General features: G+C 43.9%; 55 protein-coding genes (1 of these 55 running past the window's edge). 25 read left to right on the forward strand and 30 right to left on the reverse strand.

Features of this window, described 5'->3' with window-relative positions; translation table 11 throughout:
- The 4 genes from AC5WJX_RS11410 to AC5WJX_RS11425 all read right to left on the reverse strand — a co-directional run.
- Positions 1 to 601, reverse strand: a 601-nt coding sequence (locus AC5WJX_RS11410; RefSeq protein WP_494484617.1) for a transposase, incomplete at its 3' end; no start/stop codon positions are given.
- Between the two features lie 189 nt (positions 602 to 790).
- Positions 791 to 1,348: a NifU family protein gene (locus tag AC5WJX_RS11415; protein ID WP_494484618.1), complete on the reverse strand. Its 558-nt coding sequence runs from the start codon at positions 1,346 to 1,348 to the stop codon at positions 791 to 793.
- 78 nt (positions 1,349 to 1,426) lie between these two features.
- On the reverse strand, positions 1,427 to 2,773 hold the full coding sequence (gene purB / locus AC5WJX_RS11420; protein WP_494484619.1) for an adenylosuccinate lyase: 1,347 nt from the start codon (positions 2,771 to 2,773) through the stop codon (positions 1,427 to 1,429).
- A gap of 104 nt (positions 2,774 to 2,877) precedes the next feature.
- Positions 2,878 to 3,096, reverse strand: a complete 219-nt coding sequence (locus AC5WJX_RS11425) for a hypothetical protein (RefSeq protein ID WP_440429754.1) — start codon at positions 3,094 to 3,096, stop codon at positions 2,878 to 2,880.
- A gap of 138 nt (positions 3,097 to 3,234) precedes the next feature.
- On the opposite strand from AC5WJX_RS11425, the gene AC5WJX_RS11430 reads away from it, so the two are divergent.
- The 3 genes from AC5WJX_RS11430 (at position 3,235) to AC5WJX_RS11440 (ending at position 5,810) form a co-directional block, all read left to right on the forward strand.
- Positions 3,235 to 3,801, forward strand: a complete 567-nt coding sequence (locus AC5WJX_RS11430; protein WP_440429752.1) for an RNA polymerase sigma factor — start codon at positions 3,235 to 3,237, stop codon at positions 3,799 to 3,801.
- A 3-nt stretch (positions 3,802 to 3,804) separates the two neighbouring features.
- The gene (locus AC5WJX_RS11435; protein WP_494484620.1) at positions 3,805 to 4,899 is read left to right on the forward strand and encodes a S1C family serine protease; all 1,095 of its coding nucleotides are present in this window, start codon (positions 3,805 to 3,807) and stop codon (positions 4,897 to 4,899) included.
- Positions 4,900 to 5,174: 275 nt separating this feature from the next.
- Entirely contained in the window at positions 5,175 to 5,810 is a 636-nt protein-coding gene (locus tag AC5WJX_RS11440; protein WP_440429749.1) for a peroxiredoxin, read from the forward strand.
- 12 nt (positions 5,811 to 5,822) lie between these two features.
- On the opposite strand, the gene AC5WJX_RS11445 is transcribed toward AC5WJX_RS11440, so the two are convergent.
- From AC5WJX_RS11445 to AC5WJX_RS11465, 5 genes are all read right to left on the reverse strand, one after another.
- Positions 5,823 to 7,127: a THUMP-like domain-containing protein gene (locus AC5WJX_RS11445; RefSeq protein WP_494484621.1), complete on the reverse strand. Its 1,305-nt coding sequence runs from the start codon at positions 7,125 to 7,127 to the stop codon at positions 5,823 to 5,825.
- Positions 7,128 to 7,219: 92 nt separating this feature from the next.
- Positions 7,220 to 8,494, reverse strand: a complete 1,275-nt coding sequence (locus AC5WJX_RS11450) for an aspartate kinase (RefSeq protein WP_494484622.1) — start codon at positions 8,492 to 8,494, stop codon at positions 7,220 to 7,222.
- Complete coding sequence (locus AC5WJX_RS11455; RefSeq protein ID WP_494484623.1) at positions 8,481 to 9,317, reverse strand: DUF3298 and DUF4163 domain-containing protein; 837 nt, start codon at positions 9,315 to 9,317, stop codon at positions 8,481 to 8,483. Before AC5WJX_RS11455 ends, AC5WJX_RS11450 begins: the two co-directional genes overlap by 14 nt.
- Positions 9,318 to 9,326: 9 nt before the next feature.
- The gene (locus AC5WJX_RS11460; RefSeq protein ID WP_440429743.1) at positions 9,327 to 9,785 is read right to left on the reverse strand and encodes a GNAT family N-acetyltransferase; all 459 of its coding nucleotides are present in this window, start codon (positions 9,783 to 9,785) and stop codon (positions 9,327 to 9,329) included.
- Positions 9,785 to 10,465, reverse strand: a complete 681-nt coding sequence (locus AC5WJX_RS11465) for a YggS family pyridoxal phosphate-dependent enzyme (RefSeq protein WP_494484624.1) — start codon at positions 10,463 to 10,465, stop codon at positions 9,785 to 9,787. The genes AC5WJX_RS11460 and AC5WJX_RS11465 overlap by 1 nt, the downstream gene beginning before the upstream one ends.
- A 70-nt stretch (positions 10,466 to 10,535) precedes the next feature.
- On the opposite strand from AC5WJX_RS11465, the gene AC5WJX_RS11470 reads away from it, so the two are divergent.
- From AC5WJX_RS11470 to AC5WJX_RS11485, 4 genes are read left to right on the forward strand one after another with little or no spacing between them, the layout of a single operon-like run.
- Positions 10,536 to 10,898 (forward strand): DUF4296 domain-containing protein, encoded by a 363-nt coding sequence (locus tag AC5WJX_RS11470; protein WP_494484625.1) that lies wholly within the window; start codon positions 10,536 to 10,538, stop codon positions 10,896 to 10,898.
- Positions 10,895 to 13,267 carry an endonuclease MutS2 gene (locus AC5WJX_RS11475; protein WP_494484626.1) on the forward strand — a complete coding sequence of 791 codons (2,373 nt, stop codon included), beginning with the start codon at positions 10,895 to 10,897 and terminating at the stop codon, positions 13,265 to 13,267. Before AC5WJX_RS11470 ends, AC5WJX_RS11475 begins: the two co-directional genes overlap by 4 nt.
- Positions 13,268 to 13,287: 20 nt before the next feature.
- The gene (locus tag AC5WJX_RS11480) at positions 13,288 to 13,992 is read left to right on the forward strand and encodes a CoA transferase subunit A (RefSeq protein ID WP_494484627.1); all 705 of its coding nucleotides are present in this window, start codon (positions 13,288 to 13,290) and stop codon (positions 13,990 to 13,992) included.
- Between the two features lie 11 nt (positions 13,993 to 14,003).
- Complete coding sequence (locus AC5WJX_RS11485) at positions 14,004 to 14,663, forward strand: CoA transferase subunit B (RefSeq protein WP_440429737.1); 660 nt, start codon at positions 14,004 to 14,006, stop codon at positions 14,661 to 14,663.
- On the opposite strand, the gene AC5WJX_RS11490 is transcribed toward AC5WJX_RS11485, so the two are convergent.
- Positions 14,660 to 15,310: a uridine kinase family protein gene (locus AC5WJX_RS11490; protein ID WP_440429736.1), complete on the reverse strand. Its 651-nt coding sequence runs from the start codon at positions 15,308 to 15,310 to the stop codon at positions 14,660 to 14,662. The genes AC5WJX_RS11485 and AC5WJX_RS11490 overlap by 4 nt on opposite strands.
- A complete protein-coding gene (locus AC5WJX_RS11495) occupies positions 15,300 to 16,481 on the reverse strand; it encodes a LysM peptidoglycan-binding domain-containing protein (protein ID WP_494484628.1) in 1,182 nt (393 codons plus the stop codon). The genes AC5WJX_RS11490 and AC5WJX_RS11495 overlap by 11 nt, the downstream gene beginning before the upstream one ends.
- Positions 16,482 to 16,655: 174 nt before the next feature.
- Here AC5WJX_RS11495 and AC5WJX_RS11500 point away from each other — a divergent pair, with 174 nt between their 5' ends.
- Together AC5WJX_RS11500 and AC5WJX_RS11505 are read left to right on the forward strand one after the other, a co-directional pair.
- A complete protein-coding gene (locus AC5WJX_RS11500; protein ID WP_440429734.1) occupies positions 16,656 to 17,135 on the forward strand; it encodes a Dps family protein in 480 nt (159 codons plus the stop codon).
- Between the two features lie 89 nt (positions 17,136 to 17,224).
- The gene (locus AC5WJX_RS11505; protein ID WP_494484629.1) at positions 17,225 to 19,051 is read left to right on the forward strand and encodes a UbiD family decarboxylase; all 1,827 of its coding nucleotides are present in this window, start codon (positions 17,225 to 17,227) and stop codon (positions 19,049 to 19,051) included.
- A 93-nt stretch (positions 19,052 to 19,144) separates the two neighbouring features.
- Here AC5WJX_RS11505 and AC5WJX_RS11510 read toward each other — a convergent pair whose 3' ends face one another.
- Positions 19,145 to 20,674 carry an OmpP1/FadL family transporter gene (locus AC5WJX_RS11510; RefSeq protein WP_494484630.1) on the reverse strand — a complete coding sequence of 510 codons (1,530 nt, stop codon included), beginning with the start codon at positions 20,672 to 20,674 and terminating at the stop codon, positions 19,145 to 19,147.
- A 17-nt stretch (positions 20,675 to 20,691) separates the two neighbouring features.
- The gene (locus AC5WJX_RS11515; RefSeq protein WP_494484631.1) at positions 20,692 to 21,642 is read right to left on the reverse strand and encodes a hypothetical protein; all 951 of its coding nucleotides are present in this window, start codon (positions 21,640 to 21,642) and stop codon (positions 20,692 to 20,694) included.
- A 109-nt stretch (positions 21,643 to 21,751) separates the two neighbouring features.
- Between AC5WJX_RS11515 and proS the strand changes: the two genes are divergently transcribed.
- The 3 genes from proS to AC5WJX_RS11530 are packed head-to-tail and all read left to right on the forward strand — an operon-like array spanning position 21,752 to position 25,194.
- Positions 21,752 to 23,224 (forward strand): proline--tRNA ligase, encoded by a 1,473-nt coding sequence (gene proS / locus AC5WJX_RS11520; RefSeq protein ID WP_494484632.1) that lies wholly within the window; start codon positions 21,752 to 21,754, stop codon positions 23,222 to 23,224.
- A gap of 45 nt (positions 23,225 to 23,269) precedes the next feature.
- The gene (locus tag AC5WJX_RS11525; protein WP_494484721.1) at positions 23,270 to 24,409 is read left to right on the forward strand and encodes a cystathionine gamma-synthase; all 1,140 of its coding nucleotides are present in this window, start codon (positions 23,270 to 23,272) and stop codon (positions 24,407 to 24,409) included.
- 5 nt (positions 24,410 to 24,414) lie between these two features.
- On the forward strand, positions 24,415 to 25,194 hold the full coding sequence (locus AC5WJX_RS11530) for a TIGR02757 family protein (RefSeq protein ID WP_494484633.1): 780 nt from the start codon (positions 24,415 to 24,417) through the stop codon (positions 25,192 to 25,194).
- Here AC5WJX_RS11530 and AC5WJX_RS11535 read toward each other — a convergent pair.
- From AC5WJX_RS11535 to AC5WJX_RS11550, 4 genes are all read right to left on the reverse strand, one after another.
- Entirely contained in the window at positions 25,191 to 25,919 is a 729-nt protein-coding gene (locus AC5WJX_RS11535) for a polyprenol monophosphomannose synthase (RefSeq protein WP_494484634.1), read from the reverse strand. The genes AC5WJX_RS11530 and AC5WJX_RS11535 overlap by 4 nt on opposite strands.
- 104 nt (positions 25,920 to 26,023) lie before the next feature.
- Positions 26,024 to 27,724, reverse strand: coding sequence for a peptide MFS transporter (locus AC5WJX_RS11540; protein WP_494484635.1), 1,701 nt, complete (start codon positions 27,722 to 27,724; stop codon positions 26,024 to 26,026).
- Positions 27,725 to 27,860: 136 nt separating this feature from the next.
- On the reverse strand, positions 27,861 to 28,766 hold the full coding sequence (locus tag AC5WJX_RS11545; protein ID WP_494484636.1) for a hypothetical protein: 906 nt from the start codon (positions 28,764 to 28,766) through the stop codon (positions 27,861 to 27,863).
- Between the two features lie 6 nt (positions 28,767 to 28,772).
- Positions 28,773 to 29,951, reverse strand: a complete 1,179-nt coding sequence (locus tag AC5WJX_RS11550; RefSeq protein ID WP_494484722.1) for an acetyl-CoA C-acyltransferase — start codon at positions 29,949 to 29,951, stop codon at positions 28,773 to 28,775.
- A 200-nt stretch (positions 29,952 to 30,151) separates the two neighbouring features.
- On the opposite strand from AC5WJX_RS11550, the gene AC5WJX_RS11555 reads away from it, so the two are divergent.
- Both AC5WJX_RS11555 and AC5WJX_RS11560 read left to right on the forward strand, forming a co-directional pair.
- The gene (locus AC5WJX_RS11555; protein WP_494484637.1) at positions 30,152 to 30,886 is read left to right on the forward strand and encodes a DUF481 domain-containing protein; all 735 of its coding nucleotides are present in this window, start codon (positions 30,152 to 30,154) and stop codon (positions 30,884 to 30,886) included.
- A 79-nt stretch (positions 30,887 to 30,965) separates the two neighbouring features.
- Positions 30,966 to 31,241, forward strand: a complete 276-nt coding sequence (locus AC5WJX_RS11560; protein WP_440429721.1) for a hypothetical protein — start codon at positions 30,966 to 30,968, stop codon at positions 31,239 to 31,241.
- Positions 31,242 to 31,487: 246 nt separating this feature from the next.
- Here AC5WJX_RS11560 and AC5WJX_RS11565 read toward each other — a convergent pair whose 3' ends face one another.
- Positions 31,488 to 32,606: a GNAT family N-acetyltransferase gene (locus tag AC5WJX_RS11565; RefSeq protein ID WP_494484638.1), complete on the reverse strand. Its 1,119-nt coding sequence runs from the start codon at positions 32,604 to 32,606 to the stop codon at positions 31,488 to 31,490.
- Between the two features lie 65 nt (positions 32,607 to 32,671).
- On the opposite strand from AC5WJX_RS11565, the gene AC5WJX_RS11570 reads away from it, so the two are divergent.
- A complete protein-coding gene (locus AC5WJX_RS11570; protein WP_494484639.1) occupies positions 32,672 to 33,451 on the forward strand; it encodes a DNA-formamidopyrimidine glycosylase family protein in 780 nt (259 codons plus the stop codon).
- Here the strand turns inward: AC5WJX_RS11570 and AC5WJX_RS11575 are convergent.
- Both AC5WJX_RS11575 and AC5WJX_RS11580 read right to left on the reverse strand, forming a co-directional pair.
- Positions 33,437 to 34,177: an endonuclease gene (locus AC5WJX_RS11575; protein ID WP_494484640.1), complete on the reverse strand. Its 741-nt coding sequence runs from the start codon at positions 34,175 to 34,177 to the stop codon at positions 33,437 to 33,439. The two genes, AC5WJX_RS11570 and AC5WJX_RS11575, sit on opposite strands and share 15 nt — an antisense overlap.
- 10 nt (positions 34,178 to 34,187) lie before the next feature.
- Positions 34,188 to 34,715 (reverse strand): sigma-70 family RNA polymerase sigma factor, encoded by a 528-nt coding sequence (locus AC5WJX_RS11580; RefSeq protein WP_440429717.1) that lies wholly within the window; start codon positions 34,713 to 34,715, stop codon positions 34,188 to 34,190.
- Between the two features lie 137 nt (positions 34,716 to 34,852).
- Here AC5WJX_RS11580 and AC5WJX_RS11585 point away from each other — a divergent pair, with 137 nt between their 5' ends.
- A complete protein-coding gene (locus AC5WJX_RS11585; RefSeq protein ID WP_494484641.1) occupies positions 34,853 to 35,131 on the forward strand; it encodes a hypothetical protein in 279 nt (92 codons plus the stop codon).
- A gap of 9 nt (positions 35,132 to 35,140) precedes the next feature.
- Positions 35,141 to 35,626 carry a CinA family protein gene (locus AC5WJX_RS11590; RefSeq protein ID WP_494484642.1) on the forward strand — a complete coding sequence of 162 codons (486 nt, stop codon included), beginning with the start codon at positions 35,141 to 35,143 and terminating at the stop codon, positions 35,624 to 35,626.
- Positions 35,627 to 35,659: 33 nt separating this feature from the next.
- Here the strand turns inward: AC5WJX_RS11590 and AC5WJX_RS11595 are convergent, their stop codons facing one another.
- Positions 35,660 to 36,289 carry a DUF4142 domain-containing protein gene (locus AC5WJX_RS11595; protein ID WP_494484643.1) on the reverse strand — a complete coding sequence of 210 codons (630 nt, stop codon included), beginning with the start codon at positions 36,287 to 36,289 and terminating at the stop codon, positions 35,660 to 35,662.
- Between the two features lie 119 nt (positions 36,290 to 36,408).
- Between AC5WJX_RS11595 and AC5WJX_RS11600 the strand changes: the two genes are divergently transcribed.
- The 3 genes from AC5WJX_RS11600 to AC5WJX_RS11610 are packed head-to-tail and all read left to right on the forward strand — an operon-like array spanning position 36,409 to position 43,588.
- Positions 36,409 to 37,626, forward strand: coding sequence for an exonuclease SbcCD subunit D C-terminal domain-containing protein (locus AC5WJX_RS11600; protein WP_494484644.1), 1,218 nt, complete (start codon positions 36,409 to 36,411; stop codon positions 37,624 to 37,626).
- Positions 37,623 to 41,297 (forward strand): SbcC/MukB-like Walker B domain-containing protein, encoded by a 3,675-nt coding sequence (locus AC5WJX_RS11605; RefSeq protein WP_494484645.1) that lies wholly within the window; start codon positions 37,623 to 37,625, stop codon positions 41,295 to 41,297. The genes AC5WJX_RS11600 and AC5WJX_RS11605 overlap by 4 nt, the downstream gene beginning before the upstream one ends.
- Before the next feature lie 32 nt (positions 41,298 to 41,329).
- The gene (locus tag AC5WJX_RS11610; RefSeq protein ID WP_494484646.1) at positions 41,330 to 43,588 is read left to right on the forward strand and encodes a cellulase family glycosylhydrolase; all 2,259 of its coding nucleotides are present in this window, start codon (positions 41,330 to 41,332) and stop codon (positions 43,586 to 43,588) included.
- On the opposite strand, the gene AC5WJX_RS11615 is transcribed toward AC5WJX_RS11610, so the two are convergent.
- The 4 genes from AC5WJX_RS11615 to AC5WJX_RS11630 all read right to left on the reverse strand — a co-directional run bounded on the left by AC5WJX_RS11615 (position 43,581) and on the right by AC5WJX_RS11630 (position 46,516).
- Positions 43,581 to 44,501: a DsbA family protein gene (locus tag AC5WJX_RS11615; RefSeq protein ID WP_440429710.1), complete on the reverse strand. Its 921-nt coding sequence runs from the start codon at positions 44,499 to 44,501 to the stop codon at positions 43,581 to 43,583. The genes AC5WJX_RS11610 and AC5WJX_RS11615 overlap by 8 nt on opposite strands.
- A gap of 126 nt (positions 44,502 to 44,627) precedes the next feature.
- Positions 44,628 to 45,281, reverse strand: coding sequence for a DsbA family oxidoreductase (locus tag AC5WJX_RS11620; protein WP_494484647.1), 654 nt, complete (start codon positions 45,279 to 45,281; stop codon positions 44,628 to 44,630).
- Positions 45,282 to 45,355: 74 nt separating this feature from the next.
- Positions 45,356 to 45,649, reverse strand: coding sequence for a GNAT family N-acetyltransferase (locus AC5WJX_RS11625; RefSeq protein WP_494484648.1), 294 nt, complete (start codon positions 45,647 to 45,649; stop codon positions 45,356 to 45,358).
- Between the two features lie 84 nt (positions 45,650 to 45,733).
- Positions 45,734 to 46,516 carry a glucose 1-dehydrogenase gene (locus tag AC5WJX_RS11630; RefSeq protein WP_440429706.1) on the reverse strand — a complete coding sequence of 261 codons (783 nt, stop codon included), beginning with the start codon at positions 46,514 to 46,516 and terminating at the stop codon, positions 45,734 to 45,736.
- A gap of 129 nt (positions 46,517 to 46,645) precedes the next feature.
- Here AC5WJX_RS11630 and AC5WJX_RS11635 point away from each other — a divergent pair, with 129 nt between their 5' ends.
- Entirely contained in the window at positions 46,646 to 47,770 is a 1,125-nt protein-coding gene (locus AC5WJX_RS11635; RefSeq protein WP_494484649.1) for a glycosyltransferase, read from the forward strand.
- A gap of 1 nt (position 47,771) precedes the next feature.
- On the opposite strand, the gene ftsA is transcribed toward AC5WJX_RS11635, so the two are convergent.
- Both ftsA and AC5WJX_RS11645 read right to left on the reverse strand, forming a co-directional pair.
- Positions 47,772 to 49,103, reverse strand: coding sequence for a cell division protein FtsA (ftsA, locus tag AC5WJX_RS11640; protein ID WP_494484650.1), 1,332 nt, complete (start codon positions 49,101 to 49,103; stop codon positions 47,772 to 47,774).
- Between the two features lie 370 nt (positions 49,104 to 49,473).
- Positions 49,474 to 51,267, reverse strand: a complete 1,794-nt coding sequence (locus AC5WJX_RS11645) for a hypothetical protein (RefSeq protein WP_494484651.1) — start codon at positions 51,265 to 51,267, stop codon at positions 49,474 to 49,476.
- Between the two features lie 128 nt (positions 51,268 to 51,395).
- Here AC5WJX_RS11645 and AC5WJX_RS11650 point away from each other — a divergent pair, with 128 nt between their 5' ends.
- The 4 genes from AC5WJX_RS11650 to hemN all read left to right on the forward strand — a co-directional run bounded on the left by AC5WJX_RS11650 (position 51,396) and on the right by hemN (position 55,540).
- Positions 51,396 to 52,586, forward strand: coding sequence for a PAS domain-containing sensor histidine kinase (locus AC5WJX_RS11650; RefSeq protein WP_494484652.1), 1,191 nt, complete (start codon positions 51,396 to 51,398; stop codon positions 52,584 to 52,586).
- Positions 52,579 to 53,637, forward strand: coding sequence for a response regulator (locus AC5WJX_RS11655; RefSeq protein WP_494484653.1), 1,059 nt, complete (start codon positions 52,579 to 52,581; stop codon positions 53,635 to 53,637). Before AC5WJX_RS11650 ends, AC5WJX_RS11655 begins: the two co-directional genes overlap by 8 nt.
- A gap of 78 nt (positions 53,638 to 53,715) precedes the next feature.
- Positions 53,716 to 54,189, forward strand: coding sequence for a lactate dehydrogenase (locus AC5WJX_RS11660; protein ID WP_494484654.1), 474 nt, complete (start codon positions 53,716 to 53,718; stop codon positions 54,187 to 54,189).
- Positions 54,179 to 55,540 (forward strand): oxygen-independent coproporphyrinogen III oxidase, encoded by a 1,362-nt coding sequence (gene hemN / locus AC5WJX_RS11665; RefSeq protein WP_494484655.1) that lies wholly within the window; start codon positions 54,179 to 54,181, stop codon positions 55,538 to 55,540. Before AC5WJX_RS11660 ends, hemN begins: the two co-directional genes overlap by 11 nt.
- A gap of 4 nt (positions 55,541 to 55,544) precedes the next feature.
- On the opposite strand, the gene AC5WJX_RS11670 is transcribed toward hemN, so the two are convergent.
- The 3 genes in view from AC5WJX_RS11670 to ccoG are tightly spaced (at most 3 nt apart) and all read right to left on the reverse strand, a layout consistent with a single transcriptional unit that may run on beyond the window.
- A complete protein-coding gene (locus tag AC5WJX_RS11670; protein WP_494484656.1) occupies positions 55,545 to 56,231 on the reverse strand; it encodes a sulfite exporter TauE/SafE family protein in 687 nt (228 codons plus the stop codon).
- On the reverse strand, positions 56,228 to 56,653 hold the full coding sequence (locus AC5WJX_RS11675; RefSeq protein ID WP_494484657.1) for a FixH family protein: 426 nt from the start codon (positions 56,651 to 56,653) through the stop codon (positions 56,228 to 56,230). Before AC5WJX_RS11675 ends, AC5WJX_RS11670 begins: the two co-directional genes overlap by 4 nt.
- Positions 56,654 to 56,656: 3 nt before the next feature.
- Positions 56,657 to 57,374, reverse strand: partial view of a cytochrome c oxidase accessory protein CcoG gene (gene ccoG, locus AC5WJX_RS11680; RefSeq protein WP_440429696.1) — the 3' portion only. 611 nt of this gene lie beyond the right edge of the window; 718 of the gene's 1,329 nt are visible here — the last part of the coding sequence; the start codon falls outside the window, past its right edge — the gene reads right to left on this strand; its stop codon occupies positions 56,657 to 56,659.

Raw genomic sequence — 57,374 nt, forward strand, 5'->3', positions numbered from 1 at the left:
TGATGGTACTAAGGTCAGGTGGTTCAGGCATCCGATCTTCATCAGCAGCGATATGCTGGGCATAATTCCAGATATCCTCCAGCTGCTTTTTCATTTTCTCTTTATTGGTTTGGATTGATTTTTTCCAAACAAAGGTGTATTTGTTTGCATTTGCCTCAATCTTGGTTCCGTCGGTATAAACCTGATCTATGCTTAACACCCCTTCGCTGGCCAGTAATTGAACAACTTCTTCAAACACAGATCGCAGTGCGTGCTTCAGGCGAACCCCACGAAAACGATTGATGGTGTTATGATCAGGCTTGCTCATGGCGCTAAGCCACATAAAAGGAACCCTTTCACGGCAGGCCTCAGCAAGCTTGCGGCTTGAATAAATGTTGGTTACATAACCATAAACCAGCACCTTCAAAAGTAATAAAGGATGATAGTTAGATCCGCCCCTAATGTGATAGGCTTTTAAAAGCGGCTCCAGATTGATCCGATTGATCACATCATTGACAACCCTAACAGAGTGATCCGCAGAAATTAAGTCGTCCAAACTCGGGGGAAGCATCACCAATTGATTTTGGTGATAGGGCCTGAAAGTAGGTCTTTTTACTGCCATTTCCTGGTATGTTTTATACTTAAAAATAAGAAAAACAGACCTCTAAAGCAAGTAAAGGGCACTTGAAATTAAAATAGAACGCTTAAATATTATTCATAAAATCTCGATATACGAAAAAGAGCCTGATCATGATTTATGATACAGGCTCTTTTTATTTATTATATATCTAGGCTAAGTACCGGTTACGCACTAAAGTGCTTCAGACACAACTTCTTTCACTTCAGGAACCATGCGTTGTAGCAGGTTTTGTATGCCTGATTTTAGGGTGATGGTAGAAGAAGGACAACCGCTGCATGAACCTCTAAGCTCTACGGTAACAACACCTTCACCTTCATCGAAAGACTTGTAGCTGATTGCGCCACCATCTTGCTCAACAGCGGGACGAACATAGTCATGAAGAATTTGCTGAATTTTCTTTTCAATATCGGAACCTTCAAAGTTCGGTGCCTCATCAGTTGTCTCTTCCTTAATCTTGTATTCAGATTCAACCGCGCCTTTTACAAACTCCTTCAAAATTGGTTCGATGTCTGCCCAGTCCGCGTCTTCTGACTTTGTAATGGTAACGAAGTTACTTGCGAAAAACACACCGGTTACAAAGTTGAACTTAAACAGTTCTTTAGCGAAAGGAGAGTGCTCTGCACTTTCTTTTGTGGCGAAATCTTCACTGCCATTGATCAATAATTTATTGACCATGAATTTCATTGTAGCAGGATTAGGCGTTTGTTCTGTATATACGTTGATCGTCATTGTCTTCTTTTTTTATTACAAAAATAATTAATAAACATTCTAATCTAAGACATCGATGTCTGTTTTAGGTCATTATGTTTAAAAGATACCGGTGTACGAAAATGGCGTGATCAGCTTGAGCTCGGCTTTAACGGAGTCGCTGACTTCCAGTCCGTTGATGAATGTTGCCATGGTATCTGCAGTGATCTTATGATTGGTCCTGGTCAGATCTTTTAAGGCTTCATATGGATTTGGGTAGGCCTCTCTTCTCAGGATGGTTTGGATTGCTTCTGCCACGACTGCCCAATTATTTTCAAGGTCCGCGTCAATCGCCTCATTGTTCAAGATGATCTTGTTCAATCCTTTTAGTGTGGAGTTGATGGTGATCATGGTGTGGGCCATTGGCACGCCTACATTACGTAGTACAGTTGAATCCGTTAAGTCGCGTTGTAATCTTGATATTGGAAGTTTGGCTGCGAAAAATTCGAATAAGGCATTGGCGATACCTGCATTGCCCTCCGCATTCTCAAAGTCAATTGGATTTACTTTGTGTGGCATTGCCGAAGAACCAATTTCGCCTTCTTTAATTTTTTGCTTGAAATAGTTTTTCGAGATATAGGTCCAGATGTCGCGGTCAAGATCAATGATGATGTTATTAATACGTTTCAAGGCATCACACTGTGCAGCAAACTGATCATAGTGCTCAATCTGAGTGGTATATTGTGAACGGCTTAAGCCTAAGGTATTGTTTACAAAATCATTTGAGAAATCAACCCAGTTGATGGCTGGATAGGCAATATGGTGTGCATTGAAATTTCCGGTAGCACCACCAAACTTCGCTGCATTGGGAATTCTTTTTAGATTCTCTAGCTGGATCTTCATCCGCTCCGCGAAAACCATGAATTCTTTACCCAGTTTGGTCGGTGATGCAGGTTGTCCGTGTGTATGTGCAAGCAGGGGTACATCTTTCCAGTTTTCAGCAAGTTCAGTAATTTTCTGGATGAGCTGTTTAATACCAGGGTAATAGACTTCTTCCAAGGCTAACTTAAAAGTGTAAGGAATTGCGGTGTTGTTGATGTCTTGAGAAGTTAGACCGAAATGGATGAATTCTTTGTATTCAGCTAAACCAAGACTATCAAATTTTTTCTTGATGAAGTACTCAACAGCTTTCACGTCATGGTTAGTCACCTTTTCGGTATCCTTCACTTCTTGTGCATCTGCCTCTGAAAATTCGAGGTAAATACTTCTGAGTCCTTCGAATCTTGTACTGTCAAATGCAGTTAATCCTGGAAGTCCGGCATTATACAAAGCGATGAAGTATTCTACTTCTACAAAAACGCGGTATTTGATAAGTGCAGACTCAGAAAAGTAATTGGCCAGATTTTGTGTAGTTAGCCTGTAACGTCCATCTACCGGTGAGATGGCTTGAAGTGCAGAGAAATTCATGAATAAGGGTCTATTGATACCCTGCAAAGGTAACATTAATTGTTAATGCATAAAAAAAGAGGCTTCCGGTTCCGAAAGCCTCTTTTTTTATGAGTAAAGTTAAATTATGGTTTAACTTCAGTAGTAGAAGTTTCAACTTTAACAGTAGTATCTTGAACAGTTGAGTCAGTGATAGTAGTGTCAGTTGCAGTAGTGTCAGTGATAACTGCTGAAGAATCAGTCATTGTAGTATCAGATCCTGAACCAGAACCTTCTGAGCTACAAGCTGCTACTGATAAAGAGATTGCTAAAGCTAAAAAGCCAAATTTAAATAAGTTTTTCATTTCAATTCTGTTTTAAATAATTAATTAATTTTACTGATTAATACTCATAAGGGTAAAAGGTAACCCAGGTTTTGGAAAAACTTTTAAAAATAATTTTGTTATGGTTGGGTTACCATTCAGGTTTAAACGTATTAATTAGTGAATAAGAAGTTAAGCAATTCAGTTCCAACAGATAGAGAGGTCGTATTAGGGATATTAAATGATTCTGAGGATGCGTTAAATAAATTGTACACTGGCTATTTTCCGATGGTACTACAATTTATTTTAAATAATAACGGGGACGAGGATGATGCTAAGGACGTTTACCAGGAGTGTATTATTATACTATATAATAAGATCAAGACTGGCGAATTTGAGTTAACGAGTAAACTAAAGACCTATATTTATTCGGTTAGCAGACGAATCTGGTTGAAGAAACTTGCACAGCATAGTAAGAAGTCGAATAACATTTCAGAGTTTGAAGATGTTATTGCTGTTGAAACTGATGTAGAGCTTCATGAGGCAAAGGACCTTCAGTTTGAGAAGATGGGAACTGCGCTGGAAAGCCTCGGAGAACCTTGCAAGACGATTATTCAGGATTTTTACATCAACAATTTATCCATGCAGGATATTTCGGAGAAGTTTGGTTATACGAATACCGATAACGCAAAAACGCAGAAATATAAGTGCCTGCAACGATTAAAGAAGTTGTTTTTTCAGATTTAATCTATGAGAAACGAGATAGAATTAGAAGTATTGATTGAGGATTACTTAAGTGGCCGGCTTAGTGAAGCGGAAGCGAATGCGTTTGAATTGAGACGTGCGCAAGATCCACAACTGGATCATAAGGTGGTTGCTCATAGAATGTTTCTCGAGTCCTTAAGTGATTTTGGGAACCAAAGTTCTTTGAAAGACAAGTTAAATAAAATACATTCAACGATTGACGTGGATACGCTGAGTGAAGAGTTAAGGCCACACCCATCTTTCATTGTAAATCTTTGGAGAAAGAATAAATCTGCTTTTGCTGTTGCCGCATCGTTCCTGGTGTTGACCTTTGTTTCTATTTATTCGATTTCACATAGCAGCAAACAAAACGGTAGTTATGAGATGATGCGCCGGGAACTGGTAAAAATCCAGAACTCACAAAACCGATTGATCCGGAATGTAAACTCTAATAATAAGGCAGCGAAGGCTCCGGTAAATCCGGCACAGTTTGGGGGGACCGGTTTTGCACTAACATCTAACGGATACTTGTGTACAAACTATCATGTAATCGATAAAGCTGACTCGATTTATGTACAGAACAGTAAAGGTGATTCTTACAAGGTGAAGGTAGTTTATCAGGATCCACAGTATGATCTTGCAATTTTGAAGATAGTAGATTCGCAATTTACCGCCCTGAATGCTTTACCATACAAATTGAAGTTGAACAATGCCGGAATGGGTGAGCATGTGTACACACTCGGATTCCCTAAAGACGATGCCGTGTTGGGTGAGGGTTACCTGAGTTCGAATACTGGTTTCGGGGGGGATACATTGTCTTACCAAGTCGACATCCGTGTAAACCCGGGTAACAGTGGTGGTCCCTTGTTAGACAATCAAGGCAACATCATTGGCGTGATCAGTGCAAAAGAAACCTCTATCGATGGGGCAGCATACGCGATCAAATCCAAGTACGTACTTGAAGCCCTTCGTGCGATCCCACAGGATTCATTGGGAAGTACAGTAAAACTAAATAAGAAAAATCCTCTACAAGGTTTACACCGCACGGAGCAGATCGAAAAAATTCAGGATCATGTTTTCATGATCAAAGTATACAACTAGGCTTTATCTAGTAAAAAATATGAAAACCCTGAAGCGAAATCTTCGGGGTTTTTTATGCCAGTTGGTCTAACGTATAATAGGGAGGTTGTGGTTTCTGAACGGCACGTCGGGTATTCCAAGTAGGGTCGCAGGTGTTCAGTGTGTTTTCTAGATGTTATTCTATACAGCAGTGATTGCTTCTGATGCTACCTGCACAGCACGAACAAATATCCCGCTTGCTTCTTGTTTTTATAATAAGATTCTTAATTTCAGATACTAAACTTAAAACCAGAATTATGAGTATCAGAATAGGAGACGTTGCACCAAATTTTCAGGCAAAAACATCCATTGGAGACATTGATTTTTATGAATTTCTAGGGGACAGCTGGGGCGTCTTGTTCTCGCATCCGGCCGACTACACGCCTGTTTGTACCACAGAGCTAGGCCGGACAGCTGCTTTGAAGGATGAGTTTGAAAAGCGAAATGTGAAGGTGCTGGCATTGAGTGTTGATTCTGCTGAATCTCACAAGGGTTGGATCAACGATATCAATGAGACCCAGAATACAAACGTTGATTTCCCGATCATCGCTGACGAAGATAAAAAGATTGCTGACTTATACGATATGATTCATCCAAATGCATCTGAGACTTTGACGGTAAGATCGTTATTCATTATATCACCCGATAAGAAGGTTAAATTGATGTTGACTTATCCGGCATCTACAGGGAGAAATTTTACTGAAGTTTTGCGTGTAATCGATTCACTTCAGCTTACGGCAAACTACAGTGTTGCTACACCTGCTGACTGGAATGATGGAGATGACGTGGTAATTATGAACAGCATCAAAAATGAAGAAATCCCTGAACGCTTTCCAAAAGGACATAAGATTATCAAACCGTATCTCAGAACAACACCACAGCCAAACAGGTAGAGCTGTTTATGTTTAGTAGTGCTGTAAAATTAAAGCTTTCAAAATCAAATAGCCTGTTTTCCGAACTTTGGTGAATATCAGGAACTCTTCTTTAGAAGATTTGATTTTAAAGGCTTTGATTAATTCTTCTGGCTTAGCTGGGAAGTTTCTTACAATGACGTTTCCGGTCAGGTCCTTCTGTTTTTTCAGCTCTTTCTTGTTAAGCACCTCCTTGATTCTAAATATTCTTCCGGGGAATGTTGGATTAAAATGATCGGCAGTATATAACTGAGATTGTACATCCAGCTTCTCAAGATCAAAGAGCTCAGCTATAGCATCGAATGCGCCACTCTTTAACAATGCGACATCAGGCTCGTACAGGTAGCTTTTTAATCCGGATGTGAGTCGACTGGAGGGAAGAACCTGAGGCCCTTCAGGCTCCGTTACACCTCTTGTCGTTGATAGTTTGGGAACCGGTGTATTCTGGAGCTCTAAGTTGTTATTTTTTGTCGTGTCAAATTCTAGGTGTGCCTGCTGAAAACCGTTTTGGCTTTTCTGAAAGCTTACCTTCTTTATTTCTTCGTTGATCGTGACGCTGGTGATCTTTAAAGGCCCGTCACTATAATCGGCATCTAGGATAAATAATAGTTCCTTACACTCGTTTTTTAGACTGATGATCTGTACTTCAGATACATTCCGGAGTTCTTTAACGCCTGCTGAAATATCAAGTAAAGGTGAAGTTTTGATAATGACCCTTGCAGCTTTCTCCAGTAACAAGTCAAGGTGTTCCACTACGTTGGGACTACAATCCTTTAGCATAAACACTTTCCCGGCTTTCCCTCGGCGAGCAGGGTCAATATAGATGGTCGTAAATTGTTCCTGGGTTTCTGAAAGGAATTGGATACCGTCGGTATTCCTGAAATCGATGTTATTGACAAGAAGAATGCTGGCATTATGCGCCGCAATTTCGGAAAGTTCAGGAAGTACTTCACAATGAGTGACTTTTGCTGCAACTTTGCTGAAAAAAAAGCTATCTACACCGAAGCCGCCGGTTACATCCAGCAGCTTAGACCCAACCGCCAATGTTGCCTTGTATGCGGCAGCAGTTTCTGACGAACATTGTTCGATCGAGAGTAGCTGTGGATAATAAATTCCTGAACTTTCAAACCAAGTCGGCAGTTTTTTCTCAGCGCGATTCTTAGCCGCTATCTGGGCTGCAAGTTCTTGAGCACTGACCGCCTCAAAGGGACTTTTAGACATGGCGATTCTATGTACATCATCTTTCAAATGCACATTTATATATTCTTGTACCGCTTTATCTAATATCGCTCTGTTCAATTGTTGATACTGGTTTTTCCGGCTTAAAGCCAGGGTTGTTTGTGGCTGCCAAGCGGTGCTGGTTTGCCTGTTTGACTTCTGTAGATCTGCTTTTATTCGGTACTGGGCTTGTTTTTCATCAATAACTGACAGGTATGCCTGCTTTTAATTTCCAGGAGAATGTCCTTATTGAGCGTGACCCTATCGATGGTACTTTGATTGTAGTATCTGATCGTTACAAGCTCCACGCCGGTATTGTACTTAATGTGATATTTATTGGAAAGTTCAGTGATGAGTTTCGTGATCTCGTTTTCTTCATAGTCGGCACTGATTGAAAAGCTCACTGCTGAATTGTGCATGGTATTCACTTTTACTTTGTAGCCGTGGAAGATTTGAAAAATGTCACTCAGGTTTTCTTCGATGATAAAAGATAAATCCTTGGGCATTATTGAAATCAGTACCTGGTTAACCTTAAAAATGAATGATGGAATATTAACCGGAGCAGCCACACTGCTGATCTTGGTTCCTGGCTCTGCAGGATCTTTGAACGATCGTACGAACAATGGAATGTTATGGTTTTGAAGTGGCTTGATCGTTTTCGGATGGATCACTGTAGCCCCATAATAGGTTAGCTCTATAGCATCATGATAAGACAATTCCGGTATTTTTTCTGTTCGCTCAAACCACTTTGGATCTGCATTTAAAACGCCAGGGACGTCTTTCCATATTGTTAAGGCAGTTGCATCTAAACATGCACTAAAGATCGCTGCAGAATAATCCGATCCCTCTCTTCCAAGGGTGGTCGTAAAGTTTTCGCTGGTCCCGCCAATAAATCCCTGAGTAATCACGTATCCCTTGTTTAATATAGCGGGTAAGGTTCTCTTCATCTCCAGCTCGGTTTTATGCCAGTCCACATTAGCTTCCCCGTAATTGTTGTCTGTCTTGATGTAATTCCTTGCATCCACCCAGGTGGATATGCAGCCGACTTCGTTTAAATAGGCTGCCATGATTTTACTGGAAACCACTTCCCCAATAGAGACGATCTGATCGTAAATGTAGTCGGGCGTGTCTGCAGGTTCCTCTTCTAAAAGCCACTCAACTTCTACAAAAGCATTGCTAACCTCATCAAATATTCGATGGTTGGCCGCGCCAAAAAGATCCTGAAGTATTGTAAAATGATCTTGTTTAATGTCTTCCAGTAAGTCATTTACATTTGCTTGTAAATTCAAGTAAGCATTTGTGAGGGCAACCAACTTATTTGTCGTCTGGCCAATGGCGGAAATGACAATCAGAAGTTGATCTTCTTCGACGCCTTTCAGAATTTCGCCAACGTTTCTTATCGCATCTGCGTTTTTGATTGAGGCACCACCAAATTTATATACCTGCATTATTATTAAGTCTGTAAATGATTGAATTCGGTTTGATTAAATCTTTGATTGCTGTGTAGGGGATCACTAGTTTTGTTGTGCCTGCTACATACGGCTTGATTTCATACGGGTTATAGAGGAACTCAATGCCGCTGTTTGTTAAGGTGAAGTTTGCGTTCAGGTGAAATACATCTTTATCAAAAAAGTATGCATCGGCAAGGCTCTGTGTTGGTGTCAATCCTTCGTTTTTTCGGAAGATCTGCTCAGCCACAGCTTCTAGTTTGGAGAAAGTATTTGGCTGTAATATAGAATCCCAGGTTAGTACCGCCTTGGCCTGTCGGTCGTAGTTCAGGTAGTTAAAGCTCGAGTTTGGATGTGCCCCGCCCATATAATCGGCCTGGGTGAATTTTAGTGCGAGTAGCGCCTGGTTTTGTAAGATCACATCCACATTAACATCCAGAAACCAGGTTTGAATATTATCTTCATTATAGCTTAGATAATCATCAAAACCCCTAACGAAATTGTTAGCAAGCTCCTGGTAAGTTTTGAAGGTTCTATCAGGCGTAGAAGCATTGCGACATACCCGGTCTTCAACAAGCTTGTTTAAGTCGGCTTCCTGAAATTTCGGAAATGTTATTACAGCTTTAGTGGTATCGGAAAATCGCTCCTCACCAGAGACTACATGTTTACTGACAACTTTAACCGAGTCATAGCTATATTTCAGCGAATCTGCAGCAGATGCACTATTGGCATTCGCAGCGGAATCTAAGTTTCTTTTATCCTTATTCTCGCTCTGGCATGCAAGCATACCCAGGCAGATAAGCCCGATTGCTAATTTCCTCATGGCATTTGTTTATAATTGTTCCTTGGCGAAAGAAGCATTCAACCAGCCTGCTTCCAGATTTGCCTGATATTTATTGTAGAAATTTATTGCTGGAGCATTCCAGTCGAGTACCTGCCAGGACATTCCATTGTAGCCCTTATCTTTTGCTTCCTGCATTACACGTTCAAATAAGATTTTTCCAATTCCTTTGCCGCGCTCGTCCTCAGTAACAATAAAATCTTCGAGATACAATCTGCAGCCCTTCCAGGTAGAGTAGCGGATATAGAATAAGGCAAAGCCGAGAATTTTGCCGTCTCGTTCGGCGACGAACGCCTTCCAGACCGGATTTGCTCCGAACCCTGCAGTCACAAACTCCTCTAAGGTTACAGTGACCTCCTGCGGTGCTTTTTCATACAAAGCGAGTTCGTGAATAAGTTCTAGTAATCGCTCGCAATCTGCTTCGACAGCATACCTGATGTTAATATCCATTAATCGTTTTTCGTTTTTCTTTTACCAAAAATACTGCTGCCAATTCTTACCATGGTGCTGCCTTCTTCGACAGCAATTTTGTAGTCGGACGACATACCCATGGAAAGTTCTTTGAACGAATCTTCTTTTCTAAAGTAAGAAAGTTTAACCCCGTCAAACAGAACTTTCAATTCTTCAAACTCATCCCGAATTTGCTTCTCTGTGTCGGTGTTACTGGCGATGCCCATTAAGCCGATGATGCGCACATTCTTCATTTCCTGGAACTCATCGGATCTAAGTAATTCAATGACTTCGTCAAAGCCAAGACCGAATTTCGTATCCTCATCAGCAATGTAAACCTGCAAAAGGCAGTCAATGATCCGCTTATTTTTTAGCGCTTGTTTGTTGATCTCCTGAAGCAACTTCAGGCTATCTACAGACTCAATAACAGAGATAAATGGGGCGATGTATTTTACTTTATTCGTTTGCAGATGTCCTATCAGGTGCCATTCAATATCTTTCGGCAGCACTGCTTGTTTTTCGACAAGTTCTTGCACGATATTTTCCCCGAAAACCCGTTGTCCGGCGTTGTAGGCTTCAAGTACCGCATCAGCATCCTGAAATTTAGATACGGCAACAAGCTGTACGGCGCTGGCATCAAGTTCTTTTTTATATTTTAATAAGTTATTCGCTATGCTCATTAATCAGTATTTTTGGTAAAATTAACAACCTTAGTCTACAATGGCTAAGAAAACGTAATGTTTTAACTAAATGAGGAAACTTCTCTCGCTAATTTTTATCAGTTTATTTTTAATCTGTTGCAAATCTAAAGAGATCCCAAAGGAGATCATTCCGCCAAAGCAGATGGAAAAAATCCTGTATGATATCCACGTGGTTGATGCCTATGTCACGACCATTGGTGATGCAGATTCCGCAAAGAAGGTCTCTTCTGCATTCTACAGAGGCATATATAAGAAGTTCAAAACAGACTCCGTTCAATATAACAAAAGCATGGATTATTATTACAACCATCCTGCGCTACTAACGGAAATGTATGAGAAGATTAAAACAGATCTTGAGAAAACAAAACAAAAGCAAGACACAGTTTCCGTTAAACCGGTAGCCGCTATATGATATACCCCGAAAGTTGTTTAGAAAGACTTGGATTTGACGAAGTCAAACAACGCATAAGCCAATACTGCCTGAGTCCAATGGGCCGGCAATTGGTCAGCAAAATGCAGGTCATGACAAAGTATGACCATATCAATAAATTTTTACGACAAACCAAAGAATTTAAAAGTATCCTCGAAAATCAGGAGCCACTTCAGATCAGCGCGTTCTATGATCTGAAATACCTTGCAGACAAGATCCGTGCGGAAGGAAGTTACCTAGTGGAAGAAGAACTCTTCCAGATGTATATCTCGCTGCAAACGGTATTCACGGTAATACGCTTTTTCGAAGACCGGCAAGAGATATATCCCAACCTGGAGGCGTTGTTTGAGCATCTTCCGATGGAAAAAAACATCCTTAAGAAGATCGAAACAGTTTTAGATCCAAAAGGTAAGATCAAACCAAATGCATCGCCTGCCTTACTGGAGATCATCGGAGATATTGCGAAAGGTGAGCAGGAGGTACGTAAACGGATGGATTCCATTTACAAGATGGCTGTAAGCCGCAACTGGGTCGCTGATGGAAGCTTAACGATACGTGACGGGCGGATGTGTATCCCTCTTCTCGCGGAGAATAAGCGTAAACTAAAAGGATTCATCCATGATGAGTCTGCCAGCGGACAGACGGTGTACATGGAGCCTGAAGAAGTCTTTACACTCAATAACAAACTTCGCGACCTTGAGTTTGATAAGCGAAGAGAGGTTATACGTATTCTCATCGCACTCACTACAGATTTAAGGCCATATACGGCATTACTCTTATCTTACCATGGCTTTCTCACCAAACTCGATTTTGTGCGTGCAAAAGCTCTATTTGCCATTGAAGTAGAAGCAGATATGCCAGTGTTGCTCAAAGAAGCCAAGACGAAGCTGATCAATGCCCGCCATCCTTTACTGCTGCTATCCTTCCGGGAAGAGCAGAGAACTGTTGTCCCTTTGAACATTCATCTGGATGAACGCCTGCGGATTTTGTTGGTCTCTGGACCAAATGCCGGAGGAAAGTCTGTTTGCATGAAAACTGTAGGTTTACTTCAGATCATGATTCAATCAGGGCTGCTTATCCCGGTAGATGAGGCTTCGGAGGTCGGAATCTTCGACCAGATCTTCGCCGATATCGGTGATGACCAGTCGATTGAGAGCGATTTGAGTACCTATAGTGCCCATCTTACCAAGATGCGTTACTTCGTGGCTCATGCCACACCCAAATCACTGATGCTTATCGATGAGTTTGGTACAGGGACCGATCCGCAGTTTGGAGGTCCAATGGCCGAAGCGGTTTTAGAGGTTTTAAATAATAAGAAAGTTCGGGGAGTGATTACGACGCACTATTCCAATCTGAAACTGTTTGCCGGCGATACTGAAGGTTTGGAAAATGCTTCCATGCTGTTCGATAACACCAAGATGCGTCCTTTGTACGTGCTAGAAATCGGAAAGCCCGGAAGTTCATATGCTTTCGAGATTGCACAAAATATAGGCCTGCAGAAGGAAGTTCTAGAGCTTGCCAGAAAGAAGACGGGAACCAATCAAAACCGGATCGACAGCCTTCTTGTAGATCTGGAGCGCGAGAAAAAGGAGATCTACGATAAAAAAGTTCAGCTTGCAAACCAGCAGAATAAAGCAAAGAACCTTGCAGCTGAGAACGAGAAGCTGAAGCAGTACCTGGAAGAGAATAAAAAGGTGCTAATTAAAGAAGCGAAGCTTGAAGCCCAACGGATAATCAAGGATGCCAATAAGCTCGTGGAGAACACCATTTCTCAAATCAAGGAGAAGCAGGCAGATAAGACCGTAACCAAGCAGTTGCGTCAAAACCTGCAGAAAGAACTGCTGAACCATCAGGTAAAAGAAGACAAAAAGCCAGAACCTGTTGTGGTGAGTAACACGCCAATAGTGGTCGGCGACTGGGTCCAGTTACGTAATACAGAAACCACCGGGCAAGTGCTTGAAATCAATCGGGGTAATCTGGTTCTTGCCATTGGTGATCTTCGCTCGGTAGTCAAAAAAGATCGCGTAGAGAAGATCAGTAACAAGCAGGCTAAGAAAGTTGTGCAAAGTAATTCCTTCTCAGGGCGGATTTCCGATGCAATCACCAACTTTAACGCTGAGCTTGATCTCAGAGGAATGCGCGGAGAAGATGCAATCTATGAGGTTGAAAGGTACCTTGACAAAGCGATCATGCTGGGCTTTCCGTACGTAAAAATCATACATGGCAAGGGTGATGGCATCTTGAGAAAGCTGATCCGTGAATATGTTAGAAAATACAGCCAGGTAAACCGGGTGGAAGATGAACATCAGGACCGTGGGGGAGATGGCATCTCTTATGTATATTTTAATTAAATTAGCCGCAAACCAAATATATGATCAACAAAGTAGTGTCGGGTGCTGATGAAGCAATCCATGATTTAAAAGACGGGCAGACCTTAATGCTTGGTGGCTTTGGTCTTTGCGGCATTCCGGAAAATTGCATAAATGCTTTAGTAAAAAAAGGAATAAGGGACCTTACCTGTATTTCAAACAATGCAGGTGTAGATGATTTCGGAATTGGGCTGCTACTCAAGCAGCGTCAGGTTAAAAAAATGATTTCTTCTTATGTAGGTGAAAATGCGGAGTTCGAGCGGCAGTTGCTTAGTGCTGAACTTGAGGTGGAATTGATTCCTCAGGGTACTTTAGCCACTCGCTGTCTTGCGGCAGGCTACGGTATGCCGGCAATATTCACCCCGGCAGGGGTTGGCACTGAGGTCGCCGAAGGAAAAGAAACAAGAACTTTTAATGGCAAGGAATATCTGATGGAATATGCTTTTGAAGCGGACTTTGCCTTGGTAAAAGCCTGGAAAGGGGATACTGCAGGTAACCTGATCTACAAGTCCACTGCCAGGAACTTTAATCCTGTTATGGCCACCGCAGGTAAGGTCACTATTGCTGAAGTGGAAATCCTCGTAGAGGCGGGTGAGCTTGATCCTGATCAAATCCATACGCCAGGAGTGTACGTACACCGGATCTTCCAAGGCGAGAACTATGAGAAACGCATTGAGCAGAGAACCGTTAGATCCAAGAACCCATAAACGCACAGAACATGTTAGATAAGAACGGTATTGCAAAAAGAATTGCAAAAGAGTTAAAAGACGGTTTTTACGTAAACCTGGGGATTGGAATTCCAACTTTGGTTGCCAATTATATCCCTGAAAATATCAACGTTGTGCTACAATCAGAGAACGGCTTACTGGGAATGGGACCTTTCCCTTTTGAAGGCGAGGAGGATCCTGACCTTATAAATGCAGGTAAACAGACCATTACAACGTTACCTGGAAGCTCGATCTTTGATTCTGCGCTAAGTTTTGGTATGATCAGGAGCCAGAAAATAGACCTGACAATTCTCGGCGCCATGGAGGTTTCCGAGCACGGCGATATCGCGAACTGGAAAATTCCCGGAAAGATGGTAAAAGGAATGGGGGGAGCGATGGATCTTGTGGCTTCTGCAAAAAACATCATTGTTGCTATGCAACATGTTAATAAAGCTGGTGAAAGTAAGCTATTGCCAAAATGTACCTTACCCTTAACAGGCGTAAACTGCATTAAGAAAGTGGTTACAGAACTTGCCGTGCTCGATATACTACCTGAAGGAGGTTTCCATTTGCTGGAAAGAGCGCCCGGTGTAAGCATAGAATATATCAAACAATCCACTGCCGGTCGTCTGATCGCGCCGGAAAACACACCTGAAATGCGCCTTGACTAAGCGTCTTCCCGGACTTCAAGAAGATGCTTTAACTCATCAGAAATCTGTTGAGAAGCGGTTATGATATCATCTGCCACATGCTTATTATTCATGATAATCTTGTGGCAGCTGTTTTTATAAGGCAGCAAAAACTGTTTATAAGCAGGTAGAACATGATTAACCCATTGGTACATCACCATATCTCGTGTGTACCCACGCTCAATTTCATCTCTCGAAATCCGCCGGTTTAATGTCACCTCTTCATCGGCATCCATAAAGATCTTCATGTCAAACAATTCTGCAATTTCCCTGAAGTGAAACACAAACAAACCTTCAACAATAATGATCGGCGCTGAGGCAATATTCAAAAGTTTGGCATTTTCCTCATTAACATTGAACGTATATTCTTTTTTCTCGATCGATTCCCCGGCAATAAGTTTTTTTAGATCATGCAGTAAACGCTGATCATCTATCCCTTCGGGTAAGTCAAAGTTTATCCAGCCATTTTCATCGATCTTCTGTTCTGCTTTAGGTCGGTAATAATCATCTTGTGATATTAAACTAACCTCCTCCGGTTTAAAATGGTGTAAAAAACATTTTAGAAAGAACGTTTTACCTGAACCACTACCACCTGCTACGCCTATAATAAAAGGCTTCTTACTGCTCATTATCTTGTCCGCTGTACGTTATGTTGCAAAAAAATCTCTTGTCAATTGCACCTATAGAATCTGCAACCGCTTTGGTCATCACGAGGATTACATCTCTTGTAGACTCATTTTCGGTATATTTTCCGACAACTTTCGCAAAAGCCGATCTGTTTGTCATCGGATTAGTAATTTTAACGATGGTGCCCACTGGAGCAGTACGATGTAGCACAAGCATTTTGACAGGATCCAGATCTTGATCCGTGATCCAGATGGCAGTACCTTTTTCATCAACTTGGTTTAGACCATACCTGCTAGCATCACCTCTCAAAGAGGGATCTTTGATTGTTGCATCATCAAGGCTATCAGCTACAGGTTGATTTTTCGGCGGATACTGTCCGCTGATTAATAGTTTCTGCCCAACACGTAAAGAGCTATTTGGTAAATTATTTTTCGCTTTCAGCTGATCAACGGTCATGTGGTAGGTCGTAGCAATGGAATACATTGTCTCATTAGACGCTACTGTATGTTCGATGAATTTTTCGTCAGCCCCAGGTTTTTGCGTTGTACTATCCACAGACCTCGGTGCAGGTTTGGCAGCGTTGTTTGATCCTGGAGGAAGAATTGGCTTCGGTTGTTCCATTGGCTTACCCGGATAGCTGCTTGTAGCTGGAGGTGTTGAAACTGCCGTGGTAGTTGAAGACTCAGGTTGTGTGTTGACGCCTGTTGATGGGACTTTAAGCACCTGACCAATTCTTAGGTTAATGGTCCTTAGCTCGTTGATTCGCTTAAGTTCATTCACCGTTGTACCATGTGTACGTGCAATGTTGTTTAGGTTGTCTTTAGGCTTAACTTCATACTCGATGAAAGCAGGTTCAGTTGTATTAGCAGCACCCGTACCCTTGTTGATTGCACTTCCTGATGTAGATTGGTTTTCGAAGGGGATTTTGGTCGGAACCTTTATTAAAACACCTACCTGAAGGTACTTGTTCTCATTAAAGGTCATGATCTCTTTTGGCGATACATTGTATCTTCTTCCAATAGAGTAGTAGGTGTCATTTTTTACGATCTGGTGGATGATCACCTTGCTGCCATTCAGATTTTCTACACCAATAGAGTCAATAATAGCATTAGCTTTTATATTGGCCAGAAACATTAAATTAGCAGCCAATAGAACAGTAATATATTTATACATTAATATTTTTATAAGTTAATCGAATGAGAAAATCTTAGTTGATCCTTATTCCGAATAGTAAACGAGGAAATTACCGCTCTATTGTATCAAATTGCCTCTGATGGAAACCATTTGAATGGAGCTTTGTTATAATTACCTGTTTCAATAATATTACAAATTAAAAAATAATAAACCATGGACGCAAAAGAAATAAGCTTAGACGAGCAAGAAGTTAAGCCAGTTGTTGATCTTTTAAATGACTATCTAGCTAACTATCACATACATTACCAGAAATTACGTGGATGTCATTGGAATATCAAAGGTCAGAACTTTTTTACTTTACATGTCAAATTTGAAGAGTTATATACCGAAGCTCAGACGACTATAGATGAAATTGCGGAACGTGTATTAACCTTGGGTAAGCCACCACACAGTCGTTTTGCTGATTACATTAATGAATCCCGCATTAAAGAAATTGACACCATCGGCATGCAGGATATGGCTATGATCGACGCAATTTTAGATGATATGGCACAGCTGATCGAGATGGAACGTGAACTTCTGGAGGAAACGGAACAAGCCGGAGATGAAGGCACAAATGATATGGTCAACCGCTTCATGCAGTTCAAAGAGAAAAACACCTGGATGCTTAGATCCTTTGCAAACAAAAAATAATAACACCTTAACAAAAAAAAGCCACGCCCCCAAGCGTGGCTTTTTTTTGTTAAGGATTTTTCTAAATATTAGTTTATACCTTTGATCTGATGGGATATTCGAGTTTAGCAGCATGCGTTGAAGATTTAGAAAAGCACGGTCATTTGATTCGTATCAAGGAACAGGTTGACCCTTACCTTGAAATGGCCTATATACATTTACGGGTATATGAGGAACAAGGCCCGGCAATCTTGTTTGAAAATATAAAGGGATCCAAGTTTCCTGCGGTTTCCAACCTTTTTGGTACCCTGGAGCGATCCAAGTTCATGTTCCGTGACAGTCTCAAGAATGTGGAGCAATTGGTAGCCTTGCGAACGGACCCAATTAAAGCTGTCAAGAACCCAATTAAAACGGCAGGGGCGGGGCTTACGGCCTTATCTGCATTGCCGATGAAACAAAGCTTGTTTAAGTCTACCTTTAAAAAAACAACCATCTCGGCCCTACCGCAGATCGTCAATTGGCCCATGGATGGCGGTCCCTTCATTACCATGCCTCAGGTCTACACTGAAGATATTGAAAGACCGGGTATCCTCAATGCTAATCTCGGTATGTATCGCATTCAACTTGCTGGTAATAAATACCTGCCGGATGAGGAAATCGGATTGCACTACCAGATCCACAGGGGTATAGGCGTGCACCAATCCAAGGCAAATGCCGCCGGAAAGCCATTGAAGGTCAGTATTTTTGTCGGAGGACCACCTTCACATCCTTTAGCCGCTGTTATGCCCCTGCCAGAAGGTCTCTCTGAGATGACATTTGCAGGTGCATTAGGAAACAGGCGTTTCCGGTATTTCTATGATGAAGAAGGTTTCTGCATCTCTGCCGATGCAGATTTTGTTATCACTGGAACAGTTTACCCCAACGATAACAAGCCGGAAGGACCCTTCGGTGACCACCTGGGATACTACAGCCTCACACATCCTTTCCCAGTAATGAAGGTACATAATGTTTACCATCGTGAAAACGCGATCTGGTCTTTCACTGTCGTTGGGCGACCACCCCAGGAAGATACCAGTTTCGGGGCGCTCATACATGAAATCACAGGATCCGCACTGCCGAAAGAGATCCATGGCCTGAAAGAGGTGAATGCCGTTGACGCAGCAGGTGTACACCCGCTACTTTTTGCCATCGGAAGTGAACGATATACACCATACTTGAAGGAGCGAAGACCACAAGAAATCCTTACGATTTCAAACCACATCCTCGGTAAAAACCAACTTAGCCTGGCTAAATACCTATTCATCGCAGCCAGGGAAGATGATGAAAAGTTGACCACACACGATCTTCAGCATTTCCTGATGCATGTACTCTCAAGAATAGATTTCACACGTGATCTGCACTTCCATACCCAGACCACAATTGATACGCTTGATTATACAGGAACCGGATTGAATTCAGGATCTAAAGTCGTGTTTGCAGCGGCTGGCGCGGTAAAAAGAACATTATCCAATCAGTTACCGTCAGGACTCAGCCTGCCAGTTACCTATAAAAACCCACGCATCGCTATGCCTGGGGTAATCACCTTAGAGATGGATGCATTCAGTACAGCTGAACAGGCGGAGCGCGATATACAGCTGCTGGACGGAGCGGTCAAAGGGCTGGATCTTAGCGGTACCGCCATGATTGTGCTTTGCGATGACAGTGCCTTCACAGCGATGAACATCAACAACCTGGTATGGGTTACCTTTACCCGGAGTAATCCGGCAGCTGATATATATGGTATCCGGAGCAGCACCAATCATAAGCATTGGGGTTGCGAGGGGCCCGTTATTATTGATGCCCGAAAAAAGCCACACCATGCACCGGAACTTATTAAAGATCCTGCAGTTGAGGAAAACACAAGCAGGATATTGCGTACACTGCAGTTTAACAAATAGAGCTCAAAAGACTTTTAAGTTCAATAAGCCATTTACAAAAAAGGTCCTGTGCATTTGCACAGGACCTTTTTTGTATAAATCACATTCGTAAGTCTAAAACCGAACTCCAAAGGTCAAAAATACATTATTCTTCGCAAGCTTTACGTCTGCGGTTGGTGCTGGACCAACTGGGTTATCATCCGCAAGTGTGTAAGGACTAAATATATTGTTGGTCTCTACACGTTGGTAAGCCACGTCGAAATAATAGTTATGATAACGGTAACCTAAACCTCCGCTATAGAATTTGGTGTCATAAAAGTTGTCGTCATCATTCTTATATGGAGATCCGTTTAAACCGAAACCAGCTCTCAAAGCAAGTTGACCTAACTTATACTCTCCACCTACACGATAGTTAATTGCATTAGTATAAGTAGATTGAACCTCAGCGTTGTTATCTGCAATCATCATATTGCTCGCATAGTTGTCTGAGTTACTAAACTTCATGCTGGCATAATCAACGTAATCGATGTCTGCCGAGATCAAAGCGTTATTGCCCAGAACTAAACTTGCACCCAATGAACCTTTGTAAGGCGTCCTCAGGTTAAATTCCGCAGGATAGTTTGTCGGATTATTGGTGTAACGAGTTGATGTTCCATTGCCAGTATAATCTGTGTTGAGCACTTCAGAGAAGTTATCCTGAATATGCAACCAGGTTGGCGTCTGGAAAGTGGCACCGATCCTCAATTGATTTGTAGGCTTGAAAATTAAGCCCAAACGGCCGTTTACCCCAGATCCATCAGTAACCTGATTTATTCTGTAAGATAAAAGATAATCTCTTCCAACTTCTTCATTTTCCGGGTCAGTCGATATGTTCTGTCCTGATTCCAGGTATTCGAAGTTCCTGTCATAACGCACATTAACCAGCCCGATCGAAGCACCTAAGTAAAGCTGATTGGAGATGTTTAAACCTGCAGCGATATTCAACTCCGAGGTAGAACCTGTTCTATTGTCATAATTCCGCTGAAAGTTCTCCTGACTGGTTGCCGGCTGATATTGTGTCGCATTACCAGCAATGGCATCGATCAGGTAGTTATCGTAAGCCATAGCTTCCAATGAACCCGATTGGAAATCTTCCTGAACAACGCCAGCACCATTCGCCAACTCTGAATAATAATCAGCGATAGAGTTGTTGTTATTCTGACCCTCATACCTATAGTTTGAACTGAAGTCATTGTTTCTGTTGTAACCAATACCCCAGACAATACTCAATGCACCTTTGTCGAGTGCCGCACCCTGACGTTTCCGGATCGGGCTAAAGAATACTGCACCAGCCTGATTAAGGTTCAGCTGACTTTTTGATTCGTTTGTAGTTTGACCAAGATAATTCGATTTAGCGCCCGTGTTATTAAATTCCGGTGTGATGCTGAATTCAGATCTGGTAAACATACCTAATCCTGCCGGGTTACCCCCAAGAGAACTCATGTCTCCTCCTAATCCAATCTGAGCACCGCCTAAACCTTTAAATCTTGATGAGCTGCCATAGTTGCCCTGAGAAAATCTCAAGGCATCCTCGGCGTATTGTGCATATAATGTTCCTGTGCCAGCTACTGTAGCTAGTATCAGCGTCGATAAAAATTTCTTCATTTATGAGTTTACGTTAATTAGCCTCGTCCTCCACCTCTTGTTGGTCTGCTGGCACCGCCGCCACCGCCGCCCATGCTACCGCTTGATCTTGAGCCGCCGCTGCTTGGTGCTGGGGTGTAGGTTGGTCTGCTGGATCTATCCGGGGTATAACTCTCTGTTCTGGTAGGTCTTTGATTACCTTCTCTGCCACTGGTTGTTCTTGCTGGTCTACCCACTGCAGCACCTGATCCGCCTGGTCTAGTGCTCAAAGTAGCGCCACGGTTCGGGTTGTAGGTTGCCGGACGGTCACTTCTTCCGCCAAGAACCACACCACCACCTGAACTTCTGGTGCCTCTGGAACCCATACCATTGTTTATCCTGGTCGAGCCGTTGTTATAGTCAATGCCGTTTTCACGACCTCTGCTTGGTCGGCCACCTCTGGTCACATTACCATTGCCAACAAGGTATCCACCGCCATAGTAACCACCGCCTAAGAATCCGCCTCCATAATAGCCGCCGCCCATGTAACCGCCATATGGCCATACACGATATCCCCAGAAAGGTGAATACAAGCCGCCATAGGAATATGGACCCCAGTAATTACCCCAGCCATAGTTTAGGCCAAGGCCGAAAGAAAACCCAGAATAAAATGGTGAATAAAGACCGGCGCCGTAAAAGCCGTCAAAATATGGATCGAAGTATGGGTCATAATACGAGCGGAAAGGACCGCCATAGTAAAACCTGTTTATACGGGAATAGTAATCCATATCATAGTTCGGGTCACTGCTGCCATATTCGTTGGTAGAAATCGAATCCTGATACCTTGCAGCTGCAGAGGGCGCAGGCCGTTCATAGGCTACCGCAGTGGTGGTCGAATTGTAAACATCATCCTGAATGTCTACGCTCTGCGCCATCTTGGGAGTCGAACAGGATGTGACAACCAAGGAAGTCCACGCGAGCAGACCGCTGAATAAATAGATTGGTTTCATATATCTGATTGTTTGTGTGTGTTGAATATTGAATCGTTAATAGCTATAAATTTATAGATTTGTAGCTATTATTACAAGTCATCAAACACAAAAAACGTTCCAAGCAGCTATGAGCAAAGGTATTACAAGCAAAAATGAAGATTATTCTCAGTGGTATAACGACATTGTTATAAAAGCTGATCTGGCTGAGCATTCATCTGTCAAAGGCTGTATGGTTATAAAACCCTATGGCTATTCCATTTGGGAGAAAATGCAGGCGGTTTTAGACCAAAAATTCAAAGATACTGGACACAGCAACGCTTATTTTCCATTATTCATTCCTAAGTCATTTTTCTCCAAAGAAGCTGCTCACGTTGAAGGCTTTGCGACCGAATGTGCTGTTGTGACACATTATCGTCTCAAGAATGACGGAAAAGGCAATATTGTCGTAGATGAAACTGCCAAACTGGAAGAAGAATTAATCGTTCGGCCGACCTCTGAAACCATTATATGGAACACCTTCAAAGGTTGGATCCAATCCTACCGCGACTTGCCACTATTGGTTAACCAGTGGGCCAACGTCGTTCGATGGGAGATGAGAACGCGCCTGTTCCTTAGAACAACCGAATTCCTGTGGCAGGAAGGCCATACGGCACATGCAACTTCTCAGGAGGCTGTAGAAGAAACCGAGCGTATGTTGGATGTCTATGCTGACTTCGCCGAAAACTGGATGGCACTTCCGGTTGTACGTGGTAAAAAGACAGCAAACGAACGTTTCGCAGGGGCATTAGACACTTATTGCATTGAAGCATTGATGCAGGATGGTAAAGCATTGCAGGCTGGAACATCACACTTCCTTGGACAGAATTTCGCTAAAGCATTCGACGTTAAATTCACCAATAAAGAAGGAAAGATCGATCATGTATGGGCTTCTTCCTGGGGGGTGTCAACGCGCTTAATTGGGGCATTGATCATGGCACACAGCGATGATGCTGGTTTGGTGCTTCCACCAAAACTTGCACCTATTCAGGTGGTTATCGTTCCTATCTACAAGAGTGATGAAGATCTTAAAAACATTTCCAACTTCGTGGATAAGCTGATGCCAAAGCTAAAAGCAATGGGTATTTCTGTTAAGTACGATGACCGCGATACGCAACGACCAGGCTTCAAGTTCGCTGAATATGAGTTAAAAGGTGTGCCAGTTCGTGTAGCTATTGGTGCTCGTGATATGGAAAACCAAACGGTAGAAATTGCGAGACGGGATACCAGAGAAAAACAAACGGTAACGCAGGAAGGGTTGGAGATCTACATCGCACAACTCCTTAACGAAATTCAAGTGAATATCTATAACAAAGCCGAAACCTTCCGTAACGAACACATCACAGAAGCAAATTCTTATGAAGAATTTAAGGAATTACTAGATGGCAAAGCAGGGTTTATTGCAGCGCACTGGGATGGAACGCCGGAGACGGAACAAAAAATAAAAGAAGAAACTAAGGCTACAATCAGATGTATCCCGTTAAATAACAAGCAGGAAGAAGGCGTTTGCATCTATTCCGGCAAAACTTCTAGCCAGCGTGTGCTGTTTGCAAGAGCATACTAGAACAATACTTGCATCTATAAATTAAATCATGTGATGAAAGAAAATATGAAATTTGCCACTAAAGCCATTCATGCTGGTCAGGAACCTGATCCAACAACCGGTGCGGTGATGACACCAATTTATCAAACATCTACCTACGCACAGCGAGCACCTGGAGACCATAAAGGGTTTGAATACTCCAGAGGGACCAATCCAACACGCCAGGCGCTAGAGGCCTGCCTTGCTGCACTTGAAAACGCCAAATACGGACTTGCTTTCTCCAGCGGCATGGGTGCCACAGACGCTGTGATGAAATTGCTCCAGCCAGGCGATGAAGTAATTACCGGTAATGACCTGTATGGTGGTTCATACCGGATTTTCACCAAGATCTATATGAAGTATGGTATTAAGTTTCATTTCCTTGATCTTTCCAAGCCTGAAAATATCCAGCCTTACATAAACGACAAGACAAAGCTGGTTTGGATTGAAACACCGACCAACCCGACGATGCAGATTGTTGACATCGAAGGTATTGCAAACATCACCAAGGCAAACAATATCCTCTTAACGGTAGACAATACATTTGCTTCGCCTTACTTGCAGAATCCAATGGATCTGGGTGCTGACATCGTTATGCACTCTGTAACGAAGTATATCGGCGGTCACTCCGATGTAGTGATGGGCGCATTGCTGGTGAATGATGATGAGCTTTACAAAAATCTCTGGTTCATTTACAATGCCTGCGGTGCTACACCAGGTCCACAGGACGCCTTTTTGGTACTTCGTGGTATTAAAACCTTACACCTTCGCATGAAGGCGCATTGCGAAAATGGCGCCCGTATAGCGGCTTACCTGAAAAACCATCCTAAGATCGACAAGATCTACTGGCCGGGTTTTGAAGATCATCCTAACCATGATGTCGCAAAGAAACAAATGCGTGATTTCGGCGGTATGGTTTCCATTACCATCAAAGATGCCGACCTCCAGGAAACGTTCCGTATCGCGTCCAGGTTTAAAGTCTTTGCATTGGCAGAATCACTCGGCGGCGTGGAGTCACTGGTGAATCACCCTACCAGCATGACCCACGGTTCTATACCAAAGGAAGAAAGGGAGAAAGTTGGTGTTACGGATAACCTTTTACGCTTAAGTGTAGGTGTAGAAGATATCGAAGATTTGCTTGCTGACCTTGATCAGGCACTTAGCTAAATACTTTGGAGTTTTTAGAATTACAATCCTTTTTGGATCTAAAGGTGCGGGAGTACAATCAGCCTGGCTTTATCGCCAATGACCCGATTTGCATCCCACATCAATACCATGTTAAGCAAGACATCGAAATTGCCGCATTTTTTGCGGCAATTTTGGCTTGGGGTCAGCGCAAAACGATCATCAATAAATGTAATGAGCTGTTTAACAGAATGGATAACGCGCCATATCAATTTATGCTTCAGCATGAAGATGCCGACCTTAAGCGTTTGCTCGGATTTAAACACCGTACCTTCAACGATACCGACCTGCTTTATTTCGTCGAATTCTTTAAGTTTCATTACCGTCAATCCGACTCCCTCGAAGATGCCTTTTTACCAGATCCAAAAGCCAGAAGCGGCTCTTTCGATGGGGAACAGGTGTTGAACCATTTCCGTTCCTATTTCTTCAGTTTGCCGGACTTCCCGCATCGTACCAGGAAACACATTTCTTCGCCAATGCAGAAATCTACCTGTAAGCGGCTGAACATGTTTCTTCGCTGGATGGTTAGGCGTGACAACTGTGGCGTAGACTTTGGCCTCTGGCGTAAAATAAAGCCCGCTGCGCTAGTATGTCCCTGTGATGTACATGTTGACCGGGTAGCCAGAATTTTGGGGCTGATATCTCGAAAACAGACGGATTGGTTAACCGCGGTAGAACTTACGGCCAAATTACGGGAGTTTGATCCTGAGGATCCGGTGAAGTATGATTTCGCTTTGTTTGGTTTGGGTGTAGAGGCTAAATTTTAACGCTTATAATTCCTGAACCAGCTGTTAACTCTCATTTGTATTACCCCTAAGAACGCCTCCCTGAAAATCCTGGTGCTCATTTTGGATACACCTTCGGTACGGTCGGTAAAAATAATAGGCACCTCAACCACTTTAAAGCCATACTGAATGGCGGTGAACTTCATTTCAATCTGAAATGCATAACCCACAAACTTGATCTTGTCCATTGGGATGGTTTCCAAAACAACTCTGCGGTAGCATTTAAATCCTGCAGTTGCATCCTGGATGTCAATCCTGGTAATCAGTCTTACATACATGGAGGCGAAATAGGACATCAGCACCCGGCTCATCGGCCAGTTCACTACATTGACACCTTTCACATAACGGGAGCCAATTGCAACATCGGCACCATTTACGCAGGCTTCTTTAAGGCGAATCAAATCAAGTGGATTGTGGGAGAAGTCTGCGTCCATTTCAAAGATGTACTCGTATTTCCGGCTCAATGCCCATTTAAATCCGTGAATATAGGCGGTACCAAGACCCAACTTACCAATTCGCTGCTCTAAGTGCAGTAAGCCGGGGAACTCCGCTTGAAGGCTTTGTACAATCGCCGCAGTGCCATCCGGTGAGCCATCATCAATAATTAGAATTTCAAATCCGGAATTCAGTTCAATTACCTTCCTTATAATTTTCTCAATATTCTCTTTTTCATTATAAGTAGGAATAATTACTAAGCTGTCTCTCACGCGGGGTATTGGTGGTTTAAATGTGTCCTGCAAAACTATTGATTAAAAATTAAAAAACCCGTAGTAAAAACTTACTACGGGTTTGTATTTAAAGGCGAGCCATATTATCTCACGCCATGCATCATTTTTTTAAGGAAACCTGAAATCAGGAACAATACCAATGCTGCAACGCCCGATAGGGTAACAAACACCATAAAGAACTCATATAGGTTGTGGATGGTAAATCCAACAAAAGTAGGATATACCAGGTCGATCTTCTCATTGGTCATGATCGCAATTTGTTCGGCGGTGGCGGTTACGTTACCATCCAGAATTCCTTTCAGGTCAATACCTTTTGAAGCGGCAAATTCGTATTTGTCACCTGTTGGTGGAATCAATGCACCCAAAGTACCTGCAAGTGCATAACCTGCTGCATTACCAATAAACCATACACCCATTAACAATGAGGAGAAACGTTTTGGTGCCAGTTTCGCCACCAGTGATAAGCCGATAGGAGAAAGGCATAATTCCCCAAGGGTATGGAAAAGGTACATGATAAATAACCAGTGTACGGCAAGTTTACCAGTGTCACCAATTTTTGCGATCTGCACCGCAATGATGTAATAACCAACGGCTAGAAGGAATAAACCGATCGCTTGTTTTACCGGGGAAATTGGCTCCAGGTTCCTGGCCTGAAGTTTAAGCCATAACCAGCTGAAAGGAAGTGCGAAAACAACGATAAAGATCGAGTTTGCGTTCTGTACAAAACTTGGAGGTAGTTGGAAGCCGAGGAAGTTTAGATCGGTCTGCTTATCCGCCACGAAGGTTAGCGAAGATCCCGCTTGCTCAAAGGCGGACCAGAAGAAGATCACAAAGAAGGCGATGATGTACATTACAATAATCCTGTCGCGTTCTACCTTCGTTATAGACTTATCAGTAAGAATCAATACGGCAAGACTGATTGCAGCAGCATAGATGAATGGGTATACCCAGCTTTTTATAGGGTTAGGGTCAATCGATAAATAGTGGAAAGAAAAATAAAGTACCACCATCAAAATGCCACAGCCCAGCATCGCTGGTTTAGTGAAATTCGCTTTTTCAACCTCTTCACCTGCAGCATTCTTGCTGAAATCTGGTTTAGCACCTACAGGCTTACCGTTAGGGTCTACGACATACTTGTTTTTAAGCATGAAGAACAACAGTGTTCCCAGGAACATGGCCAGACCTGCAGCAAGGAATCCCCACCTAAAAGCTTCTACCACACGGACCTCACCAACTTTAACGTCGCCTAAGAACGGGCAAATTGACATGCCCAGAAAGGCACCAACGTTGATACCCATATAAAAGATCGTAAAGGCGGAGTCCAACCTGTTATCGCCTTTATGGTATAATTGCCCCACCATAGAGGAGATATTCGGTTTGAAGAAACCATTACCTAGAATGATCGTACCCAGTGCGATCCACATCATGGTTTTGGCAAGTTCAAGATTGGTGTCGTAAGTCGATCCGCTCATGAAAAGCAACAACTGTCCGATACCCATTACCAGACCACCCAGCATAATACAATTCCGGTTACCGAGGAACCTGTCTGCTACAAATCCGCCCAACATTGGCGTCAGATAACAGAGGCCTAAGAAACCACCGTAAATAATTGAGGAGTCTTTATCTGAAAACGCGAGTGCGTTAACCAAGAACAGTGTAAGTAGGGCACGCATTCCATAGAAATTGAAACGCTCCCACATCTCTGTCGTAAATAGCACATACAAGCCCTTCGGGTGTCCCTTTTTGGTGCCTGTGTGGTGTTCAGGTTGTAGAATTTCTTCCATTGTGTGTTTATAAGTAAATAATATGTTAGAAGTAGAAAACTAAATTATCAAAGTTGGGCAAGTTAATCAGACATTGTCAAAGTCGCAAATATTAAATCGTTGGCCCAACGTGGCTGTATGTGCTGCAAGGGGCTATTTAGAACTTCTTTTTGGCTGGAATATCCTTGCGGGAAGGATCGATATACAAGGCATCCTGATCATCGGGATCATTGTTCAGCTCGATGTTTTCCAGCAGTTTCAGGCGGCCCTTACTGATTGCATAACCATCAAAGCTAGAGTCTGACGCGTAGTATTCAAAATTCCCTTCCATTGCCGGATCATAAGGCGCCAGATGATCAAGAACGATCATATTCACTTTCTTATCGAACCTAAGTGTCATGGAGTTCATCTTGTTGTAGGTGAAAATCAAGCGGTTCCTGGCACTAAGCTTTCCCGCCTGCTCGAACACAGTTTTGCCAAATACTGGTGTGCCATTTTTAAAAGATAAGATCTCAATCACTTTGCTGGTTGTTTTTGGGCTGTTGCCCTTCCAGCCGAGTAGGGCATAATAGGTTTCTTTTCCATTTTGCACAGGCACAATCTCATAATATCGACTGCCGAACCATGTCTTCGGCTCAGCTACAGCATTGCTATCCGGAAAATTCTCCGTTTGGTCTATTAAGGGAAATAGCTGTAGTCCATTCTTTGATGGCATCTGAATGGTACCGAAATACCTGAAGTCGCCCTCATTGGTCGGTACAAACCAGGTGTAAAGTTTAAAAGCGCCGTCCGGGGACTTCAACGCAGAAATCATGCGCAAAGAATCGAATGGGAAGTCGAACGAACCTGGCAGCCTGAGGGCTTGTACAAGTGTTTTTATGAACCTGGCATTTTGCTCAAACCGCGCAGTGTTTTCTGTCGCGTTTGTAATGTCTTCGCTGATCCTGCTTAAGCTATCCTGAAGTTGAGATAACGTATGGGGTGTATTTTGCTGCGCCCGGCTTTGAAACCCAGCGCAGCAAAGATAACCCGTTATGATAAAAGCTATTAAAGCCTTTCGCATTAGATTTTAATTTAGTTTCTCGATAACAATTGCACTTGCACCACCACCACCATTACAGATACCCGCAACGCCGATTTTACCATCATTCTGATGAAGTACATTAACCAAAGTAACCACAATACGGGCGCCGGACGCGCCAAGCGGGTGCCCTAATGCCACTGCACCGCCATTGATGTTTACCTTCCCACCATCGAGTTCCAAGGCCTGATTGTTAGCAATTGCCACAACGGAGAAAGCCTCGTTGATCTCGAAATAATCAACATCCTTGATGTCGATGTTTCCTCTTTTCAGTGCCAGCGGGATCGCTTTAGAAGGGGCAGTGGTGAACCATTCCGGAGCCTGTTGTGCATCAGCATAGCTGATGATTTTCGCCAACGGCTTAAGTCCAAGCTCCAGGGCCTTTTCCATGCTCATCAACACCAGGGCCGCGGCACCATCATTTAAGGTCGAAGCGTTCGCTGCAGTTACGGTACCTTCTTTTGCAAATACCGGCTTCAAACCTGGGATTTTATCAAACTTCACCGTTGATGGTTCTTCGTCCTGATCTATTACGCTAATGTTGCCTTTGCGATCTTTGCTTTCAAGAGCAACAATCTCGGTTTTGAACTTGCCGGATTCATTTGCTGCCTGCGCACGCTGATACGAAGCTATGGCATAGGCGTCCTGTTGTTCCCTGGTAATTTCACAAGTGCTGGCGCAAAGTTCTGCCGCCGAACCCATATGATAATCGTTATAAACATCCCAAAGTCCATCTTTTACCAACCCATCGGTTAAGGTACCATGACCCAGGCGGTACCCCGTCCGGGCTTTATCCAAATAGAACGGTACATTACTCATGCTTTCCATACCACCGGCAACAATTATGTCCTGTTCACCTAAAGCAATACTTTGTGCAGCAAGCATAATTGCCTTTGTTCCAGAAGCACAAACTTTATTGACGGTCGTGGCTGGCAGATCATGTAAACCCGCATTTTTAGCGGCTTGCGTTGCCGGAGCTTGTCCAAGATTTGCGGACAACACATTTCCCATATACACCTCCTGAACGTCTTCCGGCTTGATGCCGGCACGTTCAATGGCTCCCTTTATGGCGAAACCACCCAGCTGAGTGGCGGAGAATCCTGCTAAGCTACCACCAAAAGCGCCTATTGGTGTTCTAACTGCAGATACGATAACAACTTCTTTCATCTTGTTCATATTTCATTTTCCTGATGATACGATCATGATCTTAAACATTCATATTCTAAAATAAAAGATCACGATCGTTCCCATACTTGTTTATCTAATTTGGTTCTAACAAAGTTAGCAAAATAAGCTTAGCCAGCCAATGAGGCATTCGTTTGAAAACCTTTTGCAGGAGGACTTGTTTTTAGATTTTACGAACAACTATGACCCGAAGCCTACTAATCTTGTGTTTTTCTCTATTCCTCAGTATAAACGCCTTTGCGCAATATTCAGATAGCACACATTACTTTTTTGGCTATGCTTTTACCGGATCGATCAATAAAACGGATGATGGAACGGCACATCTGCTCAACAATGCCGTTAAACTTGGTATGAAGAAAAAGAGTGTGTCTATGAATTTTAACAATGCTTACGTGTTTGGTAAGCAGAACGGACAGCTTACCAATGATGATATATCCTCTGCATTTGACATAAACCTTTACAAGACCTTCTCGCACTTTAACTACTGGGGACTAGCGAATTTCAATAAGAGCTTTTCGCTTAAGATCAATCAACAATGGCTTTCCGGTGTGGGGATCGCCTATAGTATTATTGACAAAGAGAATGCCTACCTGAACCTGAGTGATGGTGTTCTGGTTGATCATAGCGACCTTGTTTTGGAAGATGGCACTGCAGATAAATATGAAACACTACGCAACTCATTTCGTTTCAACTACAACTTTGTGATCAAAGGAAAGATCGTTTTTAACGGCTCTAACTTTATTCAGAATTCCCTTTCCAATAAGAATGACTTTAACATCAAAACCACGAACCGCCTTGGTTTGAAATTTAACAAGTGGCTAAATTTAAATGCGCAGGTAGATTACAACCGTGTGAACCGCAACAATCGTGAAAACCTGTTGCTTAGTTATGGCTTGAGCTTCGAACGGTATTTCTAATCTCCCGACTAAGTTTCCAGACTATCCAAACAACCCTAGAACCGGGTTGTTATACAAGAGAAACTAAAATTGAAAAGCCATGGATACTCCAGAAAATAAATTACCACTAGACGACAGCATGGGACAGGACTTTGATGAACAATCAAGTCAGCAGGACGTACATTCCAATGGTTTAAGTGACGAGTTCGTCTTAAACCAGCTTAAGGAAGATGATGAAGATAACGACGGCATCCAGATGCCAGAATCTGAACTCCTGGAACAAGCTATGGATTCTGCTGAGCCTTCTTTCACACTTGATCCAGAGGCTGGAATTGCACCGAGACAATCTGACGAAGAAAGTAACGTAAAAAGTTAGGAAAGCCTGTAAGTGGATCCAATACGTACGGTGATCAGCTTCAGTTAAGATCCAGATGAAACGCAGAACGAACACACCTACCGTGTGCGGTTGATGTGCGGTTGATCTGGGTTTGATGTGTGGCTCATCTGCGTTTGATCCACCGCGGGACCTGAGACATCTGCACTGTGGTCGCAGCAGGGAACAGAAAAAAAGAGGGCCAATTGCTTAAGCAATTGGCCCTCTTCGTATTTACAGCAGTAAGCTTTACGGAATGGATTTCTCGTAGATGCGGTAACGTTTGTACGGTGTACCCTTAATTGCGATAATGGCGTTATTTACCAGATCATTGTGTTCTAGTGTCCAGCCTGCCTCTGCATATTCCAGACCTTTCTTACGGTACGATTTGATGATAGAACCATAGATACAAGCTTCGATACCCATTTTGCGGTAGCCATCAACCACGCCCAACAGCAAAATGCGGATGCCTTTAATCTTCTTTTTGCCCAATAGTAGTTTGAAGATACCGGTGGGCAGCAGGCGACCTCTCTTAATTTTTATCAAGATTTCATTTAGATCCGGGATGGCTGCGCCAAAACCGATTACCTTGCCATGTTGCTCCGCAATGAAACAGAAATCCGGGTCAAGGATCATCTTCAGATCTTTAGCCTGATAATCGTATTCCTCATCATTTAGCGGCACAAAGCCAAGGTTTTTGTCCCAGGCCTTGTTATAAACCTCACGTAGCGCTTCTGCTTCCTCTTTGAACTTCTTCATGTTGATTTTGCGGATCACAATGTCATTGCGCTGAAGCCGTTCTTCAAGTCTGTCCATCAACTTAACAGAACGGTCGTCATAGTTTTCGCCGTTCCATTTCCAGGCAAGCAGATCCACCTTTTTTGCCAACTGCCAGTTCTCCAATAAGGTGGCATAATACGGGGCATTATATGGCATCATGACCACAGGAGGAGAGTCAAAGCCTTCAATTAATAACCCGCAGGACTCATTGGTCGAGAAATTTACCGGACCCACGATTGTCGAGAGTCCTTTTTCCAGCAACCAGCTTTTCGCCTGATCTAATAGTAGATTGGCTGTCTCCTGATCATTTATACAATCGAAGAAACCAAAAAATCCGTCGTTGGTTCCGTTAAATTCATTGTGAGCAGTGTTATGGATAGCAGCGATGCGGCCGATAATCTTGTTTCCGTCGAACAGCAGGAAACATTGTAGCGAAGAATGTTTATGGAAAGGGTGGGTTGTTAGCAGATCCCGCTGTGCGATAAACAATTCAGGTACATAGTTTGGATCATGTGCATATAGATCATGAGGAAAATCTATAAAGGATGTCAAATCACTTTTAGATTTTACCGGTACTATTTTCTTCATCGGATTCTTGTAATTTGGAGCTAAGTTATTCTAATTATTCAAATTCATCATCAAAACAATATCATATGCCAGAGCTACCGGACCTGCAGGCTTTTAGCCAAAACCTTCAACGGCGCCTTGCTGGGAAAAAGGTTAGCGGCGTAATTTTAACTTCTAAGAAGTCGAATGTAACAGCTGCCGAATTGGAGCAGGTGCTGAAAGGACAGCATATCAAGGCCGTGTTCCGGGAAGGTAAGCAGTTGCGCCTTAGGTTTTCGAACGATGTACTTTTGGGTTTACACCTCATGTTGCACGGTGAATTACATGTTGTGCAAGCAGAGGAGCAGCCGAAATTTAGTGTTTTCGAACTCCTGCTGGATAGTAAGGAAAAGCTGGTATTGTCCGATTTTCAGAAACAAGCACGTCCGACCTTAAACCCTGAACCATCAAACGTGCCCGATGCGCTATCAGATAGGCTTGATGTTGCCTATTTAAAAACGCTGTTATCTGGTAAAAAGGCGATCATCAAGAATGTCCTGTTAGACCAGGATGCCATTCGGGGCATTGGAAACGCCTATGCGGATGAAATTCTCTGGCATGCCCGGATATCGCCCTTCTCCGTCAGCGCTGCATTGCCAGATAAAGCGCTCCGAAAATTGATAGCATCTATAAAGGAGGTGCTAGAACAAGCCATTCATAAAATACTTGCAGAACAGCCCGACATCATTTCTGGTGAACTGCGCGATTTTATGGTTATTCACCAGTCGAAAAACCCAGAAAGCCCAACAGGGCACAAGATTGAAATTAAGAAAAACGGCGCCAGGAAAACCTATTTTACCGATGAGCAAGTGTTATATGAGGTATAGCTTTTGACAATTCGTGCAAAAGTAGGAGCGGCGGTTTGTTTTGCCTAAATATGCTTTATGAAAGGGGATCTGGCATCGTGGACATATCTTTTTCGTATGTGCAAGCCAATGTGCTTTCAGTGTATATTCCTTTTTCCATTCCAGAAACTCGAAGCTATAAGTTTTTGCTTCCTTGATCAAGGCTTTCAGTTTTGTTTCCGGTAAAGCGCCAATCACACTTGCCGGATGGACCTTAATGCGGAACAATACCTCATTCTTGATGATGTTGCCCACACCAGCGAAAATATCCTGATCAAGCAAGGCATCGCATGCCATCAATTTAGGCTTGGCATGAAGTTTCAGCAGGGCTGCGGTAGCGTTCCAGGAGGGCGACATCACATCCGCAGACCAATCATAATGCAGGTTGACGTCGCCTTCCAGGTATTGAACAGAACAGCCATAGAGATTTATTTCATCCTGATCAAAGTTCAGGCGCAGCCTTGGTTCCCGATCTTTACGCTCGTTGATCAGATAAGTGCCAAAGAGTAGAAAGTGTACACGAAGGCTAAAACCATCAAAGCAGATCAAAAACTGTTTACCCCAGCTTTTAAAATCTAAAATCTGCTGGTTTAACATGCGTTCGCTATCAATCTTAGTATTGCCGCTTACGCCTTTTACATACTGCCCTTTAAGTTCCAGTGCGTCTACAATTTCTTTAAGAATAATGATGGAGGGACCCTCTGGCATTTACGCTGGATTAATCAACGATTTCATGCATGTTTTCGGCGTAAACTTTCAATCTGGATTTCAGGATTTGTCTAGCCAGGTGTATCCGGGTTTTTACTGTACCGATTGGAATTTCGAGCATTTCAGCGATTTCCTGGTATTTGTAGCCTTCAAAGTATTTTACGAAGGGGGTGTAGTATTCTGGTTGTAGTTTAGAGAGGATTTTGTTGATGTCGTCTGTTACAAACTTGCTGTTGCAGGTGTTTGATTCAGCATTATTGGAGAGATTCTGATTACTGATCTCCTCTGTCTGGACGATCACGTTTTCTTTTCTTTTGATCCTTCTGTATTCGTTGATGTAGGTGTTCTTTAAGATGGTAAACAACCATCCACGTAAATTAGTTCCTTGTTTAAAAAGTCCTGAATACCGGAAAGCTTTTAGCAATGTATCCTGGACCAAATCATTGGCATCATCAATATCTTGAGTGTATTTTAGGGCAAACGCCTGAAGCGCATTCTTGTGGTCACAGATCTGTAAATTGATGTCTAAATTTTTCATAGGTTTTAATTTATAGGATGTGTCAGTTTCAGAACAATCTATGTACCAAAGTATTAATACCTGCGAATATGTTTTTAAATACGGTCCCAAACTAAGTATCAGCTTTGCTGTTTATAAGTTAAACAAATAAGATGGACATGGAGAACGAAAATTTAAAAAATCAGAACGGCGGTACGCCGGATGAGGAGTCTGTAAAATTGAACAACGACACTGATTTTGAAAACCCAAGTGTAGATCCCGGTTTCGCGGAATCTGGGGATGATCATGATGAGCAGATGGAAGGCCGGGATGATAAAAGATCCGGTAATATCGATTCCAATAAAAGCATCAAGGAAATGCGTGAAGAGTTCGATCAGGATCAGGATGCAATGAATAATAACTCTTCTGAGGGTGCTTTTGACCCCACGAAAATATAAGGAGCGTTTATGCCAGCAAAAGTAGTTGAAGAATGTGCAAAGTTGTTAGCTGCGCAGGAGCTTAATATTGCCTTCGCCGAAAGCGCAACAGTTGGCCGTATGGCTGCCGAATTCGGGCTCACGGACGAAGCAGGGAAGATTTTAAAGGGTGGAATAGTCTGTTACGATGCCGGTGTAAAGGAAGATCTGTTGAAGGTAGATGATGAGCTCGTGGAGCAGTTCAGTCCGGAATCGGCAGAAGTTACCGAAGCTGCGGCAAAAGGTTTAAGGGCGCTCATGCCTGCATCTATTCACGTCGCCATTACAGGATTAACCTGCCCAGGCGGCAGTGAGTCTGAAGAGAAGCCCGTGGGGACGATGTTTATCCATTGTATTTCCGATCAGTTTGAATTTGCAGACCGCACAGAATTTACCGGCGGTAAAGAGGTGATCATCATGAAATGTATCGAACATTTCGCCGGAAAGTTAATACAAAAAATAAGCCCTGATCATTGATCGGGGCTTATTTATAGTTGCATTTAAGCACAATTACAATTTCTGTGCAGCCTCATAATGGCTTTGAATCACGGCTAGTGATTTCTCTGCAAATTGTTTCACCTTCTCTTCCCTGGTATTTGCGCCAAACTTGAATAGTTGCACCGCTTTATTGTGACTGTTGATCATCATGTCCTTATAGTGTTTGTCGAACTGCGCACCTTTAAGGCCTTTCATCATATCCAGCTCTTCACGTTGCTCTTTGCTAAAATCACCTTTGAGAATTATCTGACTTTCTGTTGCAAGTGCTTCGGCTTCTTTATCCATCTGTGTATGATCCTTGATCATCATTTCTGCGAAAGCTTTGATTTTAGGATTGGTACTTACCTGTAGTGCCTGTTTAGCCATAGTGATCTCCAGCAAGCCAGATGCTTTGGCGCCATCCATAAAGATTTTATCGTCGTCAGACACTTTGGTGTGCTGGGAAATATTGTTATCGTTTGGTCGATTACCTCCAGGTTCAGGGGAACTGCTGAGCTCCTTAGAGCCTGAGCCGGCAGCATCACTTTGGAATGTGGTATCTTCAGTCGTATTTTGGTTAACGGCACGCGTCTCCGGACTCTGGCAGGCCGGTAATACAAAAATCAAGCTTGTTATAAAGCAATAGGCGATATTCTTTTTCATAGTTGTCATTTTTGTATAATAAACATTACAACTCCGAATAAAGTTTGTGTTTTTTGAAGGCGGCAAGCCCAGCCCAATAGCGCTGAAAGAAATATTGCCGTAACTTAGGGAGACTATTTATGAAGATACTACATACGGCCGACTGGCACTTAGGCAAAAAACTGGAGCAGTGTGAACGGACTGAGGAACACCAGGATTTTCTGGATTGGCTGATCGAAAAACTTCGCGCAGAATGCATTGACGTGTTAATCATTGCGGGAGATGTGTTTGATACCGGATCACCCTCTAATACCGCATTAGAACAATATTATCGCTTTCTGCGTATGGTGAAAGATACCTGCTGCAGGGAGGTCGTAATTATTGGCGGTAATCATGATTCCATCAGTACGCTCAATGCACCTAAGGCGCTATTAAAATATTTCAATGTACATATTGTTGGTGGCGTGCCTGAGGTGTTTACGGAACAGATCATTCCAATACATGATCAGCAGGGCAAACTCGAACTCGTGGTTTGTGCAGTGCCCTTTCTTCGCGACCGCGACATCAGGCTTTCCATATCCGGTGAAAGTAATGAGGAGCGGGAGCAACGCATAAAACAGGGAATCAGCGATCATTATCATCGTTTCGTGGAACATATCACCACTTATAAAGAAGCAAACGTTCCCGTGATTGCGACCGGCCATTTGTTTGCTGCAGGTTCCACAACGTCTGAAAGTGAGAAGGAGATCCATGTTGGAAACCTTGGCCAGGTACATGGTGATCATTTCCCGGTGGAGTTTAATTATATCGCGCTTGGACACATCCACAGACCACAGCTGGTGAACCGGATGGAGCATATCCGTTATTCGGGGTCACCGATCCCGTTGAGCTTTTCAGAGAATGAAGATAGAAAGCAGGTGCTGATACTCGAATTTCAGGCAGGTACCCTGATCAGCCTGGTGCCACACGAGGTACCTTGTGGCCGTAAGCTCATCCGGATTAAAGGTGATTTGGAAAGTGTTAAGCGAAAGTTGCTGGCATTGGAAGACCCAGGACTGAAATATAAGCCCTGGGTAGAGGTACAGGTTGAAACAGAAACTGCGATTCTGGATCTGGATCAGCAGCTTGCCCAGATACAGGCGGGAAAACCTTTTATCGAACGTTTCTTTCCAAGGCAGAACCGGACACGGCAGCACAAAACGCTTGACGCTTTTCAGGAGGAACTCGCATTGAAGGACCTTACACCCAAAGCAGTATTTGTGAAACGTTGTGAATCAAAGGTCGCCGAAGAAGAGTTCCCTGAGCTGATGAAAACGTTTGAGGAAGCATTGGAATTAATGGGGCAGAAGGCAGAATGAAAATACTAAGCGTAAAATTTAAAAACCTCAACTCGCTGCGAGGGGAGCATAAAATTGACTTTAGCCAGGTTCCATTTTCAGAAACCGGGTTATTCGCCATCACTGGTCCTACCGGTGCTGGTAAAACCACCATTCTTGATGCGATCACCGTAGCCTTATATGGAAAGGTGCACCGACATAACAGGGATGTAGATGAGATTATGTCCAGACATACGGGCGACTGTTATTCCGAACTGGAGTTTGAAGCAAGGAATCAGGTGTACCGTGCAAAATGGTCTTTGCACCGCGCGGGAGGTAAGCCGGACGGCAAGTTGCAAGCAGAGAAGATGGAACTGTCCGAATTTCGGGATGGCGACTACGTCATGATTGGTGAACATCGGGTTACACAGATCCGCCAGCAGATTGAAAGTATCTGCGGCCTGGATTACCAGCAGTTTCTGCGTTCCGTGATTCTATGCCAGGGAGATTTCACACAATTTTTGAAGTCGAGCGACAGAGATCGTAGTTTCTTGTTGGAGAACATCACCGGCACCGAAATCTATTCTCAGATATCCGTGTTTGTATTCGATAAGCTGAAGGAAGAAAGAGAGAAACTCAGTGCCTTGGAAAGCCAGCTTGGCAACGTAAAACTGCTAAGTGCGGATGAAAAATCAGCCTATGAGCAACAATATGCTGAGCTTTTTGCGCAAGAAAGCAAACTCAGGGCGGAACAACAGGCTACATCCTTGAATATCGCCTGGATAGAAAATATCCAAAAGCTTGAGCTCAGAAAAACAAGCCTGAATACGGAGGCAACACTGCTGAGTGGTAAATTTGCAGCAGTGCAGGAGGACTTCGAAAAGTTAAAATGGCACCATGCGGCTTACCGGTTTAAGCCCCAGTACGACAACATCAATGAGCTGATTACCGAAGAGCAGAAAACTGCAGTAAACTTGCAGCACATGGAAGCCGGGCTACCCGTGTTAGCGGAACAATTGAAAAGTGCAATTGCCTCCCTGAAGCTTGCGGTAGCGCGTCATGTTGATGCAGAACGGCTTTTGGAACAGCAAAATCCATTGATTGATGAAGCAATCAAAAAGGACGAGGGCCTTAAAGGTCTAGCTGGCGCCTTAGCTGCCGCTGAGGCCGAGCATAAAGCCATTCAGCCCGAGATTGTTGCCATCAGCACTAAAAAAGAAGATTATGAATCCAGAATAAAGCGTTTTACGGTAGAACTTCAGCAGCTTCAGGATTATCAGCTTGCAAACACGGCAGATGCCAACTTAGATAGGCAATTATTGGTATTTGAACAGCAGCTGCAGCGATTAAAGGAGGTTTTAAATGCTTTGTCTGTTGCAGAACGTGATCGATTAAAAACGATAAATCTTATCAAAGAAGGTCAGCTTAGCTTGGAAAAGCATGCGGCACAACTGAAGACGGCCGAAACGCGCTATGCAGATTTAGGGCGTGAGATCACTGCTTTGGAAGAGCAGTTGCTCCATGGACTAAAGGGTAGGGCGCTTGAAAAGTTGGAGGCCGAGGTGGAAGGTTTGCCCTTGCTGATCAATCATTATCAACAGCAATGGGACACTGTAACCGCGCTGGTAATTTTCCGGAAGGAATATGCCACGATACAAGCTTCTCTTAAAGCAGCGGCTTTGCAACTAAGTGTAGAAGAAGAGCGATTTGCGAAGCTGGAGCTGGAATATCAGGCATCAAGGAAGCTCCTGGAAGTACACGAAAGGCTTGTCGAAGCGGAGCAACGCTTTCAGAAGTATGAGGCTGACCGGGTGCATTTGAAAGATGGGGAGCCTTGTGCATTATGCGGGGCCTTGCATCATCCTTTTGCCTCGGGTACACACGAGCATCAACTATCGGAAGCGAAACAACAGCTTGAAGAGCAGCGGAAGGTTGTCGATATTCTTGATAAAAAGCTGCTGGCTTCTAGAATGGAAGTTCAGAAACTTAAACTTACCGTCGAGAATGCAGACAAGTCCCTGCAGGATAAACTAGATGCCGGCAAGACTTTGAAGCTGAAATTTGAGGCCATAAACAACGAGCTACCAGAGGCCGTAGGGGACAAAGATCCGCTTGTGATTGAACAGCTCCGGAATGCCACGACAAAGAGATGGGAAACCTTGAAAAGCAGCTTGCAACTTGCGAAGCAGCGAAAGGAAGCGCTAACCAAACTTCAGAAACAACAAGATGAAGTAAAGATTAAATCCATTAATCTGGAAGGTGATACCGCGCTGATCAAAGAAAACATTAGGAATAATGAGGAGCAGCTGGAACGAATTCAGCTGGTGACCAAACAGCTGGAGGAGCGCCAGGCGGAGGCTGTGTCTGGCATACAGGCGCTGCTGGATCCACTTCAGATTGCTTTCAATCAGAACACATTGGATGAAATTCATAGTACCTTGAAATTACGTTCGGAGCGATATCAGGAATCTGAAAGAAAGTTGAAAACCCTCAGCGAGGAAACCGCCAGGCTTGGAAAAGAACTTGATCCACTTGCCTTTAATCTGCAGGAAAATTTAAAATCTGCGGAGCGGATGCAAATTCAAATTGCAGCACTGTCGAGGCAGCTGTCGGATTTAAGTGCTGAACGTGCTTCCCTGTTTGGAGATAAAGATCCAATTCAGGAACGTAACCGGTTGACCCTGGAGATCCGCAATCTTAGTCTGGCTAAAGATAAGGCGCTGGTCTTGCAGCAAGAGATGCAAAAAGAACATTCTGAAGCTGAAATTTCTATCCGCCAGCTTAAAGAAAACCAACGCTTACTGCGTGCCAAGCTGGAGCGGTTAGAGGAGGAACTGATTGTTCAACTTCAGAAGGAAGGCATTGCTGGTATTGGCGCGATTGTGGGACTCCTGCTTCCAGAGACGCAGGCTGTGGAGCTGGCAGATCTAAAACGTCAACTTGAAGAAAGCATCAGCACCAATCAGGAGTTGATCAAACGTACGGAGCAGGAGCTGGAGCTGGAATTGAAGAAAGCGCTTACCAGCACTCCGCTGGAAAGCTTACAGGCGCAGATAAACACCATAGGGGATGCGCTATCTGCCTTAAACCAGGAAATTGGTCGCATTAAGGGGATTTTTGCTGCTGATGAAGCAACGATCCGTCAACATGAAGCCATTACCGGGCAGATTCATTTGCAGCAACAGGAATTTAGCCGTTGGAATAAGCTATGCAATTTGATTGGTTCTGCGGATGGGAACAGCTTCAGGATGTTTGCACAGGGATTGACCCTGGCGAGACTCACGGAATTAGCTAATAAGCACCTGGCACAGCTTACCGACCGCTATAGCATCTTGAAAAGCAAGGATAAGGATCTTGGGCTGGAGATTGAAGATCATTACCAGGCAGATGCCACAAGGCCGATGGCGACACTCTCCGGTGGAGAAAGTTTTCTGGTGAGCCTTGCACTCGCGCTCGGGCTTTCTGATCTGGCGAGCCATAAGGTTCAAATCAACACCTTGTTTATTGATGAGGGCTTCGGGACTCTGGATGCTGACACGCTGGATGTCGCGATTTCCGCATTGGAGAATTTGCAGGCAAAAGGAAAGACAGTTGGCATCATATCGCACGTCGAAGCATTGAAGGATCGCATCGGTACGCAAATTCAGGTTGAAAAACAGCCAGGAGGTTCCAGCAAAATCAGAATTCAACATTATGGTGCGGTTATGGTATAACCTGCACCCTTATAAATTATTTAGAAGAATACATGAAAATTAAGCGTTCCATACTGGCTCTGCTGTTTGTCCCCCTATTAACAACGGCTCAACAAACAAGTAATCCAAAGAATGAGATCTACATTGATAAAAAGGGATTGTTGCGATTGCAGTCTGATAATCGTGAAGCCAGCTACTTCGGGGTGAACTATACCTTGCCATTTGCTTACGGCTACCGCTCGCATAAGAAGCTGAATATTGATCTCGAAAAAGCCATTGATAAGGATGTTTATCATCTCGCACGTCTGGGCATTAACGCTTTTCGCGTGCATATTTGGGATACCGAGATCAGTGATTCACTTGGTAATCTGAAGAATAACGAACACCTGCGGTTATTCGATTACCTTATCGCCAAACTTGAGGAACGGAACATCCGGATTCTAATTACACCAATAGCGTTTTGGGGTAATGGCTATCCGGATCAAGATGAAAAAACAGGAAGTTTTGTGGAAGTTTATAGCAAGGGCGGCGCAGTTGTAAATGAGCAGGCCTTTGTCGCTCAGGAACGCTACCTGGATCAGTTTTTCAGGCATGTAAATCCATACACGAAGAAGTCTTACGGCGAAGATCCTTTTGTGATTGCTGCCGAGATCAATAACGAGCCTAAACATACCGGCCCGAAAGCCCGCACAACCGAATATGTGAACAGGATGGTTAAAGCGGTACGGCAAACCGGATGGAGCAAGCCAATCTTCTACAATATCAGTGAATCGCCAAGCTATGCGGATGCTGTCGCAGCTTCTAACGCAGACGGATTCAGCTTTCAATGGTATCCGACCGGCCTTGTCGCCGGACATGAGCAACAGGGTAACTTGTTGCCACATGTAGACCGCTACCATATCCCGTTTGACACGATTCCGGCTTTCCTGAATAAACCCCGGATGATCTATGAGTTTGAATCTGCAGACGTGTTAAAACCTTACATGTACCCTGCGATGGCCAGGAGCTTCAAAGCAGCAGGTATGCAATGGGCTACGCAGTTTGCCTATGATCCGATGGGTACAGCCCATGTAAATACTGAATATCAGACACATTATCTAAACCTGGCTTACACACCATCGAAGGCGGTCAGCTTGCTGATTGCTTCCAGGATCTTTCATCATCTTCCGGCATATAAGGAGTTGGGTAGCTTTCCGGCGAATACGAATTTCGCGGGATTTAAATTAGATCCGCAGGCTGCGGCTGCCGAGATGAATACAGAGAAAGAATACTATTACACCACTGGAAGTTCATCTAAGCCCGTAAACTTCAAGACCCTGCAACATATCGCTGGCGTAGGTTCTTCAGCCGTGCTGAAATACGAAGGCTCAGGTGCATATTTCCTGGATAAAGTAAAGGATGGCCTGTGGCGCCTGGAGGTAATGCCTGATGTGAAGGCGTTGACAGATCCGTTTGGCAAGAACGAGCTCGATAAACCGGTAACGACAACCATCTGGGCAGAACATCTAATGAGGGTCAACCTGCCGGACCTCGGGGCCGGTTTCGAGGTTGTGCCGCTAAATGATGGTAACAAACACCTGGCTAAGGTAAAAGGCAACGAATTTACCATTGCGCCAGGTACCTACCTGATAAAACGTAAAGGGCTTGTATTTAGGCCTGCAGCTCAAATGAAACTTGGAACACTTGGCTTGAAGGAGTTCGTTGCTCCAGAGCAGGTTTATAGTAGAACAGCGCCTACAGCTACAAGCCAGGATTTAACTGCAAGCGCAGGAAACGGTGTCCGGCGAGTATTATTCGATGGAACAGATAAGTCCAGTAATGTCGCTGTATATTCACCAGACTGGGACACGGATCCTTATACATTTACCTGGACAGAACAAGATGGTGGTTCGCTGAACCTTGAACACAAGCCTTCAGGAAGAGGGCAGAATAGTGGTATGCAGGTATATGTTAAAGGAATTCTCGGCAATGCAGGCTCCAGGCTTTTGGATTACAAAACCATTTCCCTGCAAGTTGAGGCTCAGCAAGAGACTGCAGGTAAGATCGTTTTAGTAGACCAGGACGCAAATGCGGTATCCGCTACGATAAAGATTGGAACAACCGGTAATGCAGTTAAGGTCTTAATTAATAGCATGGAACCTGGCAGTTTTATGCTGCTGCCCCGCCCATATCCTGGTTTCCAGGCACTTCAGTTTGAGCGCAAGGGAAAGCAGGTCTTCAATATTCAGAAGCTTGAAAAGGTCCAGGTGTTGCTGCAGGGTGATGACCAGCAGAACGAAGTTCGTATAAAGCGAATTGAACTGGTTAAATAGTATTCTTTAAACGCCAAAGATAACCGCTCTTTGATCTGTACCTGTCTAAACGGTCCAGTTCAAAGAGCTGGTTTAAAAAGGTTTCTGCCTCAGCCTTGTTTTTATGGGTCAGTACCGCATATTCTTTGGTTGTCATGGTAGGGTAGTAGCTAAACAGATTCAAGTAATTCGTGTTTATCGGCTTTTTTGTTGCTAAAGGGTTCCACTTTTGAATGGCTTGTTCGAACTCTTCGTAAGGTTTAACACCATACAATAAATAGGATTGCTGATCGGCATCACTGAATAAGATAGAAGGAAAGCCTTTTATACCAAAACTTCTTGCAAGTTTTACGTCGTTCTCAAAATCGGTTACCGCAGGACCGTTCATGTCACGTTCCAGTTGCACCGGATTAAGTTGGCTCTGCAATGCAGCTGTTTTCAGGTGTTGTACACGCGTGATATTCTTCTTTTCCAGGAATACCATTTCCTTTATCCTGCGGTAGAAAGTCAGTGCCTTATTAGGATCTTGAAGTTGTGCAGCCTTAAAAGCTATTGCTGCGGGAAAGGAAGAGTGTAGGGGGTCTTCCAACCAGATGTCACCATCTATAGGCATGTCATAATGTTTACTGGCTTGATCCCAGTGACCCGCAACATCTTCCGGCTTTTTCACGTCATTACCTTTGTAGGCAGACCAGCTTGCCAGCAATCCCCCCATCCGGTATTCCAGGTTGAAGAAATCACCATACTCAAGTTTCAACTTCCTAAGATGTGGTTCAATTCCCCAGCAGGAAGAGCATATTGGATCTGTAAAATATAAAATACTTATCTTTTGCTCAGGTGCTGAGCCGGGATTCTTTAAGGCTGTTTGGCTATGGGTAGGAAGGTTGCAGGTTCCAGCCTCGATATCACAGAAGAATTTAGTTTCTTCACTCATGTCCGTTATCTTGAATATATATTTTTCAGCAATAGTCTACTATGTTAAAAAATTAAACAAATGGATAGGGCTCATGTGTGTGAATCGAGCTCAAGATAGGAAATTAAATAAATATTTATTGGCGGTTTAACCTTTTTTAACATCGGCGCCTGATTCCCAGGCCTTTTCCATTGTTTGCAGGAATAATTCAGGTGCCTGCGCACCGGATACCGCATACTTATCATCAAAAACGAAGAATGGAACACCACGGATCCCAATCCGCTGCGCTTCTAGCTGGTCAATCCTCACCTCTGCATCAAAGTCCTCGGAGCTAAACAGCGCGCTAAGCTCTTCTTCCGGTATCCCTACACTTTTGCCTGCAGCAATAAGGACACCCTCATCATCGATGTTCTTACCTTGGGTAAAATGTATGCTGAATAGTTCCTCTTCGATTTCGTTTCCGAGGTTTTTGGTTTTAGCAAGTTGTATAAGTCTGTGTGCTTTAAAGGAATTTGCAACTACAGATTGTTCAAGCTTGAAGTTAAGACCCACTTCCGCGGCGGTCCTGGTTACGTTGTCAAACATTTCGACCGCCTGGCTTTGCGGAATGCCTTTAGCCGCTGCGAAATAATCATAGATGTTAGTGTCTTCAACGGTTTGAAGATTTGGATCAAGCTCAAAGCTCTTCCAGGTGATGGTCACCTCCTCTTGATGTGCAAAGTCTGCTAGTGCAGCTTCAAACTTTCTTTTCCCAATGTAGCAGAACGGGCATCTTACGTCCGACCAGATTTTAACTTCCATATTGTGTGTGTTAGTTTTTCAAATGTAACTTTGTCTACAAATTCAATTGTTGATGAATTGCAAGAATTCCTGGCTTAATGGTCTTCTGCGACAATCCTGTTCCATTCGGGATGCCTTTTAAGATAGGCCCGCACGTATGAACATGCCGGTACAACCTTCAGGTTCTTCCCCTCCAGATAGATGAAAGACTTTTCTACCAGATCAGCCGCCACACCTTTACCGGTCTGTTCTTCAGGCACCTCAGTATGCATCAGGTAGATCTTATCACCTTCCAGCTCATAACCGATGAAGGAGCGTTGTCCTTCAACCCACAGTTCCAAGGCATGTTGAGTTTGGTTGTCTTTAAGTTCGATATCTTGATATTTCATATTTGATCGCTTATCCTCAATTTCAGCTATAAACAACTTCAAACCTGTATTGTGTTGGAATTGTGGGATTGTTCAACGCTTGGACTAGTAGCTGTTTGATTGTCCGCCGTCTATGGCAATGATCTGGCCATTAACATAGGCACAATCGTCACTCATAAGAAACACGACTAGTTTCGCGACCTCTTCGGGCAGGCCCAGACGTTTTGATGGGTTATTAAGAGAGAAGGCTTGCTCTGCCTGTTTTGGGTTTTCCGGATTCATCTGTTTGAAAGCTTCTTCAACCATAGGCGTGAGGATCGCGCCGGGTGCGATGGCATTGATCAGAATACCATCTTCTGCATACTCTACCGCGGCATTCTTAGTTAATCCAGATACCGCATGTTTACTTGCAACGTATGGCCCTTCATTTAAGACTCCTCGGATACCACCCACGGAGGTTGCATTGACAATGCGACCACTTTTCTGGGCCTGCATAACTGGAATGACATAGCGCATACCGTAGTAAACACCCATCAAATTGATGTCGATAACTTTCTTGAAAGATTCCATATCATACACGGCAAGCTTCGCCTGTTTTCCTTCAACGCCAGCGTTGTTGTAAAAACCATCAATGGTCCCAAATTCGGATACAGTCTGAACGACATAAGCCTTCACCGCTGCTTCATCTGAAACATCTGCGGTAATGGTTAAAACCTTGGTGTTTGGGTATTCACTTGCTAACAGCTTCCTGACATTTTCCAGTTCGGCAGCATTGTAGTCTACTAATGATAATTTTGCGCCTTCTTTTGCGCATTCCATAGCTGTGGCTTGCCCTAAGCCCATTGCAGCGCCTGTTATTACGATAACTTTACCTTCAAGTCTCTTCATATCGTCAATATAGTTTTAAGTGTCATTTGAAAATGTAACATTCAGTACGTAAGTTATTTTTCCTAAGTTACATTTATTTGGAAACAAACTCGCCTTAATGCTGTTCAGCAGTAGATTTCAGCTTATGTTATGGCAGGCAAAAGAAAACGTGTTTTATTCTTCCCCCTTAATCTTCTTTCGCATTACTTGAGGTGTTTGGTGCTGGCAGATTCCTATGACAAAACTGCGTACGATATTCGCTTTCTAAGCTCGGATAGATACAATACGTATGTGAAGGCCCGGGGTTACGAAGTGTTCTCATGTGCGAGTTTTGATGCTGAGTTTGTCATGCATTGTACCAATAATTTTAGTTTTGAGTGGCTCAATAGAACGGATATTGAACGTGTCCTGATCGGTCAGGTGAAGTGTGTTAATGCGATGAAGGCAGATGTGGTGATTGGCGATGTGGCCCCTACCTTGAGAATGGCCGCTGAACTTGCCGGTGTGAAGCATATTACACTTGTAAATGGCTATATGACCAGATATTATGCAGCGACACGGAAGATCCCCAGAAAACACAAGGCATATGAACTGATGCAGCAACTCCCCGCTCGTTTTGCGGATGCGTTAACAACAGTCGGGGAACGACTGGCCTTCAGGAAAATACATGCTCCGTTTGACAGTTTAAGGAAAAAATACAACCTGCCAGCAGTAAAGGACTATCTGCAGGAACTGGAAGGTGACGAAAATCTAATCTGCGATATGCCTGAACTATTTCCGCAGAAGTTTCTTCCAGGCTCTTACCGCTTCATTGGACCCTTACTTTACCATTACCCGGAAGATCAGCCTGATTGGCAGGATCAGGTAAATTGGAACAAGCCGCTGATCTGTGTATGTATGGGTAGCACGGGTGATTGGGAGCAGCTCCGCTTTTTGAATGACCATTATTATAGCAGATACACCATTGTCACCGCGGGCGATCAAACAGGTGTACTTTCCGCTGATCACATCATCAATCGGGATTTCCTGAACTTGAATAAAGTACTCGAAAGATCCAATCTCATGATTTGCCATGGTGGAAATGGAACCATATACACGGGCATTTTAAACCGGGTCTTCATGCTTTGTCTTGCAAGCCATTTCGAGCAGGAATACAATATTGATGCGCTCGAGCGGAATGGCTATGGAAAATCTGCCGCCGGATTTACAGCATCCAATTGGAAGGAGCATATACGTTTCCATTGCGAAAGGTACAAGCTGAAACAACCTGCTTAGATTATACCAGCTTTGTTAAGCCCATCTTTAGCAATCCAATACTGGTCGCGTAAATAGGGTGGTTTAATTTTTCAGCAAACTTAGCTCCAAATAGATCTGTTTTCAAATGTAAGATAGGCGTTCCTGCATGACATTTAAGTCCTGTGATCTGTTCACCAAGCTTTCTGAGGTTTTGCAGGCCTGAGTCACCACCTGTGAATACAATTCCACAAGTCAGTGACCTGCCTTTTAATGCCTGTACGATGTAATCATACGCCAGGCCGATAAGCTCTTCCATTCTCGACTGAATAATTAGTGCAAGATCGACTTTGGAGATGAAACGGTCCTTGGTGCCGTTCAGGATCTTATACTGGATGATTTCAGCGGGGTCAGTATACTCGGGCAGCACCGAACCATAGGTTTTCTTGAGTAATTCAGCTTGTTTATTACTCAAGCCCGTGAACTGTTTGATGTCTGCAGTTATTGAATTACCACCCAGCAAAATGGTGTTCGCATATCGCATGATACCGTTTTTGTAGACCACGATGCTTGTCACGGCTGCGCCGATATCGATCACCGCAATGCCTTCTTCTTTTTCTTCCTCGCAGACCACGGCTTCAGCAGATGCTATAGCGGTGGGATAGATGGCCTTAATGCCACTTCCTGCCTGACGCACACACTTATGCAGATTGCTTAGGGCGGTGACCTCCCCGGTGATGACATGGAAATCAGACTCAAAACGCTGTCCCGACATCCCTATTGGATCACGAATATCCGGTTCATCATCTATAATAAAATGTTGTGGTTCCAGATACACGATCTGTTCGCCAGCAGGATAGGGGTTTCCCTCCATCTCCTTTTTCAGGCGGATGATATCTTCAGGACGAATGTCCCTGATCATGTCGTCGCGGATGATTACACCGCGCTGATCGAGGTTACTACAGATACCGGAGTAGTTGGCAATAACCTGATTGATTTCCAGATTCGTAGTACTGCTTGCCGCCTCCAGCGCTTCTTTGATGGCAGCGGTCGTTTTTGTAAGGTTTGTAACCGAACCTCTTGTCAATCCTTCAGAAAGCGCTTCACCAATGCCTAATACTTCTATCTGACGGTTTGCATCCAGGCGCCCGATCACAGCCACCACTTTACTTGATCCTACATCCAGACCCACAGCGATCCCCTTAGGATTATCCTTTAATATAACCGGTATCGTGGGTTCCGGGGCAGCCGCTGAGGTGGTTTGCAACCCGGGCTCATGTGAAGTTTCCTTATCTTCCGTCCAAAGCGACTTGAATTGTGGAAACTGGCCGGTACTAAAACGCTCAAACATTGCGAGCAGGCCTTTTTTCTTCATATAGGGTGAAGTATAAATAAACTTCTCTATACAAACGAATAGTTTTTTAAAATTGTTTGCTTGCAGATGCTTTGAAGCTCATTTCAAAGGACTTTAATTAACAAAGTCGCTGATCAACAAAGGGTAGATCTTCATCAATGCCCATTCCTAACTAAGCCACTGCAGCAAATGCAGTGAAGAATGTTGGACAAAAACACAGGTTTCTCCGGAGGTTTTCCCAATACCATACCCTTGAAACCTGTGTTCGCACCTGCTGTATGCTAATAATAATCGTAAACAGCTGCAGTTATTGTGTAAAACAAGACGCACAATACATGAACCGCTGGTGTTGAATATGTACACATCCGTGATACATAATATTTTGGTTGAATTATGCTGTACAGGCTGGTTGTGAAAGCTCCATTAAAAGCTGTTCTGCTTCTGCAAGCTGCTGATCCATATTCCGGATGAGTTGTTCCTTTTCTGATTTCAGTTTAGGAATCAGGTTTTTATAATACGCTATTCCCTGCTGCATCTGTTCGGAAAACTTTTTCCAGTATTTCATCTTCTTATCGTTGACAACTTCAAGCTGCATTTCCATGTCCTTCTTCAGGTAGTCCAGGTACAAGCGTAGTTCATTAACAAATAAATTTGGCCGGTTAGCTTGCTTCAGCAGGTCAATTCTACCATATATATGATCTATCATCTCCTTCAAGCTGTATTTTCCGGAGAAATAGGCGAGGTTTGGACCAGGACAGATACTAACGGCATCACTTTCCTTCGGCCTCAAAAGTTCGTTCTTGAGGTAGGCTGAAGCGCAAAGCCCTTCACATAAACATACCTTTTCCGTAATGGCATTATACTGTGCCCGGTAGGCAGGTTCCGGAAGTCCCATGCCTTTTAGCTGTTCAATTTTCAGGTTCTGGTATTCCCTCGACGCCGTACAGATTGGCTTTTCTGTGAACTCCGTGTTGGTACATAGATATTTCTTTTTGCAGGGACTTCCAGGCCGTCCTTTTTCAATGCGGTTCAATCTCAGTTGTTCTGCAGTGCTGTGCCTGAAATTGTTAAACAGTACCCCTAATGGAGAGGCATTACTGATGTAGAAGTCCTGCTCCTCCGCAGTTACCAAGGCATCCAGGGTCTTGTTGTCCACGTTTGTTGCTTCTGGGACAAGCAGGAAAGGACTTCCCCAGCCAGCAGCGTCCAGATTATAATGCTCCATTAAAAAGCGGTGTTCCTCGGCAGTGCCGATGCCGCCCTGATAGGTAACCGTCTGTTTAGGGTTTTCCGAAACGGTTAATTCTTTGGCAGCAACTGCCGCTAAATAGATCTTTAGGATGTCCTCATACAACACTGTTCTGTTTTCCTTGAATTCTTCCAGGATTGGTCCCATGAGTAGTCCATCTGTGGCAAAGGCATGCCCACCACAGTTTAAACCTGATTCTACCCGGAACTCAGAGACCCAAAGTCCTCTTTTTGCCAGCATCTTCGCCTGAATAATCGCGGAGCGATAGTCGCTTACCTTTAGAATGATCTTCTTTGAAGGTGTACCATTTACGGGGAAGAAGCTGCGGCATTTTTCCATATAGGCATATAGTCGGGGATTTAAACCCGCAGAGATGATCACTGAAGATGTTAGATCGCTCTCTTCAAAGCCCCGCATGGCAGCCAATGCGTCGGTGAAATCATCACCAGCATACACATCGTTAGCCGTATAATTTGCTTTGTCAACCTTTGACATGATATTTACATCGATGTTGCCGGCTTTAACTTCCTTTTTCAGGGCAGCGCCAGCAGCTGTCTTTGCTTCACCAGCTGGTAGGGCCAGAAAATCCTCGTATTTGCACCTGAGTGCCGAGTTCGCCGGTAGAATTTCAAAGTACTTACATAATTCAGTCCCCGGGACGAATTCCTGTGCTTTCATCTTTTCAATCTGTTCTTTCACCAGAAAGTTCAGAAGATTTAGATAGGCACTGATTCGTTTCGCCCGGCTGTCCGGTGCTTTAACTGTTATGGGTTCATAGCTTAGTCCATTTGTTAAACAATGGTGTTTACGCATGCGTTCAACAAGCTCATCATCAACGATAGAAACAACAGAAGAAATACCAAAACGGGCAACTTTCAATGGGGTATCGATGGAATAACCGAGGCCTAGAACGGGGATATGAAATGTATGACTCATGAATAGATTAATAGATTGTGGCAAAGAAGAGGAGATTTCGACTGAAAAAAGATGATCCAGATCACGTTCAGGCCATGATCGTGATCAGGTTTCGGCCAAGCACAAAAGTTCTATATTTGTAAAAACCTATGGAAAAAGCAACCTTACTGAACGCCATTATCGAGTCTGCCATAGACGGTATCATCACCATAGATAATCGCGGCTTGATTGAGAGCCTCAATCCGGCAGCCTTGAAGTTGTTTGGGTACGAGGAAACTGAAGTCATCGGCAAGAACATCAGCGTGCTGATGCCCGAGCCCGATAAGTCTGCCCATGACGGCTATTTACACCGGTATGACCATACCGGTGAGAAACGTATAATTGGTAAAGGGCGGGAAGTGCGGGGCTTGCGAAAAGATGGAACTACTTTTCCATTTCGACTAGCCGTAAGCGAAGTACAGTATGAAGACCGTAAGATCTACACCGGCTTTGTCCATGACCTCTCCAAGGAGAAAGAAGCGGAAGAGCAATTAAGACAGTATGCTGCCAAACTCGAAGAACTGGTTGATGAACGCACCAACTCGCTGAAGGAGATTGTTGCAGCCCTTCGTGATGCCAAGGAAGAGGTGAGCATCTCACTCGAAAAGGAGAAGGAGCTCGGCCAGATGAAGAGCCGCTTTGTGTCGATGGCTTCACACGAATTTCGCACACCGCTAAGTTCCGTGCAATTATCCGCCTCTTTGATCCAGAAGTATGCCGAACCTTTTGACAGTAAACCCATTCAAAAACATGTTAACAAGATAAAGAATGCGGTAGGAAACCTCACGACCATACTTAATGACTTCCTTTCTCTGGAAAAACTGGAAGCCGGGCGGGTGGAAGTAAACCCTAGCACCTTTGATCTGGTAAAGCTCTCCGAGGAGGTCACTGAAGAAATGCAAATGATTGCCAAACAAAACCAACATATCATTTACCAGCATACTGGTGCAAAAAGCCTCGTGCACCTGGATCAGAACCTGCTAAAAAACTGCATGATCAACCTGATCAGTAATGCCATCAAGTACTCTGGAGAGAACACCTTCATAGAATTCAATACCGAAATCAATGAGGAGGGTTGCAATGTTACTGTAAAGGATAATGGCATCGGTATACCAGAAACGGACCAGGTGTATCTGTTTGAACCTTTCTTCAGAGCACATAATACCGGCAACATCCCAGGAACGGGGCTTGGTTTGAACATTGTTCGCCGCTATGCCAATCTGATGAAGGGTACACTGCAATTCAAAAGCATCATCAACAAGGAGACTACTTTTATACTGTCGTTCGAAAATCATGGATAAAGCCAGAATACAAATCATTGAAGACAATGACGATATCCGCGAGAGCATCGTTGAAATACTTGAGCTTGCCAACTACGAAGTTATTGCTGCCGATAATGGCAAAAGAGGCATTGAACTCGCCAACCAGCATCTACCAGACCTAATCCTTTGTGATATCATGATGCCCGAACTTGATGGGTATGGCGTATTGTACCTGCTCGGCAAGAACCCGCAGACCGCGTCAATACCATTCATTTTCCTTACTGCCAAGGCAGAGCGCTTAGATATGCGTAAAGGCATGGAGATGGGCGCGGATGATTACCTGACCAAACCTTTTGACGACATGGAGCTGCTGAACGCTGTGGAAAGTCGTCTTAACAAGAAGATTAAACAAGAGCAATTCTATAGCAAATCGCTGGAAAATATTGATGGTTTGATTGGCACTGCCTCGGGAATGCAGGCGCTTAGTAAGGCCATTGCCCAGCGCAAGATGCGCAGCATCAAGAAAAAGCAGGTAATTTATTATGAAGGTGATTCCATCGCCGGCATTTACCTGGTGCTGCGTGGAAAGGTGAAGACTTTTAAACTTACCCCAGATGGCCGTGAGCTTATGGTAGGCATATATACCGACGATCAGTACTTTGGTATTCCTTCATTGCTGCTCAATGAACCGCATGCGGAGACTGCAGAAGCCATGGAAGACAGCACCATCTGTATGCTCCCTAAAGAGCTGATGGAAGAACTCTTGAATAAATACCCGGACATCGGTCGGCAGTTCATCAAGATCCTATCTAATAATCTGCTAGATCGGGAACAACAGCTCTTGCAACTTGCTTATTTCTCTGTGCGTAAACGGCTTGCCGAAGTGCTGATCCGCCTGTACAAACAGGAACAATCAAACGATCCACTGAACATCAAGGTTTCCAGGGACAATCTTGCTGCTTTAGCGGGAATGGCTACCGAGACGGTCAGCCGTATTCTGAGTGATTTCAAGTCAGAGAACATCATTGAACGCAAAGGCAGCCACATTCAGATCCTGAATCTTCAAATGTTGCAGGAAATGAAAAACTGACGAAGATCATTTTTACTGCTGACTAACCTCATTCCGCTTCCGGCGGCAGGCGACTACTTTTGATGGTAAATATTTATTATGAGAGTAGTCGCTTACAATATCAAATCTTTTGAAAAAGAGCCGCTGGCAGTGGCCAACCGAAAGAAACATGAAATCACCCTGATTTCAAATCCCCTAAACGTTGATACAGCCCTGTTTGCTGCTGGAAAGGTGGCTGTGGTGGTAACCAAGGAAGATGACTTGTCTGATCAAGTTATCCGTAAGCTCTCTGAGTTGGGCGTAAAGTACATCGCTACACGCTCCGTATCGACGGATCACATCAACATCGAAACCGCTGCGGAAATGAAAATCAGAATTGCGGCAGTACCTCCGGACTTACTCCAAACCAAAACCATGGATGAAATCTCGGCAACACTTGCGGAGCAGACCATCATAAACCTTGATGCCTGGCAGGGAAAATCCTGTCTAGGCAATGCCTGCGTTTGCTCCAGATCATGCGACCGCGACCCTGTAGATTTCCTTAACCCAGCAATCGCCAAACATGAACACTAATTTAGCTCATAAATATAATGTACCGGTGCCAAGGTATACAAGTTATCCAACGGTACCTTACTGGGATGCGACCTATTTTACACCCGATGCCTGGGGCAAAACCGTGATCGATGCCATTAAAAATAATGAAGCTGGCGAAGGCATCAGCCTTTACATCCATTTGCCTTTCTGCGAAAGTCTATGTACCTATTGTGGTTGCAATACAAGGATTACCAAAAACCACAAAGTAGAAGAACCATACATTAAAGCGGTGCTTCAGGAGTGGCAAATGTATCTGGACCTCATTGGCAAAAAGCCGGTAATCAGGGAACTGCACCTTGGTGGTGGTACACCCACATTCTTCAGTGCAGCCAATTTGCAGATGCTGATCCAGGGGATCTTGGACCATGCAACCGTACACCAGGATGCTGCTTTCAGCTTTGAAGGCCATCCAGGTAACACGACACAAGCGCACCTGGAAACGCTGCATCAGCTTGGTTTCAAACGCCTGAGTCTTGGTATACAGGATTTCGATCCGCGGGTACAGCTGATCATTAATCGTATCCAAACGGTAGAAGAGGTGGAACATACAACCACCGTCGCCAGAAAAACTGGATATAATTCCATTAACTACGACCTCATTTATGGACTTCCACTCCAAACACTTGAAGGTTTACAAGAAACCGTAGCAGAGGTGATCCGCCTTAAACCAGACCGCATTGCTTTTTACAGTTACGCCCACGTACCATGGGTTAAACCCGGCCAGCGGCGTTATACAGAGAAAGATCTGCCAGATGCGGCGCTTAAGCAAAAGCTCTATGAAACCGGTCGCCAGATGTTAAAAGCTGCTGGTTATCAAGAAATCGGCATGGATCATTTTACCCTAAAAACCGATAGCCTGTACCTTGCCGCACAGGAAGGTAAACTGCATCGTAATTTCATGGGCTACACCGATCAGTATAGCAGATTGATGATTGGACTTGGCGTTTCTTCCATATCCGACTCCTGGGCGGGCTTTGCGCAGAACGAGAAGAAAGTGGAAACCTATCTGGAGTTGATCAATCAAGGGCAGCTGCCAGTATTTAAAGGCCACCTGTCGAATACAGAAGATCTGATCCTGAGACAGCATATTCTGAATATCATGTGTCAGGGTTATACCAGCTGGGAACAACCCGATGAATTCTGCACGTCATTTTTTGAAGGCTTGAAAAGGATGGAAGAACTTGAAGCCGATGGCTTAGTGGAGATTGGTGCAGCGAGCCTTCAGGTTACCGACACTGGTAAGCGTTACTTGCGCAATATCTGCATGACCCTAGATGCAAGACTTTGGGAAAACCAGCCAAAAACACAACTATTCAGTATGGCGGGCTAAGCGACTACTTACATACTGCAGTACCAGAATGAAGGGCTGGACTTAAATAAGGTATATTTAGGTCCAGCCCTCTTAGTATGAACCAGATGCCTAAGCATAACATCAAATAAGGAACAATGCGGTTGATGCGGTTACGCAGGATAGCCCCGGTCATTCCGCTTGTCACCGCTGCGATAAGCATCAGTGGAGCAGTGCCTAATCCAAAGAAGAACATATATGTTATTGCTTCAGGAACACCAGGCTGATTTACCGCACCGGCAAGCGCCAGGTAAACAAAACCGCAGGGTAGCAACCCGTTGATCATACCGATGATCAGATGGTTGGCCTTGTGCTTCAAAGCATAGCTAAAAAGCTGATGAAATGGCTTAAGCAACAGGTTGTACTTTGAACTGGAACGTACTGCTACTTTAAATATCCTTGAACAAGCTGCAAGGAGGATTAGTAAGCCACTAAAGATGCTCAAGCCCTGCTGCATACCGGCCATCCAAAGCTGATTGCCGATCAGCCCTATAATCAAGCCCAGTATAGAATAAGATATGATACGGCCAGCCTGGTACATGCTCTTATCAAGCAATAGCCAGCCGGCGCCTTTCTGTAGGGAAGGAACGGCAAATGCAAGCGGGCCGCACATGCCTATGCAATGCACACTACCCAGCAAGCCGATCATGAAAGCTAAATACGTTTCATTCATGGTAACATGATTTCTTTTTCATATAAATAAGGTCTACCCATACTGGTCCAGTCCAGCTGCACTTTCCAAAGGCCGGTCTTCTGACTGCCAACTGGTATTGCAAAAGTATTTCCCTGATCGGTGTTGAATTTAAACTGTTGATCAAGCTTTTTATCCGCAGTGCGGATCATCTTCATCTGGCCGGTAGACTCCCGTTTGAAAGTTACCACCAGGCTGTCGTTGCGAAGTACTATGGTTGGCTCCGCCCGATCCATATTCACGTGCGATTTTTTACGGTAGTCCAGGTTGTAGTTAATCCCTTTTTCGTAATAGTCGGTATCCACCAGCGCATCACTGTCGCTGCGCATCATCAATACCGCATATACAATGATCATGGTCATGAAACAGCCCATGCCGATCATCAATTTTGTTCCCCAGTTCATATCTTAATTGTTAGGTGGTGCAATAAATGTTGTTTTAAATCTGTCGATAACTTTGCCTTCCGAAAGCAATTTAAACTTCATCTCTGTTTTAAACTGCTTGACTGCATCCTGCGGCATCAGCACAAAAAAGGTGAGTTTAACCGTGCCGCCATATCCAAGCTGATTTTCCTTTTGGATGTACTGAATCTTCGCCGAAGCATCTTCCGGTACAATCTCGAAACTTAGCGCTTTACTGGTCTTGTTCACCAGTTCGGCGTTGTACAGGTTACTGACCTGCTTGTCATCACGCATCTGGTAGAGTGTTCCGCTTGCCCGCAGTATCGTAGTTTTTACATCAGATCGACTAAGCATCAGGAAGGTTAATGCCGAGAGCAATACGACAAGCACGGCTGAATAGCCATAAATTTTACGACTTACCCGGAATGGCTTGCTGAACTTGATCTCGTCTTCCGACTTAAAGCCGATCAGGCGCAAGGGTCTTTCAATTTTCTCCATCACCATATCGCAGGCGTCAATACATGCGGTACAGTTGATGCACTCCATCTGGGTGCCGTTACGGATGTCAATGCCAGTAGGGCATACCTGAACACACAACTTGCAGTCGATGCAGTCGCCCTTTACCATTTCGATGCCCTTCTGCACTTTTCCCCGGGGTTCCCCGCGATTGTAATCATAGGCAACGATCATACTTTGATCATCAAGCAGTACCCCCTGCAGTCGA

Source organism: Pedobacter sp. NEAU-ZC8 (assembly GCF_059278965.1).

Bases quoted from the DNA above. Each gene is read 5' to 3' on its own strand.
- AC5WJX_RS11675 (WP_494484657.1), bottom strand. From the start codon at position 56,653: ATGAACTGGGGAACAAAATTGATGATCGGCATGGGCTGTTTCATGACC.
- AC5WJX_RS11555 (WP_494484637.1), top strand. From the start codon at position 30,152: ATGACCCGAAGCCTACTAATCTTGTGTTTTTCTCTATTCCTCAGTATA.
- AC5WJX_RS11660 (WP_494484654.1), top strand. From the start codon at position 53,716: ATGAGAGTAGTCGCTTACAATATCAAATCTTTTGAAAAAGAGCCGCTG.
- AC5WJX_RS11605 (WP_494484645.1), top strand. From the start codon at position 37,623: ATGAAAATACTAAGCGTAAAATTTAAAAACCTCAACTCGCTGCGAGGG.
- AC5WJX_RS11610 (WP_494484646.1), top strand. From the start codon at position 41,330: ATGAAAATTAAGCGTTCCATACTGGCTCTGCTGTTTGTCCCCCTATTA.
- AC5WJX_RS11615 (WP_440429710.1), bottom strand. From the start codon at position 44,501: ATGAGTGAAGAAACTAAATTCTTCTGTGATATCGAGGCTGGAACCTGC.
- AC5WJX_RS11480 (WP_494484627.1), top strand. From the start codon at position 13,288: ATGATCAACAAAGTAGTGTCGGGTGCTGATGAAGCAATCCATGATTTA.
- AC5WJX_RS11560 (WP_440429721.1), top strand. From the start codon at position 30,966: ATGGATACTCCAGAAAATAAATTACCACTAGACGACAGCATGGGACAG.
- AC5WJX_RS11565 (WP_494484638.1), bottom strand. From the start codon at position 32,606: ATGAAGAAAATAGTACCGGTAAAATCTAAAAGTGATTTGACATCCTTT.
- AC5WJX_RS11570 (WP_494484639.1), top strand. From the start codon at position 32,672: ATGCCAGAGCTACCGGACCTGCAGGCTTTTAGCCAAAACCTTCAACGG.
- AC5WJX_RS11655 (WP_494484653.1), top strand. From the start codon at position 52,579: ATGGATAAAGCCAGAATACAAATCATTGAAGACAATGACGATATCCGC.
- AC5WJX_RS11455 (WP_494484623.1), bottom strand. From the start codon at position 9,317: ATGAGGAAATTAGCAATCGGGCTTATCTGCCTGGGTATGCTTGCATGC.
- AC5WJX_RS11585 (WP_494484641.1), top strand. From the start codon at position 34,853: ATGGAGAACGAAAATTTAAAAAATCAGAACGGCGGTACGCCGGATGAG.
- hemN (WP_494484655.1), top strand. From the start codon at position 54,179: ATGAACACTAATTTAGCTCATAAATATAATGTACCGGTGCCAAGGTAT.
- AC5WJX_RS11470 (WP_494484625.1), top strand. From the start codon at position 10,536: ATGAGGAAACTTCTCTCGCTAATTTTTATCAGTTTATTTTTAATCTGT.
- AC5WJX_RS11495 (WP_494484628.1), bottom strand. From the start codon at position 16,481: ATGTATAAATATATTACTGTTCTATTGGCTGCTAATTTAATGTTTCTG.
- AC5WJX_RS11545 (WP_494484636.1), bottom strand. From the start codon at position 28,766: ATGCGAAAGGCTTTAATAGCTTTTATCATAACGGGTTATCTTTGCTGC.
- AC5WJX_RS11490 (WP_440429736.1), bottom strand. From the start codon at position 15,310: ATGAGCAGTAAGAAGCCTTTTATTATAGGCGTAGCAGGTGGTAGTGGT.
- AC5WJX_RS11650 (WP_494484652.1), top strand. From the start codon at position 51,396: ATGGAAAAAGCAACCTTACTGAACGCCATTATCGAGTCTGCCATAGAC.
- AC5WJX_RS11500 (WP_440429734.1), top strand. From the start codon at position 16,656: ATGGACGCAAAAGAAATAAGCTTAGACGAGCAAGAAGTTAAGCCAGTT.
- AC5WJX_RS11540 (WP_494484635.1), bottom strand. From the start codon at position 27,724: ATGGAAGAAATTCTACAACCTGAACACCACACAGGCACCAAAAAGGGA.
- AC5WJX_RS11525 (WP_494484721.1), top strand. From the start codon at position 23,270: ATGAAATTTGCCACTAAAGCCATTCATGCTGGTCAGGAACCTGATCCA.
- AC5WJX_RS11625 (WP_494484648.1), bottom strand. From the start codon at position 45,649: ATGAAATATCAAGATATCGAACTTAAAGACAACCAAACTCAACATGCC.
- AC5WJX_RS11425 (WP_440429754.1), bottom strand. From the start codon at position 3,096: ATGAAAAACTTATTTAAATTTGGCTTTTTAGCTTTAGCAATCTCTTTA.
- AC5WJX_RS11485 (WP_440429737.1), top strand. From the start codon at position 14,004: ATGTTAGATAAGAACGGTATTGCAAAAAGAATTGCAAAAGAGTTAAAA.
- AC5WJX_RS11595 (WP_494484643.1), bottom strand. From the start codon at position 36,289: ATGAAAAAGAATATCGCCTATTGCTTTATAACAAGCTTGATTTTTGTA.
- ftsA (WP_494484650.1), bottom strand. From the start codon at position 49,103: ATGAAGAAAAAAGGCCTGCTCGCAATGTTTGAGCGTTTTAGTACCGGC.
- AC5WJX_RS11590 (WP_494484642.1), top strand. From the start codon at position 35,141: ATGCCAGCAAAAGTAGTTGAAGAATGTGCAAAGTTGTTAGCTGCGCAG.
- AC5WJX_RS11465 (WP_494484624.1), bottom strand. From the start codon at position 10,465: ATGAGCATAGCGAATAACTTATTAAAATATAAAAAAGAACTTGATGCC.
- AC5WJX_RS11450 (WP_494484622.1), bottom strand. From the start codon at position 8,494: ATGCAGGTATATAAATTTGGTGGTGCCTCAATCAAAAACGCAGATGCG.
- AC5WJX_RS11575 (WP_494484640.1), bottom strand. From the start codon at position 34,177: ATGCCAGAGGGTCCCTCCATCATTATTCTTAAAGAAATTGTAGACGCA.
- AC5WJX_RS11505 (WP_494484629.1), top strand. From the start codon at position 17,225: ATGGGATATTCGAGTTTAGCAGCATGCGTTGAAGATTTAGAAAAGCAC.
- AC5WJX_RS11645 (WP_494484651.1), bottom strand. From the start codon at position 51,267: ATGAGTCATACATTTCATATCCCCGTTCTAGGCCTCGGTTATTCCATC.
- AC5WJX_RS11600 (WP_494484644.1), top strand. From the start codon at position 36,409: ATGAAGATACTACATACGGCCGACTGGCACTTAGGCAAAAAACTGGAG.
- proS (WP_494484632.1), top strand. From the start codon at position 21,752: ATGAGCAAAGGTATTACAAGCAAAAATGAAGATTATTCTCAGTGGTAT.
- AC5WJX_RS11550 (WP_494484722.1), bottom strand. From the start codon at position 29,951: ATGAAAGAAGTTGTTATCGTATCTGCAGTTAGAACACCAATAGGCGCT.
- AC5WJX_RS11460 (WP_440429743.1), bottom strand. From the start codon at position 9,785: ATGGATATTAACATCAGGTATGCTGTCGAAGCAGATTGCGAGCGATTA.
- AC5WJX_RS11475 (WP_494484626.1), top strand. From the start codon at position 10,895: ATGATATACCCCGAAAGTTGTTTAGAAAGACTTGGATTTGACGAAGTC.
- purB (WP_494484619.1), bottom strand. From the start codon at position 2,773: ATGAATTTCTCTGCACTTCAAGCCATCTCACCGGTAGATGGACGTTAC.
- AC5WJX_RS11515 (WP_494484631.1), bottom strand. From the start codon at position 21,642: ATGAAACCAATCTATTTATTCAGCGGTCTGCTCGCGTGGACTTCCTTG.
- AC5WJX_RS11620 (WP_494484647.1), bottom strand. From the start codon at position 45,281: ATGGAAGTTAAAATCTGGTCGGACGTAAGATGCCCGTTCTGCTACATT.
- AC5WJX_RS11670 (WP_494484656.1), bottom strand. From the start codon at position 56,231: ATGAATGAAACGTATTTAGCTTTCATGATCGGCTTGCTGGGTAGTGTG.
- AC5WJX_RS11440 (WP_440429749.1), top strand. From the start codon at position 5,175: ATGAGTATCAGAATAGGAGACGTTGCACCAAATTTTCAGGCAAAAACA.
- AC5WJX_RS11630 (WP_440429706.1), bottom strand. From the start codon at position 46,516: ATGAAGAGACTTGAAGGTAAAGTTATCGTAATAACAGGCGCTGCAATG.
- AC5WJX_RS11580 (WP_440429717.1), bottom strand. From the start codon at position 34,715: ATGAAAAATTTAGACATCAATTTACAGATCTGTGACCACAAGAATGCG.
- AC5WJX_RS11435 (WP_494484620.1), top strand. From the start codon at position 3,805: ATGAGAAACGAGATAGAATTAGAAGTATTGATTGAGGATTACTTAAGT.
- AC5WJX_RS11415 (WP_494484618.1), bottom strand. From the start codon at position 1,348: ATGACGATCAACGTATATACAGAACAAACGCCTAATCCTGCTACAATG.
- AC5WJX_RS11510 (WP_494484630.1), bottom strand. From the start codon at position 20,674: ATGAAGAAATTTTTATCGACGCTGATACTAGCTACAGTAGCTGGCACA.
- AC5WJX_RS11635 (WP_494484649.1), top strand. From the start codon at position 46,646: ATGGCAGGCAAAAGAAAACGTGTTTTATTCTTCCCCCTTAATCTTCTT.